This is a genomic window from Microbacterium sp. LB12 (assembly GCF_037150835.1).
GTDB lineage: Bacteria > Actinomycetota > Actinomycetes > Actinomycetales > Microbacteriaceae > Microbacterium.
Genome location: NZ_JBBCPF010000005.1, coordinates 1 through 56,356 on the forward strand (window position 1 = coordinate 1; position 56,356 = coordinate 56,356).

Consider the following 56,356-nt stretch of genomic DNA (forward strand, 5'->3'; position numbering starts at 1 on the left):
CTTTCACTTACGAGGTGTCCTTCCGGACTGGTAAACGTTGCTCTAGACAATCAACATTTTCCCAGACCAGAAGGACATTTCACTTCACGGCACGCCCACGAACCGCACCCGACATGGTGGATCGGGGCTCAGACCGGACTGGTCGAGATCGCCCGTAACACGTTCGGCGCGCGTTCGGGAAGCAAGGCCAATACCGTCCTCGAGGAATTCGCTGCCAACAACAACCTCCTGACGACGCTTGTGAGCAACGTGAACGCGTCTGCGAATGCGAAGTTGAACACGTGGTGGCCGACGGCGCGCAGCAGTGCGAACGTGCAGGATGCGCCGATCACCGTAGACGAGTGCACGGTGCCGCTTGAGGTGGCCCCGCCTGCCGATGCCGCGAACACGACCGAGTACACCGCAGGACGCTACCCTGCCGTACCTGTCGCGCTCGACGTCTACTGGACCCAGGCGGACGATGCGGAGGTCTACATCGGCCGTTACGACGTCGAAGCGAACGAGCGCCAGACGCTCCAGGTCACCCTGCCCATGCCGGGCGATGAGCGGCTCGCGACCAACAATGGGGTCGGCCCTGTCAACCCCAGCACGGGAATGGTGAGCGGAGCCCTGCGCGTGCAGACGATCGAACCCTCCGCAGGAACTGCATCGGCGTCGTCGCAATACTCGCGTGTCGCGCTCATCGACGGCAGTTGCCGTCCGGAGATCACGATCACTCAAGCAGACGCTCAGAACGAGGAGACATACGCTCGCGACCTGCACTTCACCCTCACGTCGTCGATGCAGCTCGATGTATCGACCGTGTCCGTGGAAGACTTCGTCGTCACGGCGACCGCCGCTACGTCTGAGGGACTCAACGGTGTCACCGCAGGCATCAGCACCATCAAGGCCGCGAAGCTCAACCCCCGTGTCGTCTCTGTCACGGAGATCGCCGGCAGCTCGGGCAAGCAGTTCGATGTGGTGGTGCGCGTCGATGACACCGCGAAGGTGACCGTGTCGATCGGTGCGAACACCGTCGCCATCCCCACCGGGCTGACGAATCTGAACGCAGCGACCACAGGCAACAAGCGCGACACCGACAACGTCGTGACGTTCGTGAACCCCATCACCGCTCAGCCGAACAAGTTCACGGTCGTGACGGGCGACGAGCGAGGAAAGACCTTCACCTACATGCTCGCGGCCGGTGCGCCCGCACCGACCGAGCAGCTGAAGTTCACGACGAGCATCAGCCAGCCCGATGGGACCCCCAAGGTTTCTCTGAGCACGTCGTCGCCGGTGATCAAGGGCGGTGCATCGCAGACGTCCGCGATCGTCGTGACGGCCGACGCCGGAGACGTGGCGGCCGGCACGAAGACGACGATCACGGCGACCGTCGCGACCGGTGACACCAACTACGATGGTCTGCTCGTGCCGGAGGTGACCCCGTACCTGTACGCCACCGACCCGGTCATCAACATCGCCAAGCGTGCGTATATCAACGTCGGCGATTCGTCCTCCGCGGACCGGATCGAGGCGACGGGTACGCCTGCCCCACGCGACAGCCGGCTCACTGACCGCCAGGCCGTGTGCTTCGTCTACACCGTCAGCAACACCTCGAAAGACGACTGGGCCACGGTTCTCCGCGATGTCCAGGTCAACGATTCGGACGAGCGTCTCGGCGACGGCGGCCTCATCGGCACCATCCCGACGCTGGCGAGCGGCGCTTCCGTGAAGCTGTTCTCCTGCGGCACCCTGGTGCCCCAGGACACCACGACGGACGGTCCTATCTCAGCGTCGGGTGAGGGCAAGTGACGACGCGTGAACGGCGCCGGCGCAGTCGTCGGCGACCGAGTCTCGCGGTCGCGGCCCCGCTGCTGGTCGGGCTTCTCATCGCGGGCGCATCAGCCGGGGGTACGTACGCCCTCTGGTCGGCCAGTACGTCGGCCAGCCTCGGTGACATCACCAGCGGCAACCTCAGGCTCGTCTCGAAGGATGCCACCTGGAGTCAGATCACGCCGGGAACCAGCAACGCGCAGGAACTACCGCTCGGGACGCCCGCGGACTTCCGCGTGATGCCCGGAGACGTCATCACGATCACCCAGAACGTGGAGTCGTACCTCCAGGGAGACAACCTTAACGCGGGGTTCGCGGTCGACTACGCAAGCGGGGGCGACGCCGCTCAGGCTGTCGCGGACGGACTTATTGCGCTGTCGTTCCACATCGAGGACGCAGACGGCGCTCAGGTCACGCCCGAAAGCGGAGACGCGCCGTTCGGTACGACTCTCGCGGTCGACGGCCTGACCGGCACCGATGAAGGGATCCTTGAAGACTGGAAGGTCGTCATCTCGGTCGAGGTCCTCGGTGACTACGACTGGCTCAACGGCGAATCCGCCGAGGACGCGCCTGCCCAGTGGGCGGCCGGGAACATCGTCGTCACTCTCGAGCAGCTCCGCGCAGGGGCCGGCTATGTCAAGGGAGGGACCCCATGAGCCGCAAGAGTGAACGCCTGGCGACAAGGTCGCGCACTCGCATCCGCACCTATGCGCGAGCCGCCGTCGGTGGACTGATCGCGGGAGCACTTGCGGCCGGCACGGTTCCCGCCGCCTACGCGCTGTGGGCGATGGACGATTCCGTCTCCATCGCCGCCTTCAACTACGGCCGTGTCGACTTCGCTGCTGCTCCGGCCGATGGTTCGACAGCTCCTGTCCACAGCACGGATGGCGCTGCGGTCGAGCTCGTCCTGCCGGGCTCGAAGCTGGCCGAGGTGCTCGGGCAGACCGGGCCGGATGCGGCACCGATCATCTGGAGGTTCGACGCCAGCGGTTGGGCTGACGGCATCGCAGGCGTCGTGTATGACGTGGCCGTCGCGACGCAGGTCGCGCGGGACGGGTCGGTTTACGACCTGAGTGCCGGTGTCGGTGAGGAAGGGACGCTTCTTCGCTACTCGACTTTCAAGGTGTATCCCGCTGATGCCGGAGGCGGTTGTACGGATGTGCCTGCGACTCCGGAGACGCCCGAAGGGGAGACGCCGAAGAACGTCATGGTGTTCGATGGCCAGGAGCACGAGCTTCAGGCGCCCGGTGCCAAGAGCGACGGCGGATCGAATCAGATCTGGTGTGTAGCGATGGACTTCATCAACGCGCCGGACGGCGACTACGTCAATGATGCCTTTGCGCAGGGCACCGCGGAGGACGGAGCGCGCTACGGAGCTCTGGACACGTGGAACTCGGCCGTGGGCTTCCCGCCCTCGTTGCCGCTGCTGGGCACCTACATCAACGAAGCGGAAGCCACCGGTGTCGCGGAGGACCAGACGCGTCCGCGTGACGTAGATGTCTGGAGCGCCGACATCTACCCGGACCCGAGCAACGAGCCGGACATCACGATCGTCCTGAACCCTGCAGTGACGAACCTCAACCCGGCAGTGAAGCAGCCCAGCGATCACTTCGCCATCACGACTTCGAACAAGTAACAGCGTTCGATACAAGACCCGACGGCCACCCGGCCTCGGTCTAACCAGTCCCGCATGGGGACTAGAACAGAAAGAGACACATGGACAACCACGCATCAACGATCGTTGTCACCGAGGAGCGCAAGCGTCGCCGCGGACTGATCTGGGTCGGCCTCGGAGCCGTCGCTCTTCTTTCGGGAGGGTCGACGTTCGCGCTCTGGAGCGCAAACGACGCATTCGCCGGTGGCGACATCACCGCGGGTGACCTCAACCTCGTGCAGACGGTCGACACCTCCTTCTATGACGTGTCGGCAGACCGTGTGGACGCGACCGAGACGATCGCCGGCACCGACGGCTCGCAGCTCGGACACCTGATCGACGACACCACCTGGCGTGCCGTCCCGGGCGACAAGGTCGCCGCCGCGTTCTCCGCCGATGTGACCCTCGAAGGCGACAACCTCGTCGGCAAGCTCTCGGTCGCCGGCCTGGACGACATGATCGACGGCAACAAGTCGATGACATGGTCGTACGAGGTGTACAACAAGGGTGAGCTGCTCGTCTCCGAGACCGCGGTCCCCGCGGACAGCAGCCTGTTCTACCTGTCTGCTCCGGCCACCGGTCAGGCAGACGGCGTCGACGACGGCGTCCCCATGGTCCCCACCGCGGGCGACATCGCGGGTTCGACCGTCTTCCAGATGACCGACTCGTCTGAAGACGTCACCGTGGTCCTCTACGGCACGTTCGACAGCACCGCCGGTGACGCCGGCAAGGCCACGGTCGCCGCAGACGGCACCTACGCCGATCAGACCGAAGCCGCCACGGGTACCCGCCAGGATGCCCTGACCGTCGACACCCTTGCCGGGCTGAAGCTGCAGCTCGACCAGGTTCGCGACACGGGTTCGCAGTTCAAGTAAGAACGCCCGAACAGTGGGGCACCCGCATCAGCGGGTGCCCCACGCCAAGGAGAAGAACGTGCCTCGCAACCGAATCAGATCCATCCAGACCCGGCTTGGTGGCGGAGTCCGTCTGGCGCGGGTGCCCGGCTCAATCTGGCAGTCACTCGGTGCCTTCCTCGGAGCGATCGCCGTCGGCATCATCATCGTCGTCGTCGCGGTCCTGTTCCTCATCCCGCGCATCCTCGGGGGAGACAGCCTCACCGTGCTCACCGGTTCGATGGAGCCGAACTTGAAGCCTGGCGACGTCGTCGCAGTGCGGGGGATCGCCGAGGAGGATGTCTGCGCGGACATCTCGATCGGCGACATCGTGACCTATTTCCCGACACCGAACGATCCGGCAGTCATCACGCACCGCGTCATCGCCAAGACTGTCGGCAACTATGACGACGGCACATCCTGTCGCCTCATCCTGCAGGGCGATGCGAACTCCGCACAAGACGACCCGGTCTCGCCCAAGCAGGTGCGCGGTGTGTTCATGTACGGTATCCCCTCTGTGGGATGGGCCCGCAGCTGGGTCGAGGACAACAAGATCCTCGTGTTCGTGATCTTCGGTCTCCTGGCCGTCGGGATCTACACGCTCGATCGGGCACGCCCGCGAACCCGTATTCGCACCATCGCAGGGGTACCGACCCCACCCGAAACCGTCTCGTCTCCCACAGGGGACAACGACGCGTCCAGCGGTGATGCGTCGCTCCGACTGCGAGAGCTGGATCTGCGGGAGCGAGAGCTTGCTCTTCGCGAACGTGAGGTCGCGCTTCTCGAACAACAATCTTTCGCCACCGCAACAATCACACCGTCTCCGTGAGAGGAACACCTATGAGCGCCTTTGTCGACGTCTCCGGCGACAGCTATTTTCTGAAGCAGCCATCGCGGTTGGCGCGCGGTGCACGAATCCTGGGTGCCATCGCACTCATGCTCGGCATCCTCATCTCTCTTGTGTTTTACATGGCACCGGCGAGCGCCACCGTCTTCGGCACGCGCGGTTCGGTGGAGGACGCTCGGAGCAAGGCCAACGGGGCCGACCTGTACGCCTCGGACAACGCGGGTGTCGCTTCGGTCACCGCCACCGACGCCGAGCTGATCTCCGGTCAGTGGGACGGCCGCACCGTGCATCTCGATTGGCGGGGCTCCGAGTACGCGACGGCCGAGGCGAGCTTCGTGGGCCAACGTCTGGTCTCTCCTGGCGATCACGTCTCCCGAACCCTCAGGGTCCGGAACGACGGCCCCTCTGACGGCGTCATGACTGTCGGGCTCGTGCTGGCGGAGACCGTGCCCATGCTGACCGCCAACCCGCAGCTCGGCGACCATGTCACGCTGTTCTGGGACATCGCCGGCGTGACCGGATCCGCGCCCTTCTCCGGTCTTCTCGCTCTCGACGACGGGCGTCCCGAACTCGTGGAGGTTCAGGTTCCGCGTGGCGGCGACGTGCCCGTCACCGTCGGATTCGACGTGCCGGCATCCCTGACCACGGAGATGCGAGCGAACACGGCATCGACCGACCTCCGGTTCGACATCCAGGTCCACCTCGAAGGCGACACGAGTGCGACACCTCCGAAACTCGCACAGACCGGCGCCGACGCGGCACGCACTCTGGCGCTCATCGCTGTCGCGCTCGGACTTGCTGCCGCAGGACTGCTCCTGTTCGCAGCCCGCCGGCGTCGTTGCGATCGGTGCGACGACGCGATCGGACGAGGCGCACCGTGGGTGGCTCGACGCCAGGCATCCGGCGAGCGGGAGACGCTCTGCGTCGCTTGTGCGCCGGAGCCGCTTGGCGCGGCCCTGATGCTCCCGGTCTAGGACGAGAAGGTCCCGGGGTTGAGGTTGGGGTGTATCTCGCCACGAGGTCGAAGGCGTCACACACTGCGTCGGGCGAGGTTTCGATTGCTTCGTAGTGGTGAGTGAATCCTCGAGCATCTCGGACGACGATCGAGGCAAGTACGCTTTCGTCGTCGCGTCCTGTCGTCGCGACAATCGTTGCTGCCACCTGGGGGAGTCCTTCGGTCGATGTGCTACCCCGGCCTGTGCGACCGCGATCGTGGTACATCGCAAACAGTGCCAGTACGGTGCTCGAGGGGGGCGCTATGCATCGTGCGTGCACGCGGGAAGCAAGGGCAACTTCTGCGTAGCGATCAAAGCCATTCGCCAGTCGATAGCGATCGAGTCCAACTGGTGGTCGGAGATTGCGGAGTGAACGCCGCCGGATCCCCGTTCCGGGGCAACGTAGCGGTCAAGAATCGCAACGGCGACACCCCCGTGAACGGGGAAGATCACGGGAGTGTCGATCCCGTCATGTAGGGATCAATGGGAGGTGTGGTAGCTGACTCCCCAGCCCGCTACCACGTGTGCGTTTTCGAGGAGGAAATCCGCACAGGTACAAGCCTCCCCCCCCTGTGCATTGACCCCAGCGGTAGCAGTCTAAAAAGCGGTGGCCCGGGACCGGTCTTGCGTGCAACCAGGGCAGGAGTAAGTGTCAAGCCTTATAGGGCCAACGCATCCGAGCGCGGGAGAGGATTATCTCGGCAGCCGCGGAGGATCGCCCTCCTGGCGGGTCCGTCTGGGGCTCTAAATTTCGGGGCAGAACGAGCTCCACGAACAACTCACCAAACCACTTCGTTCGTTTCCGCCGATCGAGCGATCGCCGAGTACTCAGGCGGCGGGCGGCCCGACGACGAGATCGGTGTCGGCCTTGGTGAAGGCCATGATGATCGCGTCGCCCGTGAACAGGTAGGTCTGGCTGTAGCCGCCGGCGTCGGTGTATCCGGACGAGTTCAGGAATGTCAGGTAGGTGCCGCGCGGGCCATCCTCGGTGAACCAGGCGCCGCCGGGGCCGGCGTACTCGGCGACCAGGGCATCCCACTGCGCTCGTGTGGTGGGTGCCCAGGCGAACGCGCGTCGGTAGCTCGGCTGATCCCAGCAGGTGACGCCGCCGTCGAACAGCGAGTTGGCGGTCGCATCCCCGCCCGGCGGGATCTCTCGCACGGCGATGGCATCCGCGAACGTGTCGACCATGATGTTGTCGCACGTCGCCGGGACGCGGTCACCGGCAGGGACTATGGGTGCCGGGGCAACCGGTGGCGTCGCTGACTCGGTCGGGGAGGGCGAGGGGGCGGCGAGCTGAACGGCGTCGGGAGGGGTCTGCCCCGCGGTGCACCCGGACAGAGCGACCGTGACGGCGCCGATGATGATGGTGCGCATCAGGTGTCCGGTCTTCACATGTCCCCCTCGGCATGGTGTCGGCTCCGCCCGCACGCGCCCAGTCTAGGGTGGGAGCCATGTCCCACACGCACCGTGCCCCCATCGACCTCGACGGACCGCGATGAGCGCGCCGGCGGGCTGGTACGACGACGGCGCGGGTGTTCCCCGCTGGTGGGACGGATACCGCTGGGTCGAGGCGAGCGCGGCGTACGCCGCCCCGGGTCAGCCGGCTCCTGTGCCGCCGGGCACGAGCGCGAACACGGTCTGGGTGTGGCTCATGGTGCTCCTCCCGCTGGTCACCCTGGTCCCCGTTTTCGGATACCTGGCGCAGCTGCGGCACGATCTGCTGGCGCTGATCGCCCTGGTGCCGTTCGACGGTTCATCGCCCGACATGGGGCGCTTCGTCGCTGCGGAGATGTCCCTGATCTTCTCGCCTTGGTACCTCGTGCTGATGCTGGTCGGATGGGGCGCGTACGCGGCGTGGGTGTGGTTCGCGGCGCTCGATGCCCGGGAACTGGCTGCACGGGGCTTCGTGAAACCGTTCCCGTGGGCGTGGGCGTTCCTCTCCTCGCTCGTCTATGTGATCGGACGCCACGTCGTGGTGCGCCAACGGGGCGGGCGCGGGGCAGGACCGCTCATCACGATGGTCGCGATCCAGGTCGGGGCCTTCATCCTGACGATGATCTGGTGCTTCGTCCTCATCGGCGATCTCTCGACCGCGTTGGTCTCGGCGATCCCGTACCGCTGAATCTGCGTCAGTCGGACGCGGCGATCGGCCCGCTGCCGGTGAGTGCGTATTCCGTGCCGTCGGCGCGACGCTCGACGAGCTGATAGTCCACGAGGTAGCGGCGCAGCACGGCGACGTCTTCGGAATAGGGGAGGAGCCGCGCGTTCACCTCGCGTTCCGCGAGCACCTCATCCGCTTCGAAGACGTTGCGTGCCACCCAGGCGAGGAGCTCACCGCGCTCTTCGAGGTTCGCCGGATACTGGCGGATCCGCTGACCGTCCACGAACCGCTCGACCCCTTCGCGCTTCGGAGCCGCCGCGGATTCGAGGATCGCGCGGAACACGTCGGGTGCGAGCAGTTGTGTGCTCTCGTCGACGAGACCGCTGCGCACGAGGGCATCGGTCACGCGGCGACGCCTCGACGGGGACAGGTTCGCGGTGGCGGCGTCGAGCGTGCTGCCGAGCATCACCTCGGCGGCGACGCGCCTCGTCTCGGGGTTCGCGAGGATGGCGATCAACGGCCGCCAACGATCAGACGATGCCATGTCAGCTCACTCCTGCTCTCGGTTCCGGGTCGACGGGCCTGCGTGCGCGTCGACATCCCCTGAGCCCTCGACGATACCCTGCAAGGAGCGGACCCCTCCCGGCAGCCGTGACACCGAGGCCCTTCATCCGGCACACTGAGTGTCATGGGATCAGCGTTGACCACCATCGGACTGCCCGTCGCACTGGGCATCATCATGCTGGGCCTCGGGCTCAGCCTCACACTCGGCGACTTCGCGAGAGTGCTGAAGCAGCCCAAGGCGGTGATCATCGCCCTGCTGTGCCAGCTCATCGTGCTGCCGGCGATCTGCTTCGGCCTGGTGCTCGCCTTCCAACTCCCGCCGATCCTCGCGGTCGGCATGATGATGCTCGCGGCGTCTCCCGGCGGCACCACCGCCAACCTCTACAGCCACCTGTTCCGCGGTGACATCGCTCTCAACATCTCCCTCACCGCGGTCAACTCGGTGATCGCCGTGATCACTCTTCCCGTGATCACCAACCTGGCGATCGCGTACTTCGAACCGTTCGACGACCGCCTGGGGCTGCAGTGGTCGAAGGCACTCGAGGTGTTCGCGATCGTGCTGCTGCCGGTCGCCCTCGGAATGATCGTGCGTCGATACTGGCCGACGTTCGCCGCAGGCATGGACAAGCCCGTGCGGATCGCGTCCGTGGTGATCCTCATCGTCGTGATCGCCGGAGCCGTCGCCGCGAACTGGACGCTCCTCGTCGAGAACTTCACGCAGCTCGCACTGATCACCGTGCTGTTCTGCCTGATCAGCCTCGCTATCGGCTTCGTCGTGCCGCGGCTGCTGCGTGTGGGCAGGAGGCAGGCGATCGCCACCTCGTTCGAGATCGGCATCCACAACGCCACGCTCGCGATCGTGATCGCCCAGTCCGTCCTCGGGTCGATCGAGCTGAGCCTCCCCGCGGCCGTCTACGGCGTGCTGATGTTCTTCATCGCGTTCGGCTTCGGCTTCCTGATCCGCGACCGGGCGGTCGTCGGAACGACGGTTCCTGCGTCCGCTACGTCTTACGGTTCCTAGACTGGAACGATGCGACCGCTCACCGAAGCCGACGTCCGCGCATCGTTCGTCAACGCCGACGCTGAAGAGCTGCGGATCATGGAGATGCCGCACGACTTCCTGCTCGTGGACTGGGATTACCTCGACTTCTTCGCGTGGCGGGACCCGAACATGAGCCGCCGCGGGTACGTCTTGATCCCGCACGAGGACCGGGTGGTCGGAATCGTGCTGCGCGCCACGGAGCCGGGCCGCGGACGCTCCGGCATGTGCAACATCTGCCACACCATGCAGCCCGGCAACCAGATCGCCCTGCTCTCGGCACGTCGCGCCGGCGAGGCCGGGCGACGGGGCGACTCGTTCGGCACGTACCTGTGTGCCGACCTCTCCTGCCACGAGAACGTGCGCCTGGCGCACCCGCTCGCGCCGAACGAGGTGAGAGCGCCGGGGCAGGTCGACCTCCGCCTCGACGGCACCCGCCGCCGGATGGAGAGCTTCGTCTCGCAGGTCTGGGAGCAGCCCTGATCGCGGATACCCTGGGTCCACACGTCCTGTGCTCGAAGGAGAAGCCATGAGTGATGCCATCCTGTTCGCCGTCGAAGAAGGGATGGCGCGGCTGACGCTGAACCGTCCTGCTCGCCTGAACGCGTTCAACGCCGACCTGGCTCACGCCTGGAAGGACGCGACGGCCGAGGCGACGTCGAGGCCCGACGTCAAGGCGATCCTCCTCGATGCGGCGGGACCGGCCTTCTGCGCGGGCGGCGACGTGATCGACATGGCGACGACGATGGGGGCATCCGGATCGGAGATCACCGCGCTCGCCGAGGTCATCAACGCCGGTATCCGCTCGCTCACCGAGTCGACGGTTCCCGTGGTCGCCGCCGCTCACGGCACGACGGCAGGCGGTGGCCTCGGCATCCTGCTCTCGAGCGACTATGCCGTCGTCGGGTCCCGTTCGAAGCTCGGCAGCCTTTACGCGAACATCGGCCTCACCCCCGATCTATCCGTGTCGGCGCAGCTCGCGCACGCGGTCGGCCAGCGTCGAGCGCTGCAGCTCGTGTTGCAGGACCGGCTGCTGTCGGCATCCGAGGCGCAGGAGTGGGGCCTCGTCGCGGAGGTCGTCGAGGGGGAGGACGCTGCGACAGAGGCCGCGCTGGTGCGGGCGCGCGGCGAGGAGATCGCTCGGTTCTGGCTCGCCGGCGCCGCAGACGCCTACGGGCAGGCGAAGCGGCTGGTGCGCTCGCAGCCCGAGCGCACGTTCGTCGAGCAGCTGAGCGAGGAGGCGCGCTCGATCGGTGCGGCGCTGGAGACTCCGGATGCCCAGGCCAGGGTCGCCGCCTTCGCCGCCGCTTCTGCGAAGAAGGCGGGCTGACTCCTCCTCCACATCAATGGGGCGGAGAATGGGTTTCGCTCAGGTCCGGGCGGGGACCGAGAAGAGCCCGGACGTCGGCATGCCCGCATGGCAGGATGAAGGCATCGCGCTCGACGAGAGGATCGCCATGTCCCAGCCCGACATCACCACGCATCAGACGCAGGGTGAGAAGAAGAACATGTCGCTGCTCATCAGGGGATCCCTCTGGATCGCCATCGGTGCGCTGATCGCCGCGGCGCTCGTGTGCGTCGTCTGGGTGCTGATCGGGGATCAGGACGGTCTGATCGGTCGGGCCTTCCTCACGATCCTGCTGCTGGCGGGGTTCGCCGGCATCGCGATCCTCGAGGCCGGACTCGCGCCGAATCGCCCGGACTGGCTCCAACTCGCCAGCATGGTGAGCTGGATCATCGCGCTCCTCGTCGGTGCGGTGAAGATCTGGCTCCCGGAAGACGGCTACTACTTCGGTGCCGAGCGCTTCTTCCAGCTCCTCCTCGTCGTCGGCATCCTGCAGCTCGCCCTGGTCCATGTGCGGCTGTTCACGCGTGCCGCGCGGCGCCACGTGACGACGTTCACGAGGGTGATCTACATCGTGACCGTCGTGTTCCTCGGAGCGCTCGTCGGCCTGCTCGTCTTCTTCCTCGCCTTCCCGAACTCGTTCGACTATGGGGAGCTGTACTGGAGGATCGTCGTCGCACTCACGATTCTCCTCGCGGTCGGCACCACCCTGATCCCGTTGCTGAACGCGCTCTTCGCGCCCAAGAAGCCGGCCGCACCGCGGGTGTCGGGTGCACCGTCCTGGCCGACGTACGCGGACGGCATCACCCCGCTGCCGGTTCTCCCGGACGGCTCGCCGGACTGGAATGCCTACTACACCGGATACCCGACGGTGGGTGCGCCGCAGCAGGCGCTCCCTCAGGTTCCCGCTTCCTCCTTCCCGGTCCCGCCGCGACCCGACGCCCCGCAGTTTCCGCAGCCGATGACGCCGCCTGCAGTGGCGGGCACCTACGTGGTTCCGCCGGCGCCCGCCGCACCATCGGCGGCCGGGCCGGAGCAGGACCCCTCCGCGTTCCCGCCGCCCCCGCCGGCGCCGCCCTACCCGGGCCAGGGCCAGTGACGCTCGAGCTCGAACTGTGCGACCTCGCCACGGAGATCGCGCGTGAGGCGGGAGAGCTGGCGCGCAGGCGTCGTCAGGAGGGAGTGCACCTCGCAGCGACGAAGTCGACGCTCGCCGACATCGTGACGGACGCCGACCGCGAGGTCGAGGCGCTCATCCGCGACCGACTGCGCAGTGCACGCAGCGACGACGGTTTCCTCGGTGAGGAGAGTGGAGCCGAAGTCGGCAGCAGTGGCATCACCTGGGTCGTCGATCCGATCGACGGCACCGTCAACTATGCGTATGGCATCCCGTCCTACAACGTGAGCATCGCCGCCGTGCGCGGTGAACCCGACCCCCAGTCGTGGGAGATCCTCGCCGCAGCCGTCGACGCGCCGGCGTTCGGAGAGACCTTCACCGCGGCTCGCGGACATGGTGCGTGGAGTGGAGAGGTGCGTCTCGCCGTCACGTCGGAGACTCCGGCGGGAGCGCTCCTCGCCACCGGGTTCGGATACGACCCCGCGACGCACGACGGAGACCTCGCGGTCGTCGGCCGGGTCATGCCGATGGCGCGTGACCTGCGGCGTATGGGGGCTGCGGCCCTCGACCTCGCCTATGTCGCGGCCGGGCGACTCGACGGGTATTTCGAGCGCGGGCTGCGCCCCTGGGACTTCGCCGCCGGCATGCTCCTCGTCGCTGAAGCCGGTGGCATCGTCTCCCGGATCGACGTGGAATCGTCGCGGCCCATGCTGGTCGCGGGCGGGCCCGAGGTGCACGCGCGACTGCTCGGGATCCTCGACCAGAAACCCTGAACGATTCATGGCATTCCCAGGGGGATCAGGGTACGGTTTATCTCATCGTTACTTCTGCCACCCGAAGGCGGATGAAGAGTTTGCGCCCCCCGAGCTTGACGCACGACCGAGAGAATAGTTTCTTGCCCTTCGAGAATCCCCAGGCTGCCTCTGCGCCCACGCGCCGGTCCAGCCGACACCGCAACGCGGCCTCCGAGGCCCCCGCGGCAGGGGCGACGGCACCTCTCACCCAGGGCGAGACTGCTCTCGTGATCGCCGCGGCAGCGCCGCTCTCCCGCCGGGCTGCTCGCGAACGACGCGCCGCCGAAGTGATCATCGAGTCGCCGGACGAGCCGTTCATCGCGGCGACGCCCGAGCCGATCATCGCCGACGTTCCGGCCGTCCCGGATTCCGCGGCGTCAGACGCGACAGCCGCCACGGGAGCCGAAGACCTCGTCGAGGTCGACGCGCCGTTCGTCGACGCGGCAGACGCGGCGACCACAGCGCCCGTCGCCTCGGCGCAGACCTCTCCTCGGGGAATCCGGGTGGAAGACGAGGCCGACGCCTTCGAGCGCGCCTCCCGCGCGTTCCGCACCACCGGAATCGTTCCGACAGTCTCGGCGGACCAGCACGCGCCTGAGGCTGAGCCGCAGGACGAGACCGTCGCGCCGGCACACGTCGCCCCGCGCCGCCCGCGCAGTCTCCGCAAGGCCGTGACCCTCGGGGCGACGGTGGGCGTGATGGGACTCGCCGGGCTGCTCGCCGTGGGGATGACGCTTCCTGCTGAGGCCGTCGCCGCGGTGCAGGGCACCAGAGCAGCAGCCACCTCCCTCGTCTCGGCTACTGCCGCCGAGAAGAACGGGACGGCAGCGGACGAGATCCAGGCCTTCGTCGCTCCCTCCGATGTCGAGAACGAATCGCTCGACCGGGCTGACAGCTTCAGCACCATCTCGTTGGTCCAGGTCGCCGAAGAGCAGGGCATCAACTACTCCGGCGAGGTCTTCACCAACGACCCCGACGCTGCGATCCAGTGGCCGTTCCAGGTCGGCGTCGGCATGAGCTACGGCTACGGCATGCGCAGCGGACGCCTGCACGAGGGCATCGACTTCGTCCCCGGCGACGGCGCTCCGGTCCAGGCCATCGCCGACGGCACCGTGCGCACCGCGACCGAACAGGGCGGCGCCTACGGTGTGACCGTCTACATCGAGCACGTGATCGACGGTCAGCTCATCACCAGCCACTACGCGCACATGCAGTATGGGTCGCTGCGGGTCAAGACCGGCGACAAGGTCACGGTCGGCACCGTCATCGGCAAGACCGGCAACACCGGCCGTTCTTACGGCGCGCACATGCACTTCGAGATCATCATCAACGGTGCGACGATCGACCCGCTTCCCTGGCTCCGCGAGAATGCCGGTCGCATGTCGTATTGATGGCGCGGATTTCATGAGGACGCCACAGTGATGGTATTCTCGTACGGTTGCCCCGCGAGGGGCAGCACGCCCCGATAGCTCAGTGGCAGAGCACTTCCATGGTAAGGAAGGGGTCGTCAGTTCAATCCTGACTCGGGGCTCGCAGCATTCTTCTCACGCGGACGGATGCCTCGCGGCAGGGTAGCTCAGCTGGTTAGAGCGCACGACTCATAATCGTGAGGTCGCGGGTTCAAGCCCCGCTCCTGCTACAGATCTAAACCCCCGGTTCACCGGGGGTTTTGTCGTATCCGGGTCCGGAAGTCCGCGCCGCCACGTACGACGACCTCCCGCATACGTCATTTCGAAGCCCTGGAGTACGTCAGCAACTGTCCCGGCCGCTGCACCGGCAGCCCGACCACCAAGATCGAAGTGTTCGGCGGTCCACCCCGCGACTGACGTGACGCCGATCCGAGCGGGCTCGAAACCACTATCGGGCCCGCTTCGGCGAGGCATCCCACCCCTCGCGTGCTCGACCTCGTACCTCGGACGAGACCCCATGCCCCTCACGCCGCCCGAACGGCGTGAGGGGCATTCCCCTGCCCACACACCCGTGGGAGTGGCAGGTGTTCGACGAAGAGGAGGAACGATGAGTCAGGTCGGACATCCGTCGCGCGGACGCAAGCCTCTATCCGGGATGCGCCCGGAGGTCTATCCTCGGGTCGTGATGAGCGGGCGAGAGCATCGCGGGGGCCGACGTGACGCGTACGGGCGCGTTTCGAACTGGACCGTGCGGTCGGCGCTCGCTGCGACACTCGGACTGATCCTCGCGCTCTCCGGCACCGCGGCCCAGGCATTCACGGTCACCCCGGAGCAGGGTCCGACCGCCGGCGGCACCAGCACCACCCTCGACGCGGGCGGACTCCTGTTCCCGGCCATCTCCGCCGGAAGTCAGCACAATCTCTACCTGGACGGCTCAGGTCACGTCTGGGCCGCGGGGCGCAACCTCTCCGGCGAACTGGGGAACGGCAGCACGACGACGTCGCGCACGCTGGTCCCGGCGACGATCCCATCGGACGTCAGGATCACCGCCGTCGCCGCGATGCGTTCATCGCCGGGGTCGTCGTTCGCGCTGGATGCGGACGGGCGTGTGTGGGCGTGGGGGAGCAACAACGCCGGTCAGCTCGGAGTGGCCGCGGGTGCCGATCGCCTCGCCCCGGCCATGGTCGCGGGCATTCCGGCGCTCACGAGCATCAGCGCCGGTGCCGGGTCCGTCCTCGGCCTCGCCGCCGACGGCACGGTCTGGAGCTGGGGCAGCAACGCCACGGGGCAGAACGGGCATGCCGGGACGACACCTGCCGCTGTGGTCGGTCTGCCTGCCGGCATCACGGCGATCTCATCCGGCGGTGGATTCTCCCTCGCGCTCGCGGCTGACGGAATCGTGTGGGCCTGGGGCAACAACACGAGCGCCGAACTCGGCCGCGGGAATTCGGGCGGCTTCTCCCAGACACCCCAGGCGGTGACGGGACTGCCGACGATCGCGTCCATCTCCGCCGGTGGATCGTTCTCGCTCGTGCAGGCGACGGACGGCAGGATCTTCGGCTGGGGCGGCAACACACTCGGGCAGCTGGCGAACGGCACGACCGCCAGCCCGGTCACGACGGCGCAGCAGCTCGCGAATGTCCCCACCGGTTCCGCCGTGGTCGCGGGCGGGATCTCCGGATACGCGATCCTCCCCGACGGCACGACCCGAGCGTGGGGCGGCGACCTCAGCGGGCAGCTCGGCAACAACTCCACGACCACGGCGACCACGCCGATCACACCCCAGCTCCCCGCGGGCGTGACCGTGCGAGCCGTCTACGGGGGAGCGAACTCGACGCTCTGGGTGCTGAGCGACGGGCGCTACGCCTATGCGGGTGACAACAACCTCGGCCAATTCGGCATCGGGGCCAGCGCCAGCTACATCTTCGTGCCGGTCCTCGCGGCCACCGCCGTCACGGGCGTCACCTTCGGCGGCACCCCGGCAACGGCGATCGCCCGGTCGGGCATCGACATCACCGCGACGACGCCGGCGCATCCCTCCGGCCTCGTCGACGTCGCCGTCACCTGGGCCTACGCCGGAACCGCGATCCCGGTCGTTCAGCCCACAGCATTCACGTTCGGTGCACCGCCGACGATCTCCGGGACGGCGGGGAACCACGACGCAGGAGAGAACGTCGCCTATACGTATGCAGTCACCGGTGACGAGCTCCCGTCGGTCACGGTGACCGCAGGATCCCTCCCGCCCGGGCTGACGCTGTCGGCAGGCGGCATGCTCACGGGCGAGCCGACTGCGGCCGGAACCTACGCCTTCACCCTCAACGCCACCAATGGGCTGGGCTCGGTCACCCTCGATGACATCATCACGGTCACGGCGCTGACGATCGTGACCGATCCCGCCGACCAGGTCGTGTTCGAGGGGCAGACGGCATCCTTCAGCGCCGCGGCGGAGTCACTGCTCGAGACGGACGTCCGATGGCAGCGCCTCGGCGACGACGGCGTGACCTGGAACGACATCCCCGGAGCCGATGAGCCGACCTACACGATGCCCGTGACGACGCTCGATGACGACGGTGCGCAGTTCCGAGCCGTGTTCACCAATACGGCAGGTTCGGCGGCGACGGCTGCGGCGGCGCTCACGGTCGTCCCCGCGCTCACGGTGCTCACGAACCCGGTCGATCAGACCGTGAATGCCGGGGATCCGGCGACGTTCACGGTAGCGGCGGAGTCTCCGCTCACCCCGCTCACGGTCCAGTGGCAGTCCAGCAGGGACGGCGGCGCGACCTGGACCGATATCCCCTTTGCGACGTCCCCCACGTATGTCGTCACCGCAGCGCGGACCGTGGACGACGGCACCCGGTTCCGTGCGGTGTTCACGGTGCCGGGGGCGACCCGCGCCACCGAGGCCGCACTCCTCACCGTCATCACCGTCGTGCCACCGACTCCGCCGCCGGCACCGGACGGCGCGGGAGGGCTCGCACAGACCGGGGGCGGGTCGGGGGCGCTGGCGCTCGCCGGGCTGGGGCTCCTGATCGCCGGCGCACTGGTCGTCGTTCGACGCCACCGTCGCTCCACGGGACGCCCCTGATCACGATCAGTGCGCAGCGCCGGGCTTCCGGTGCTGCCGTGGATTCTCCGGCCCCGGTCAGCGCCGCGAGCGCCGGCGGGCGATGAGAAGCGCGACGCCGGCGAGCAGCAGCACCACCCCGCCGGCGACGACGAACGGGACGGCGCTGGCGCCGCCGCCCGTCTGCGGGAGCACGGCGGCACCCGTGGCGGCGGGCCTCGGCGTGACCTGGATGACGATGCTCGTCGTCGCTGCGCCCAATGTGGCGGTGATCGTGTGAGGGCTGGCAGTCGGGAAGGTCACCGAGTGGCCGTCGACGACGTCGGTGCGGACGTCGGAGGTCAAGACCGCCGCACTCGTGTCGACCGTGTTCCCCGCCGCATCGGTCCCGGTGAGTGTGAAGCGCAGCGTGCCGCCCTGGTCGACCGTCGTCGACGGCGGTGTCAGCGTGAGAGCGGCCGGTGCTCCCGCCTGCACGGTGACCACGAGACTCGTCGAGAGGGTGACGCCTTCGACGACGGCCGTGGCGGTGATCGTGCACGCCCCGGCCATGACGAAGACCCGGTCGCTCGGAACCGTGCAGTCTGTCGAGCTGAAGTTCACCGCGGGCTGCGGATCGAGCGCGATGCCGTCCACGCCCGAGACGAGCACGGGGTAGGTATACGGGACGCCCGAGGTCGCGGTCAGGTCTGCGGGCGATGTAGACGCGGTGATCGTCGCCGGCGCCACCGCGTAGAGCGCGGTGGTGCCGGATCCCGATGTCGACGATGTCCCCGTGAACCAGGTTCCCGACCCATCCGCGGCCGTGTTCCAACGAGTGCCCGCGGGTGCGCCCGGGAGCGTCCGGGAGCCGGCATCGAGTGTGGGGGCGAACACGCGCACGGCGGGCGCGCCGGAGTCGAAGGTGAGGAGACGGTTGTTGCCCCGGACGAAAGCGGCTGGGGGAGCGAGCGCGATCACGCCCTGATTGTCGATCTGTCCGGTGCCGGTGATCGACGCGCCGGTCGCCGGGGCCGCGGCACTGCCGAGGAGGGCGCCGCCCGCGGCGATCGAGACCTCGCTCACGGAGACGGGATCGTCCCCCACCACCAGTGCTCCCGAGGGCAGTCGCAGAGTGCCCTGGACCTGGAGTGCTCCGAAGTCGCCGTAGTGGGTGTCGCCGAAGTGCGACCATCCGCCGCCGAACGCCGAACGAGGCGATTCGAGCACGGCCTCTCCACCGGGGCCGATCACGAGCGATCCGCCCGCACCTCCGCGATCGGAGGCATTCAGGCCGGAGACCCCGCCCCCGACGGCCGTGGAGTTGCTCCCCGATGCGACCGCGGTGAGTGTGCCGCCGGTGACGGTGACGGCCGCTCCCGCGCCGCCGTTCCCCGACGCGCCCGCACCGCCGCCGCCGATCGCGACTCCGTAGATGGATGCGTTCTCGGCATAGAGGGAGCCGCTGGAGACGGAGACGATGCCACCGCTTCCTTCCAGATACCCGCCGCCGATCGCGGTGCCGTAGGCGTTCGGGAAGGCGATCGCCCGGACGCTGCCGCCTGCGACATTGAGCGTGCCGCCAGAATCGCCGGTGTCGCCGCCGATCGCGGACGCGTTGACCCCGCCGTAGGCCACGACCGATGCTCCGGTGACGGTGAGGGTGCTGCCGGTGGTGCGGATCCCGGCCTCGAAGTTGGTGCCCGAGGAGTCGGCGGTGAGCGTGCCGCCGCTGCCGTCGGTCGGCCCGGCGACGGTGAACGTCACCCCGGATGCGAGGTCGACCCGGCGCGAGGTCAGGTCGAAGGTCGAGAGGACCAGAGTCGTGTCGCACCCCACCTGCAGCGAGGCGGTGCCATCGACGATGTCGGCCCCGAGGGTGATCGTGTTCGGGGCGGTGCTGCAGTCGAGCAGCGCTGCCTGCAGCCCGGACATCGAGGTGACCGTGTTGGTCGCGGCGACGGCTGGAGCCACAGGGGCGATCGCGATCGCTCCTGCCACGAGTGCCGATGCGGCGATACGGAGGGACATGTCTGCGCGATTCGCCACGGGATCAAACTAGGGCACGCGGGCGCCGCGCCGCCAGCTTCGATGTCAGTGGATGGCAGGCAGCAGCCGGTCGCGGGAGTGCTCGATGTGCGTGCGCATGGCCGCGGCGGCCGCATCGGGGTCGCCCGCGGAGATCGCCTCCGCGATCGCGGCGTGCTCGTCGACGGTGTCGGTAACGTACGCCCCGGTGTAGGCCAGGCGGAAGGTGTGCAGATGGCAGTGGGTGCGCGCGTACGCCTGCCGCACGGTCTCGTTCCGGGCCGCGCGGAACACCAGGTCGTGCAGTCGCACATCGTGTTGGGAGAGCAGCCGGTAGGCGTCCGCCTCGCCGATGGCCGAACGTCCGGAATCGATCTCCTTCGCGAGATCCTTCGCGTCGGTCGCCGTGCGGCGTTCGGCGGCGCTGGCCGCGGTGCCGGGTTCGAGCAGGAGGCGCAGTTCGAAGAGCTCGGCGAGGCGGGCGTGATCGAGCAGCTCGGTCGTGCGGTAGCCGCGCAGCGGGTGCTTCTCGACGAGGCCGTCGGACTCAAGTCGGGCGAGTGCCTCGCGCACCGGCGTGGGGGAGACGTCGAACTGGCGGGCGAGCTCTCCCGTGTTGATGCGGGCGTCGGGCGGGAAGGTGCCGTCGAGGATGGCCTGCTGCAGCGCGCCGTACACCTCGTCGGCAAGCATCAGGCGTGCGCCGGCGGAGAAGGAGGGCAATTGACCGAGAGTAGACATCCGACCTTTCCCTTGACATTGCGATGGAGTGCAGCAATCATATCCAGGGAAAGATCAAATACGATATTTCAAAATCAGAAACTTCCTGGAGGCTCAAAGATGCGCATCACACAGCACGTGCGGCTCGGCGCCGTCATCGCGGCAGCGGCCGCCCTCACCCTCGCGCTCGGCGCATGCACCCCGCAGAACAGCGGCTCCACCGCGGGCGGCAACGGCGGCAGCGGCAACCTGTCCGACGTCCGCGTCGCCCTCGTCCCCGGTGGTGCGCACCCGTACTTCCAGCCGTGGATCGCGGCGGGCGAGAAGGCGGCGAAGGACTTCGGCCTCGGCGAGGTCACCTTCAACGAGACCTCCGAGTGGGACCAGACCAAGCAGAACGACGTCATCAACTCGCTCGTCGCGAACGGCTACAACGCCTTCGGCATCTTCGGCGTCTCCCCGACCGACATCAACGCCACCTTCAAGAAGCTCGCCGATGCGGGCATCGCGGTGGGCTCGATCGCCTCGTGCCCCGCGGGCGACGAGAACCTCGCCGCGTTCTGCCTCTCGACCGACACGGAGGAAGCCGCCTACCAGGCCGCGGCCGCCGCGATCGATGCCATCGGCGGCACGGGCACCCTCGTGCACATGACCGGCAACAACGTCGACTCCAACACCCAGCGCCGCATCGAGGGCGTGCAACGGGCCATCGACGAGACCAAGGGCGCCGTCACGCTGCTGCAGACGATCACCGACGTCGACACCGACCTCGCGACCGCTCAGAAGGCGGCTTCCGACCTCCTCGCCGCGAGCGGATCGGAGATCAGCGCCATCGTCACCACCGCCTACAACCCCGCGGTCGCCAGCGCCGAAGCCATCGCCGAGTCGGGTCTCGACATCCAGCTCATCGCCATCGACGACGACCCCACGATCCTCGACGGCATCCGCGACGGCTCGATCTACGGCACCGTCGCCCAGAATCCCACCGGACAGGCCTACGTCGGCAGCTGGGTGCTCGGACAACTCGCCAGCGGCGCCTGCACGATGGCCGACCCCGGCGTGATCGTCGACTCCGGATCCTTCGTCGTCACCAAGGACAACGTCGACACCTACGGCGACGAGCAGAGCGCATTCGCCGACACGGTGAAGAAGAAGTTCGAAGACGACCTGCTCACCTGCAAGTGATCTGACACACCCTGGAGAGGCACCCGATGGCCAGTACGATCACCGATGCTCGCGCGTTCCTCGTGGACGTCGCCGTGGAGACCGAACGCACGGACGCCGTGCAGAGCTTCGTCTCCCAGGAGACGATCTTCGTCGAGCTCACCACGAGCGATGGCCTGCACGGCCTCGGGTACTCCTACACGATCGGGACAGGAGGTCGCGCCGTGCTGTCGATGCTGCGCGACCACCTGCTCCCGATCCTGGTCGGCCAGGACGCCGACCGCATCGAGGCGGTCTGGTACCGCCTGTTCGCCTCGACCAGGGCGACGACCACCGGGGCGATCACCTCGCTCGCGCTCGCCGCCGTCGACACCGCGCTCTGGGACATCGCCTCGCGCCGGTCCGGCCTGCCGCTCTGGCGTCTCGCCGGAGGCTTCCGCCGCGACATCCCGCTGTACGACACCGAGGGCGGCTGGCTGCACCTCGGCGTCGATGATCTGGTGGACGGGGCTCTCGCCTCGAAGGCCGCGGGCCTCAACGGCGTGAAGGTGAAGATCGGCAAGCCGAACGGGCAGGAGGATCGCGAACGCCTGCTGGCCGTGCGGGACGCCGTCGGTCCGCACTTCGACATCATGGTCGACGCGAACCAGTCGATGACGAGCGCCGAGGCCATCCGGCGGGCGCGCCTGTTCGACGGACTCGACCTCGGGTGGATCGAGGAGCCGCTTCCCGCCGACGACATCGAGGGACACGCCCGCCTCGCGGCATCGACCTCCACTCCCATCGCGGTGGGCGAATCGATGTACTCGATCGCGCAGTTCCGGGAGTACCTCGACCGCGGCGCCGCCGGAATCGTCCAGGTGGATGTGGCCCGCGTCGGCGGAATCACGCCCTGGCTGAAGGTGGCCCACCTCGCGGAGTCGTTCAACGTGCACGTCTGCCCGCACTTCCTGATGGAGCTGCACGTGAGCCTGGTCGCCGCCGTCCCCAACGGACGCTACGTCGAGCACATCCCCCAACTGCGCGCCATCACCCGCACCGGGATGACGATCGAGGACGGCCGTGCCCTCGCCCCGGAGACCCTCGGCCTCGGCATCGACTGGGACCGGGACGCGATGGACGACAGGATCGTGCGCTGATGTCCCGGTTGCGCAGCGTCGCGCGCGCCGAGGTCCGCTCTCCGCGCGCACTCCTGGTCGTGCTGATCGTCCTGCTCGTGGTGGCTCTCGCGATCCTCAAGCCCGCATTCCTCAACGGTCCGTTCGTCATCGCCCCGCTGCTGACCACGATCGCGATCTTCACCGTGGTCGGGCTCGCGCAGATGGTGGTGCTGTCCGTCGGGCACATGAACCTCGCCGTCGGGCAGCTGGCGGGTGTCGGCGCCCTCGTGATGGGGGCCTCGTTCGAGAACCTGGGGATGCCGCTCATCGTCGGGCTCTTGCTCGGGGTGCTCGCCAGTACGGCTCTGGGCGCCCTCGCCGGCTGGATCATCGCGAAGACCGGGGTGAACTCGTTCATCGTCACCCTGGCGATGAGCTTCACGCTCCTCGGTCTGATCCCCACTCTGTACAAGTCGTGGAGCACGGGTCAGGCGTTCACGGTCTCGCCCGCGGGATTCCAGACGATCGGACGCGGCACCTTCGCCGACGTCTGCCTGTTCGGCTACTGCGGTTCGAACGCGGTGCCGCTCATGGTCCTCCCCGCTCTCGGCTGCATGGCCGTCATCTGGTACTTCTACACCTGCACCCGCAGCGGTCGAGAGGTGCTGATGACCGGGAGCAGCGTGCGCGCGGCGGAGCTCTCCGGCGTGCCGACCGCCCGCCGGACGATCCTCGCGCACGCCCTGTCCGGGCTGCTCGCGGCGATCGCCGGGTTCATGCTCGCAGCGAGCACGGGATCCTTCACGCCCGCGATCGGGAGCGAGTTCATGCTGTCGTCCTTCCTCGGACCGATCCTCGGCGGCACGCTGCTCGCCGGCGGCCTGGTGTCGATCGTGGGCACCGCGCTCGGCATCACCCTCACGTCCGTGATCCGCAAGGGGCTGGAGCTGTTCGGCGTCGGACTCGAGACGCTCAACGTGCTGCTCGGCTGCATCCTGCTGGCAGCACTCGCCACCGATCGTCTGCGGCCGATCTTCGCGCGGCGCCGACCCGCAGCGGCCCCGGAATCCGCCGCGACACTCGCCGTCGAAATGGAAGAGGCGGAGGCCCACCGATGAAACGCATCATCAGCGCGAACAACCTCCTGCTGATCGGGATCGTCGTCGTCGGCGCGCTCGTGCTGGGCATGGCTACCTCGGGGCAGTTCTTCGGCCCCGTGTCGATGACGAGCTTCTTCCGCTTCGTCAGCGTGCCCATCCTGATCGGCCTGGCGCAGATGATCACTCTCTGCGTCGGCCAGCTCAACCTCGCCGTCGGTGCCATCGGCGGTGTCGCCGCCTGCTTCACCGGCGTGATCGTCACCTCGTGGGGTGTCCCGCCGTGGATCGGCGCCCTGGTGGCCGTGCTCGCCGGAGCCCTGCTCGGACTCGCGAACGGGTTGCTGGTGGTCGGCACGCGGATCAACGGCTTCATCGTGACGCTCGCGATGTCGCAGATCCTGATCGGGGTGCAGTATGCCCTCGTCGGCACCCGCACGATCGAACGCAAGGCGTGGCCGGAGCTCGCCGCGTTCGGACGCTCCGAGATCCTCGGCATCCCGACGATCTTCCTGATGACACTCGTGGTCGCCGCGATCGTCGCGCTCTACTTCGCGCAGACGGTGTCGGGGCGCACGCTCCTGGCGAGCGGCGGCAACGCCTCCGCCGCGCAGCTCGCGGGGATCTCGACCGATCGCGCGCTCATCGTCGCGCACACCCTCTCGGGGCTCCTGTGCGGTGTCGCGGCGATGGTGAGCATCTCCTTCCTCCCCGGCGTCAACACGACCGTCGGCGGAGACTGGCTGCTGCCGAGCTTCGCGGCGCCGATCATCGGCGGGGTCGCCCTCGCCGGGGGAACCGTGGCGGTGCTCGGCACGGTGCTCGCGGCGATGGTGGTGCGGCTCGTCGACGCGGCCAGCCCGATCTTCCGTTTCGACGCGGAGGTCGTCAACTTCGTCGTGGGTGCGGTCGTGCTCGGTACGGTGGCGCTCGGCAAGCTCCGGGAGGTGCAGGCCACCCGGCACGCCAGCAGGATCAGATCGATGCGCGCGGAAGCCGCGCTCGCGGAGGTGAAGCGATGACCGTCGCACTGGAGATCCGGAATCTGCGCAAGACGTTCCCCGGCGTGACGGCGCTCGCGGACGCGAATCTCACGCTCGAGGCGGGGTCCGTGCATGCGCTCATGGGCGAGAACGGGGCCGGCAAGTCGACGCTCATCAAGATCGTCACGGGAGTGCAGGGCGCCGACTCCGGCAGCCTGATCCTCGGTGGCGAGGAGGTCGCGTTCGCGAACCCGCTGGAGGCGATGGCCGCAGGCATCGGGGTGGTGCACCAGGAGCGCAACGTCGTGCGCGAGTTCACGGTGGGGGAGAACATCGCCCTCTCCGCGATGCCGCGTCGTGCAGGGACGGTCGACTGGCGTCAGGTGTGGCGCGAGTCGAAGCGCTGCCTCGACATGCTCGACCTCGATATCGATCCACGCACCCCGATGCGCGAGCTGTCCGCTGCGCAGATCCAGCTCGTCGAGATCGCCCGCGGCCTCTACCGGAGCGCGAAGGTGCTGCTCCTCGACGAGCCGACCGCGTCACTCAGCAACGACGAGGCGGACCGGCTCTACACGGTGGTCCGGCAGCTCAGCGCCGAGGGCACGGCGATCGTGCTCGTCAGCCACAAGCTCGACGAGGTGTTCGCGCACTGCGACGCCATCACGGTGCTCCGCGACGGCAGCACCGTCATGCCCTCGCAGCCCATCGCGGAGACGAGTCACGACGAGGTCGTGGCGCGGATGGTCGGCCGCACGCTCGCCGACCTCGAGGTGGAGGAGCGCGTCGTCGACCGCACCGTCACCCCGGCGCTCGAACTGGTCGATGTCAGCACCGCCGCGGGGCACCGCAGCATCTCGCTCGCCGTGCACCCCGGTGAGGTGCTCGGCATGTACGGCCTCGTCGGCGCCGGCCGCACCGAGCTGGCCCGCGCCGTGCTGGGGCTGGACCGCGTGACGGGGGGAGAAGTGCGCATCGACGGTGCGGCCGTCCGTATCCGCTCCGTGCGCGACGCGCTCCGACGGTTCCGCATCGGCTACGTGACCGAGAACCGCAAGGAGGAGGGCGTCTTCCTTCTGCAGTCGATCACACGCAATGTCGCGGTCACGGTCTGGTCGGAGCTCGCGAAGGTGCTGGGCTTCGTGCCAGGACGCAGGGAACGCGAGGTCGTGCAGGCCGAGGTCGATGCACTCGACATCAAGATCTCCTCGCAGGAGCAGCTCGCCGGGCAGCTGTCCGGCGGCAACCAGCAGAAGGTCTCACTGGCGAAGTGGCTCGCGGCCCGCACGCGCGTGCTCATCATCGACGAGCCGACTGTCGGCATCGACGTGCGCACCAAACGCGCGTTCTACGAGCTCATCTGGCGTCTCGCCGACGACGGCATGGCGATCCTGCTGATCTCGAGCGACCTCGCCGAGATGGTGACCCTCGCCGATCGGATCGTCGTGATGGATCAGTACATCGTGCGGGGAGTGGTCGAGAACACGCACGACTACCAGCCCATGAGCGCCGAGGTGATGGGTCACATCCACGGATCGGCGGAGGCTCTGCGGTGATCCCGACGCGGCTGCACCGCGGGATCGATGTCGGCGTCCTCGGCATGGGCTGCGCCCAGCTCGGCAACCTCGGCAGTGCGATGACCGACGAGGAGGCCGAGGCGACGGTGCACGCCGCCTGGGACGTCGGCATCCGCCACTTCGACACCGCGCCCCACTACGGACTCGGCTTGTCGGAGCGCAGACTCGGCCGCGCGCTCGCCGCCTATCCGCGCGACGAGTACATCGTCTCCACGAAGGTCGGACGACTGCTCGTGCCGAGTCCGGAGACCGCGCATGAACGGGACCTCGCGAACCTGTTCGACGTGCCGTCCGATCACCGCCGCGTGTACGACCTGAGCCGCGACGGCGTGCGGCGCTCGATCGATGCGAGCCTGCAGCGGCTCGGGCTCGACCGGGTGGACATCGTCTACATGCACGACCCGGACGACCATGCCGAGGCGGCCCGCACGACGGGAGCCCAGGCGCTGGCCGAACTGCGGGACGCGGGTGTCATCCGCGGATTCGGGGCGGGTATGAATCAGGCGGGCATGCTGGCCGACCTCATCGAGCAGACCGATGTCGACATCGTGATGTGCGCGGGACGACTGACGCTGCTGGAACAGGCGAGCAGTCGGCGCATGCTCGAAGCGGCACGAGAACGGGGCGTCGCCGTGGTCGCCGCCGCCGTCTACAACTCGGGACTGCTGGCGCGGGACACCGTGCCCGACCGGGTGACCTACGACTATGTCCACGCGCCGACCGACATCGTGGAACGCGCGCGCGACATCGAGCGCATCTGCCGCGCGCACGGCGTCTCCCTCCCGGCGGCGGCCCTGCAGTTCCCGCTGCGGCTGCCCCAGGTGGTCTCCTCGGTCGTGGGTCTTCGTGGTCCGCGACAGGTCGAGGAGGCGGCCGCGCGGATCGCTGTCGAGATCCCCGAGGCGCTGTGGACGGCGCTGGCCGACGCGGGGCATATCGTTGCTATGGCATCGATTCAGGACTGACCAAGGAGCGGCATGCGCATCGCACTGCACTCGGTGATCGCCGAAGGCGCGATCGACGACTACCGGACCCACCACGCACGGATCCCCGACGGGCTGCGCGAGCTGTTCGGGGAGGCGGGCATCCACGACTGGACGATCTGGCGCTCGGGTCGCAACCTGTTCCACCTCGTCGAGTGCGACGACTTCGACGCCGCGATGCGCGCGGTCAACGCCTCACCGGCGAACGACGCCTGGCAGGCGGACATCGGCCGTTTCGTCGCCGGGTTCCACGGCCCCGACGGCGAAGACGGCTTCCTCCCCATCGAGCAGGTGTGGGCGCTCTCGGCGCAGCGGGCTGCCGAGAGCTGAGCCTCAGGCAGCGAGCCGCGGCGTCGAGGTGATGCGCTCGTCGGCTCCGCGGATCACGAACGCCACGACGGCCAGGCCGACGATCCCGGTGAGCAGGTAGAACACGTTGGCGATGTAGACGACGTCGCTGGGCGTGCCGACACCGGTCGCGAACACCGAGAAGTCCCACACGCCGTGGAGCACCATCGCCCAGACGAGTGAGCCGGTCACGCGCCGCAGGATGTAGAACGCCGTCCCCGCGAGGAACGCCGCACCGACCTGGCTGACGGTGCCGGCGAGCGGTGCGCCGAGGAGTACGTTCACGAAGTGCATCACCGCGAAGAGTGCTGAGGAGAGGAGCCACACCCACACCTCGGAGAGACGCGAGCGCAGAGCTGTGAGCAGTAGTCCACGGTGGACGAGCTCCTCGGTGAAGCCGACGAGCAGCAGCACCAGGGATGCGCCGAGGAACGCGCTGCTATAGGCGCTCCAGTCGGTCCCCGCAAGATTCACGACGGCGGAGATCGCGACCAGCACCGGTACGAAGATCGGCCAGGCGTGCCGACTCCGCTGTCGCTCGCGCAGCGCCGGACGCCACCAGCCCAGCAGGCTCGTCGTGATCGCCAGCAGCACGGTCGCCACGATCAGTGAGAGGCCGGCGCCGAGGAAGAGGTTCCCGGCGCTGTCCCCCCAGGTGTCGTAGGGAATGCCGGTCGACTTCTGGATCGCGAAGACGAGCACGGCGTAGCCGAGCCAGATCGCGAGCCCGATCCAGACGCGCGGCGCGACGCGGAGGGTGCCGTCGGTCATGCGGAGGCACGCTCCGTGCGGAACTCCGGCTGCGCATCCACGACGCGACCGCGGATGAAGAAGAGGAGCACGAATCCGACCGCGATCACGGCGATGTTGCCGAGACCGGCGATGGCCGTGAGCGGGCCTTCCGCGGGGTAGGCGGTCTGCAGGAAGATGCTCGGGTCGGTGCTCGCGTGCAGCAGGATCGGTGCGATGATCGTGCCGGTCACACGCATCGCGAGGTACATGCAGATGCCGAACGCGAACGTGTAGACGATCTGGAATGCGGTCGCGAACAGGTTCTGTCCGGTGAGCAGGTTGCCGGAGTGCAGGCCCGCGAACACGGCGGCGGAGATCACCGCGACCGCGATCTCGCGGTATCCGGCCTTGCGGAGCAGGTTGACCACCAGACCTCGGGTCAGCACCTCCTCGGCGAAGCCGATCAGGAGCCCCGCGAGCAGCCAGGTCGCCACGACATCGAAGCCGACCGTGCCGTAGTCGATCGTGGCGAAACGGAGGATGTTGAACAGCAGCACGGCGATGATGGCGATCCACATCCACCCGCGGCCGCGGATGGGCTGCGGCCCGAACACCTCGCGCCACCAGCCGACGGATGCCATGAACCCGACGAGCAGCAGTCCGCCGACGATCAGCGGCAGCACGTAGTAGACGACGATCGCCGCGGCGCTCTGCTTGTCGTCGATCTGCAGTGCCAGCGGGGTGAACGCGAGCGAGAGCCCCTGGTACAGCGCGAAGTACACGGCCGCGAGGACGACCGCGCGCCACCATCCGCCCTTCTCCCAGAAGGACTTCCAAGGATTGCGGGCGGTGGGTGCGTTCACGGGAGCTCCAAGGCGGGGGTCTGGCTCGAATGTGGGGTTGACTCGTCGTCAGTCTGGCGCACCCGGTGGGATCGCGTCCATCCTTGTTCCCACGGGTGTCGAGGTCAGTGTCTGCGCCCGCGCCCACCGTCGGGCGGAGGAAGCCGCGGGATCGGGATGGGGCGGGTGGCGCGGGACGTCTCCTGGAATCGCGCCACCGCGTCCCGGACCTCCTGCACCGAGGAGTAGCGCAGAGCGAGCGGGAGGTCGCGCATCCAGCGCACCTCGACATCGGTCGGGGCATCCTCGAAGATCGTGCAGACCAGTCGACGGTGGTCGAACTCGGGGTAGTGCAGGTCGTGGATCGCCCAGTCGGACGCGCTGACCTGCACCAGGACGAATCTGTCGTCCGGATCCTGCTCCATCATGCTCCTGCCTGTCCCCGCTTCGAAGCATGCGCGATTCGCGCGCCCCGCGCGAGCCCCTTGACACAGCGCAGCCCCCGTCCCAGAGGAGCGGGGGCCGCGGAGCGATCAGCGGGCGACCGGAGTGGAGCCGGTGTCCACGGGGCCGCTGTCCCCGGCTCCGATGGCGTCCTTCGACCGTCCGCCTCCGCGCAGCTCCGCTTCCAGGCGTTCCGCTTCTTCGCCACTGATCGCTTCTCCGCGAGCCACGAGGCCGGCCTGATCGGACAGCGGGATCTGCTTGAGGAACAGCGAGAGCACGAGCGCCAGCAGCACGAACGGGACCAGGTACCAGAACACGGGTGCCAGCGCGTCGGCATAGGCCGTGACGATCCCCTCGCGCACCTCGTCTGGCAGCGTGCTCAGCGTGGCGGGATCGATCCGAGAGGCGGCATCGGATGCGGCGTCCGGTGACGCGCCGGCGTCGGCGAAGACGCCGAGGAGGTTCTCGGTGAGGCGCGTGGTGAAGATCGTCCCGAACACCGCGGTGCCCAGTGACGCGCCCACCTCGCGGAAGTAGTTGTTGGTGCTGGTGGCGGTGCCCAGCTCGCCTGCCGGCACCGCGTTCTGCACCACCAGGACGACGACCTGCATGATGAGGCCCAGCCCCGCGCCGAACACGAACAGGAAGACGCAGATCAGCCAGATCGGGGTGGCCGCCGACAGGGTGGTCATCGAGACCATCGCGATACCGGTGATGATCGTGCCGAGGATCGGGTAGATCTTGTACTTGCCCGTCTTCGAGATCGCGATTCCCGAGAAGATCGACGTGCCCATGAGGCCCACCATCATCGGGATCATCAGCAGGCCGGACTCCGCGGCCGAGGTGCCCGAGGACATCTGCAGGAACGTGGGGACGAAGCCGATCGCCGCGAACATGCCGATCCCGAGCACCAGCCCGATCGCGGTGGCGTTCACGAAGATCGGGTTCCGGAAGAGGCTCAGCGGGATGATCGGATCCTGCACGCGCGCTTCCGTGATCACGAACGCGGTCGCGGCCACGACGAGACCGGCACCCCAGGCCCAGGTCGCCAGCGAGTCCCAGCCGAACTCCTTGTCGCCGCCGAAGTCGGTGAAGAAGATCAGGCAAGTGGTGGCGATGGAGAGGAAGAGCACGCCGAAGATGTCGGTCGGCTTCTCGGCCTTCTTGCTGGGCAGCTTGAGCGCCACGAGCGCGATGATGAACGCGGCGATCCCGACGGGGATGTTGATGTAGAACGCCCACTGCCAGGTCAGGTGGTCGACGAAGTAGCCGCCGAGCAGCGGGCCGGCGACGGCGGACAGGCCGAACACGGCCCCGAGCGGACCCATGTACTTGCCGCGCTCGTTGGCGGGCACGATATCGGCGATGATCGCCTGGGACAGGATCATCAGACCGCCGCCGCCGAGACCCTGTAGGGCGCGGAACACGACGAACATCCAGAAGTCGGTCGCGAACGCGCAGCCGACCGATGCCAGGGTGAACAGTGCGATCGCGACGAGGAACAGGTTGCGTCGCCCGAGCACGTCACCGAACTTGCCGTAGATCGGCATCACGATCGTGGTGGCGAGCAGGTAGGCCGTGGTGATCCACACCTGGTGGTCGACGCCGCCGAGCTGGCCGACGATCGTGGGCATCGCGGTCGACACGATGGTCTGGTCGAGGCTGGAGAGCAGCATGCCGGCGATGAGGGCGCTGAAGATGATCCAGATACGGCGCTTCGTGAGCAGGAAGGGCGCATCCTTCGTGGCGGTGGCGGACATTCAACGGTCTTTCTGTGTCGGTGCGTAGAGGGAGCGGGCGATGTCGAGGCGTCGCCGGATGAGGTCGTTGAACGACGCGGTCGACTGCTGGTGCAGGAGCTGGTCCATGCACATCCGCACGAGCGCGCCGACCGTGTGCACGATGACCTCGGCGCGGAGCTCGGCGTCGGCCTCGTCGCCGATGCGGGCGGAGATCAGTCCCCTGTCGCGCCGCTCGTTCTTCGCGAGCTGCTCGAAGGCGGCTTTGAGCAACCGGGGCTCCTGCTCGATGACCGCGAACAGGGCAGGGGCGTCATCGACCGGGTTGAACAGGTCGAAGCGGTGGATCGTCAGCTGGATGAAGTCGTCGAGGAGATCGCCGTCCTGCGCGGCGAAGTCCGCCTCGAGGGCTTCCTGGCGCGAGTCGATCGTCGCGAAACCGAAGACCGCGTTCTCCTTGCTCTCGAAGTAGTTGAAGAACGTCCGGCGGGAGACGCCCACCTCGGCGCACAGCTCCTCGATCGTGAAGCCGGCGAAACCGTGTTCGGTGGTGAGGCGGCGAGCAGCGTCGGTGAGGGAACGGGACGTCTCTCGCTTGCGCTGCTCCCGCAAGGAATCTGCACTGTCGCTCATGGAGTGCAATATTGCACTCTCTACCTTGGAGTGCACTGTGAGACGAGTTGCAGATTCTCTCGACAGATCTGTGACGTTCTCCCCTCGGCATCCGTCTTAGTGGTGTCGCTGAACGGCGACCCGCATCCGGTTCGATGCGGAGACACGGATGAAGGAGCTCGCAATGGCGAACGTGACGGGTGGCACTCAGTCCAAGGCTCAGCTCGGCGCACCGCTGCAGGCGGCGTCGGGGAAGACCACGATCGAGGATGCGGTGGTGGCGAAGATCGCCGGGATCGCCGCACGCGAGGTCAGTGGCGTCTACGCGCTCGGTGGGGGAGCGGCGCGCATGGTCGGGGCCATCCGCGACGCGCTCAACACCACCGACCTGTCGCAGGGGATCACCGTCGAGGTCGGCGAGACCCAGGTGGCCGTCGACGTCACGATCGTCGCGGAGTATCCGGTGTCGCTGCAGAAGGTCGCGGACGAGGTCCGTGCGGCGATCCACCGCGCCATGGTGGAACTGGTCGGCATGGAGGTCGCCGAGGTCAACGTCACCGTCAACGACGTGCACATCCCCTCCGATGACGAGGGCGACGGCACGCAGGAGGCGCGAGTCCAGTGAGCGCGTCGGTGATCGGCGCGGCGGCCGCCGCAGCCCTGGCGCTGACCTGGGTGGTCCTGGGGTTCTGGGCCTTCCTGCTCGTGGCGCTGGCGATGCTGCTCGGCGCGTTCGTCGGCCGCATCATCGACGGCCAGCTCGACATCCGGGCGCTCGCCGAGGTGTTCCGGGGCCGGCGCTCCTCGTCATGACGAGCGCTGGCACCGCCGAGGCGTTGGCGGGCACCGTCGCGGGGACGACGATCCTCACCGCGCGCGCCCTGCAGCGACTCGCGGTCGGCATCGCGCATGATGCCGCCCGGGTCGCGGCCCGCGACGTCGCCGTGAAGCTGTCCGATCACCGGGGCGCGCTGCGGATCTCGGTCACCGTGCCGGTGGCCGAGGCCGCGGAACCCGACGCGAACCTCGTCGACCGGAGTGAAGACCTGCGTCGCCGCCTGATCGAGGGAATGCGGGACCTGGCCGGCCGTGAGGTCGGGGCGGTGGACATCCGGTACTCGGGGGTCCGCCGGAACATCGAGAAGAGGGTGAGATGACGACTGAGCAGGCGACCTATCGGCGCGTTCTCCGTCGCGAGACCCACGCGCCGCGCACGACTCCGGCGACGGTGGTCGCAGCGGTCGGCGTGCTCCTGTTCGTCGCCGCGATCGTCGGCGGCGTCTGGTGGCTCATCGATGCTGCCTTCCGCGAGGAGGTCGGGCGCCTGGTCGACGACCTCGGCGCAGCCATGCTGCCGGCGACGATGCTCGGTGTCGGGGGCGTGCTGGTGGTCCTGGCCGTCGTGCTCCTCGCACTCTCGGTGCTCCCGGGCCGTCGGGCGCGCAGAGCACGCACCACCGAGCGGACCGCCCTGCTCGTGGACGACGGAGTGATCGCCGACTCCATCGCCGAGGCCGTGGCACGTCGCACGGGCGTCGTCCGCGCTCGGGTGGCCGTGACCGCCGCGCGGCGCAGCATCGTGGTGCGGATCACGCCGACCAGCGGCATCCCCGTCGATCGGTTCGCGGCGGAGTCCGCGGTGAACGACATTCTCTCGGGGATCGGGTTCACCGCGACGCCGCGCGTCGTGATCGAGACCAACGGGGTGATCGCATGAACGCCACGAACAGAGTCATGAATCGGGTGCTGCTCTTCGTCGCCGGCGCGGTCGTGCTGGGCGGGGGAGTCGTCGCTCTCGCCGCGGGAGTCCTCGGGCTCGGGGATTCGCCGGCCTGGCTGCGGCGCCCGCTGGGGGCGGTGGCGGATGCCGCGGCGACGGTGTCCGCCTCGACCTGGCAGATCGCAGGTCTCGGCACGGTGCCCGTGCTGTTGGTCGTCGCGACGGCAGCGGCAGTGCTGCTCGCGGTGGTCCTGCTCGTCTTCCTCGCCACGCGGGGGCGGGGTGGCACGAAGACCGTGATCGAGCTCGATGCCCCCGATGGACGCACCGCGGTCGATCGGACCGTGCTCGATGCACTGCTCACGGATCCGCTGATCCGGCGACCCGATGTGCTCTCGGCCCGCACCAGCGCCTACCGCATCGGCAGGACCCGCGCGGTCGAGCTTGCCGTCACCGTGCGGCCCGGTGCCCCGCTGGGAGCGGTCCTGGCCGCGGCTGAGGCGGCCGTCCGTGCCGGGGATGCCCTGCTGGGGGCACGTATCCCGATCATGCTGCACCTGTCGGATCGGCGCTGGCGCGACGCGTTCCGCGCGCCGACGCGGGTGCGATAGCCCAAAGACGTGCACACGCAGCGTCCGCGTGAGGATTCGGCCCCGAGAGACGGGGCCGGTGAAGGAAAGGAAGACGCCATGGGCGCAGAAGACAAGATCAAGGCCGCCGCGGAGAAGGTCGCCGGAAAGGCGAAGGAGACCGTGGGCAAGATCACCGACGACGACAAGCTCGTCGCCGAGGGCAAGGCCGAGCAGGCCAAGGGAGACGTCCGTGACGCGGCCGAGAACGTCAAGGACGCCTTCAAGAAGTGACGGATGCGGGGAGGACTCGTCAGAGTTCCTCCCCGACCCTTCCCAGGTCGGTGGGAAATCATCCGATCCGGTGGGGCATCCGTTCCGAATCCTTCACGGGATCGGGTCGAGGGGTGGAGTGGGATGGAAGACGAACGCTTTCGCAGAGCGCTCGAACACGCCGACGACGGCATCGTCGCCGGACGCGCGATGGACGGCGACGTCGAGGCGTTCGCGGTCCTCGTTCGCAGGTATACGCCGATGATGCGCGCGTACACGCAGCGCGTGCTGAACGCGTCCGCCGACGTCGACGACATCGTGCAGGAGTCGTTCGTCGTCGCGTGGCAGCGTTTCGGTGAACTCGACGACCCGGCGAAGGTCAAGAGCTGGCTGATGCGGATCGTGAGTCGCAAGGCGGTCGATCGCATCCGTGCCATCCGTCCGGCGGTCGACATCGATTCGATCGACCGGCCCGCGCCGCTGCACGCCTCGCCTTCCGCTGTCGTCGAGGTGCGGGCGGGCGTCGCGGCTCTCGGGGCCGCGCTTCGGGAACTGCCCGACGCGCAGCGCGAGTGCTGGGTGCTGCGGGAGATCGGCGGCTACTCGTACGAGGAGATGTCTGAGGAGCTCGGCATCCCCGTCTCGACGGCCCGAGGGCTGCTCGCCCGGGCCAGGAAATACATGATCGTGCGGATGGAGGAGTGGCGATGACCGACGACAGAGAGACTCCCGACGTCCGCAGGCTGGGACTGGAGCCGACAGATCTCGACGGGCACACGCTCGACGAGCTCACCGACTATCTCGAGGCCGGACGGCGGCCCGCGGATCGCTCGATCGACGAGTCCCCCGGGTGCCAGCTGGCGCTGGACGCGCTCGAGCGGTTGCATGGACTCGGCGCGGAACTGCTTGCGGCGGAGGCGGCGGCGGAACCCGCGGTCGACGAGACCTGGGTCGATCGCATCCTCAGCGGCATCGCGATGGACGCGCGCGCCGGTCGGCGCATCCCGTTCGCCTCCGCGGATCCGCACGTGGAGCTCGGGATCACTGAGGGGGCCGTGCGCGGGCTCATCCGAGCCGCGGAGAACGCCGTGCCCGGTCTGCTGATCGGCCGCTGCCGGCTCGACGGGGACGTGACGATCGCGGATGCGCCGATCCGTGTGGAGATCGACGCGAGCGCGCTGCACGGGCAGCCGATCCCGGTGGTCGCCGAGCAGTTGCGGACCGAGGTCGACCGCGGTCTGCGCGCGCACACGGAACTGAACATCGTCGCGATCGACATCGCGATCCGTGACGTCCGGGAGGCGTCGTCGTGGACGGAGGAGCGCTGATGGGTGTCGAGGAGCGCGGCGAACTCGCGGCAGATATCGAAGCGGCGATCCGGTCGACGCCCGGTGTGCGCGGCATCTATCGGTCGGGCTCGCTGATCTCGAACCTGCTGCGTGTCGGAGCCGAGGCGCTGGGAGCGCGCACGGGCGACGAACCGATCGTCTCCGTGGTGTCCGCCGGCGAGGGCGTCGCGGTGGAAGCGACCATCGCCGTCGACGCGGATGCGCGATCCGCGGATGTCCTCCGTGTCGTGGGTGCGGCGGTCGACGCGCTGCTCGGCGAACGGGGCGTGCCGCGGGACAGCCTCACGCTCACGGTCGCGCGCGTGCAGACGCGCGCGACCGTCTGAGGCCCGAGAGCCGCCGTGTGCCGTCGTCCTGGGGCGGCGGCACACGGCCTCGGATCAGGCGATCGCGCGGAGTCCCTCGACCAGCGGCGTGGTCGGGCGGCCGATCAGCCGGGCCAGGGTGCCGTCGGTGTCGGCAAGAGCACCGTTCTTGATCCCGGCGTCCAGCGCGGCGACGAAACCTGCCGTGCCCTCGTCGAGGCCGGCGGCGCGCAGAGCGGTGACCTGGTCGTCGAACGAGACCGGCACGTACGAGACCTCGCGGCCGGTCACCTCCGAGAACGCGGCGGCGAGCTCGCGGTAGTCCCAGGCGACGTCGCCGCCCAGCTCGTACACCTCGCCGATGTGGCCGTCCCCGAGTGCCACGACCGCAGCGGCGTCCGCGAAATCCTTGCGGCTGGCCGAGGCGACGTGGCCTTCGCCGGTGCCGGAGGCGAGCACGCCCGTCTCGGCGGCGCGCGCGAGGTCTGCGGCGTAGTTCTCGGTGTACCAGTTGTTGCGGAGGATCACGGCGGGCAGTGCGGCTGCGGTGATCAGCTCCTCCGTCGCCTTGTGCTCCGGGGCCAGCACCAGGTCGCTCGTCGTGGCCTTGGGGGCGCTGGTGTACACGAGCTTCGTCACACCGGCGGCCTTCGCGGCGTCGATGACGGCCCGATGCTGCGCCACGCGCTGTCCGACCTCGGAGCCGGAGATGAGCACGACGGTGTCGATGCCCTCGACGGCCGCGGCCACCGATTCGGGGTCGGTGTAGTCGAGGCGGACCACCCGCACGCCCAGGTCGGCGCCTTTGGCGGTGTCGCGAGCACCCGCGACGATCGACTCGGGGTCGGCTCCGCGCTCGATGAGGCTGGCGATGACGAGACGGCCGAGGTTGCCGGTCGCACCGGTGACGAGGATGGTCATGAGGGGTCCTTTCGTAGGTGACATCCTCGACAACCCGCGCGCACGTACTGGGCATTCCGATCTATGGGTACCCACTTTGAAGTAAGGTACCCACATGACGGTTAGTTTCGCGCAGATCAAGGAGTCCGTACCGTTCGCCTTCGACCAGAACTGCGGCACGCGCGTCGTCCTCGACCACATCATGAGCAAGTGGGGAGTGCTCGTGCTCTCCTGTCTGTCGGACGGCACGCGGCGCTGGGGAGTGCTGCGTCGCGAGGTCGACGGCATCAGCGAGAAGATGCTCGCATCCACGCTGCGCACGCTCGCCGACGACGGCCTGGTGCATCGGGAGTCGCTGCCCACGGTGCCGCCGCACGTCGAGTACAGCCTGACGCCGCTGGGGCGCGATCTGATGGAGCGGATGCTGCCGCTGATGGAGTGGGTCGCCGATCATGCCGACGGGATGCTCAAACGGGGCTGATTCCACGGATTCCATCGCCGATGACCGATTTGACCCACGGATTCGGTCGGTGGACGAAAGCCGTTGACGCGATAACCGCGGTGGCCCTACTGTTCTGAACATGGCTACCACCCCCATTCACCTGGAACGCCCCGACGGCAAGGGGCTGGCCGCAGGCACGCTCGGCCTGTGGGGATCGACCGTGATCGGATTGGCCTCCACGGCCCCGGTCTACTCGCTGGTCGCGACGCTCGGCTTCGTGGTGCTCGCCGTCGGCGCGCAGGCGCCGATCGCGTTCATCATCGCCTTCGTGCCGATGCTGCTGATCGCCTTCGCCTACCGGGAGCTCAACAACGCCGTACCCGACTGCGGCACCACGTTCACGTGGGGGACGAAGGCGTTCGGGCCGTGGGTCGGCTGGATGGGCGGCTGGGGCGTCGCGGTCGCCGGCATGGTCGTGCTCGCCAACCTCGCCCAGATCGCGTCCGTCTACTTCTGGTCACTGATCGGACAGGACCTCGAGAACAACGACTGGCGGGTCGTGCTCGTCGCGGTCGGCTTCATCGCCGCGATGACCTGGGTCAGCTGGCGCGGTGTCGAGATCGGCGAGCGCATCCAGAACATCCTGCTCGGCATCCAGTACCTGGCGCTCGCGATCTTCGTGGTCACCGCGCTGTGGCAGTTCTTCGCCGGCTCCGCTCCGAACCCCACGCCCTTCGACTGGGAGTGGATGAACCCGTTCGCCTTCACCGACTGGTCGGGATTCACCGAGGCGATCCTGCTCGCGCTGTTCATCTACTGGGGCTGGGACACCTGCCTCGCCCTCAACGAGGAGACCAAGGATCCGAAGCGCATCCCGGGTCGTGCGGCACTGCTGACGACCGTCATCCTGCTGTTCACCTACGTCTCGGTGACGATCGCCGCGATGATGTACGCGGGTCTCGGAGAGAGCGGTACGGGGCTGGGTAACGAGGCCAACGCCGACGACTTCTTCCTCGCCATCAAGGACGGACTGCTCGGCCCGTTCGGCTGGGTGCTGGTGGTCTCGGTCATCATCTCGGCGGTCTCGTCGACGCAGACCACGATCCTTCCCACTGCCCGCGGCACGCTCGCGATGGGCGTCTATCGGGCACTGCCGGCCAAGTTCAAGGACGTGCACCCGACGTACAAGACGCCGTCGTTCTCGACGATCGTCATGGGCGTGGTCGCCTCGGCCTACTACGTGGGCATGACGCTGATCAGCGACAACATCCTGCAGGACTCGATCCTGTCGCTGGGGCTCGCGATCGCGTTCTACTACGCCATCACCGGCTTCGCGTGCGTCTGGTACTTCCGCAAGGATCTGACGAACTCGGCTCGCGAGTTCTTCTTCAAGGGACTGTTCCCGCTGCTGGGCGGGATCATGCTGGCCTGGGCGTTCATCCAGTCCGCGATCGACATGTGGGACGTGAACTACGGCTACACGGTGCTGTTCGGCATCGGCGGCACGTTCGTGATCGGCATCGGCTCGCTGGCCATCGGTCTGGTGCTGATGTTCCTCTGGTACCTGTTCCCGCGGTCGAAGCGCTTCTTCCGCGGCGAGAGCCTGAACCGCGACACCGAGGTGATGGTGCCGGATGAGCCGGCGGTGACGATCCGCTCGATCGACGGCGGCATCTGAGGATGACGGTCGCCACCGCCGACCTTTACGACGAGCGCGAGGACGACATCCAATCGCTGTCCCTGCAGTTGCTGTCGTTCGGGCAGAGGACGGCGTTCGACGGCGCGATCCGCACAGTGCGCTGCTTCGAGGACAACGCGCTGGTGAAGTCTGTGCTCGCGGTCCCGGGGGAGGGCGCGGTGCTCGTCGTGGACGGCGGTGGATCGGTGCAGACCGCGCTGATGGGCGACCTGATCGCGGCGTCCGCGGTGGCCAACGGCTGGGCCGGTGTCGTCATCAACGGCGCGATCCGGGATCGAGTCGCGATCGATGCGCTCGAGCTGGGCGTCAAGGCGCTGGGCACGAACCCGCGCAAGAGCGCGAAGCACGGCATTGGCGAGGTCGACGTGCCCCTCGAGTTCGGGGGTGTGGTGTTCCGGCCCGGCGCGCACCTCTACAGCGACGAGGACGGCATCCTCGTCGAGTTCTGAGGCGCCGAGCGCGAAGGCGGGTTGTCCTAGGCTTGCTCCGTGCGCATCCGGCTCGACATCGCCTACGACGGCACCCACTTCCGCGGGTGGGCGAAGCAGCCGACGCTGCGCACCGTGCAGGGCACCCTCGAGGCTGCGCTCGCGAGGATCGCGGGTTCGGACGTGCAGTTCGTGGTGGCCGGTCGCACCGACGCCGGCGTGCATGCGAGCGGCCAGGTGGCGCACGTCGATCTCGACGAGAAGCAGTGGTCGCGCATCCAGGCGCGGCAGGGGAGGGCGCCGCAGGACCCGGCTCAGAGCATCGCCGGGCGCATGCGCGGTGTGCTCGGCGCATACTCCGATGTCACGGTCACCCGGTCCTCGATCGCGCCCGAGGGGTTCGACGCCCGGTTCTCGGCCGTGTGGCGGCGCTACCGGTATCGTCTCGCCGATGCGGAGACCGGATTCGACCCGCTGCGCCGCCACGACACGACGACTGTGCGGGGCCGGCTCGACGAGCAGGCGATGGATGCCGCGGCCCGCACGCTGATCGGACTGCACGACTTCGCGGCCTACTGCAAGCCGCGCGAAGAGGCGACGACGATCCGCACCCTTCTCGACTATCGGTGGGAGCGGGACGCGGAGGGGGTCCTCGTCGCCGAGGTCAAGGCCGACGCGTTCTGCCACAGCATGGTGCGTGCGCTCGTCGGCGCCTGCGTCGCGGTGGGCGAGGGGCGGCTGGACGTGGGCGACCTGGTCGTGCTGCGGGATGCGCTCACCCGGACCAGCGAGTTCAAGGTGCTGGCGGCGCGCGGCCTGATCCTCACCGAGGTGGGCTACCCCGCCGACGAGCTGCTCTCGGCGCGCGCGACCCAGACCCGCGCTCGCCGCGACGCCACGAGCGACTGAGGCCATCACGTCCGCGGAGGCGGTGTGGATGCGGCGATCCGGAGCCGGGACACAGGCGCGACGAGTAGCGTGGGAATGATCATGAAGGTCATCTCCTACAACCTCCAGAAGCACCGGGCGGCCGGCGAGCTCGCGGGCATCGTCGGCGACCACGACCCCGACATCCTGTGCCTGCAGGAATGCGATGTGCCGGAGCTGCCCGCGGAGATCGGCGATCTCGTGCTGGCGGACGCCACCCAGGGCAACCGGCTGGGGCTCGCCCTCTTCTACCGGGCCAGCACCTACCGCCTGCAGGGGATCCGCACTCTCGGACTCAAGAAGTCGCTGCACGACCGCATCGCGAAGCCCGCGCACGAACGGGTGCTGGGTGCACGGCTGCGCGACATCGACGACCGACAGGACTTCATCGTCGCGTCGTTCCACGCGGCGCCGCTGACCGCCCTGAACTCGCTGCGACGACACCAGATCCGGGCGGCGCTCACCGAACTGGCGACCCTCGGCGAGGGGCTGCCGCAGCTGATGGTGGGGGACTACAACTACCCGGTGTTCAAGGAGAACCTCGGGCAGGCGGTGCGCGACCACGGATACGCGCTGTCGCTCAGCGACGACCACACCTACACCCGTTACCGCGTGTTCCGCGGGCACTACGACTTCGCGACCTCGTCGGGCTTCGAGATCGAACGCATCACGACGCTCCCACAGGGGGCGAGCGATCACCGCCCGATCCTCGTCACGGTCACGCCCGACTGAACCGGGTGTTTTGGGCATCGGCCGTCGGTGGCGTATGCTGTCTCTTTGGTGCCTTTCCCCGTCCGCGGGGAAGGTCGCCGTCCGAACGTGAGCCCTCCACTGGCGTGTTCGTCCCTGTCGGGAAGAACCACCCCGGAGTGGGATTCACGAACTTCTCCGTTCGACACAGAAAGCAGCACTATCGTGACGCGCACTTATACCCCCAAGGCTGGCGAAGTCCAGCGCGACTGGGTCGTCATCGACGCCACCGACGTCGTTCTCGGCCGCCTCGCCTCGCACGCCGCAACGCTCTTGCGTGGCAAGCACAAGCCGACCTTCGCCAACCACATCGACTCGGGTGACTTCGTCATCATCGTGAACGCCGACAAGGTCGCGCTCACCGGTCAGAAGCTCCAGAAGAAGCTGGCCTACCGCCACTCCGGCTACCCGGGCGGCCTGAAGTCGGTCACCTACGCCGAGCTCCTCGAGAAGAACCCGGTCCGCGCTGTGGAGAAGGCCATCCGTGGCATGCTCCCCAAGAACAGCCTCGGCCGCCAGCAGCTGTCCAAGCTCAAGGTGTACGTCGGTGCAGAGCACCCGCACGCCGCGCAGCAGCCCCAGCCGTACACCCTCGACCAGGTCGCCCAGTAAGCGCCGTAAAGACTTAAGGACATACTCGTGGCTGACATCCAGGACACCACCGAAAACCCCCAGAGCTTCTCGACCTCGACTCCCGAGACCGACGTGGTCGAGGCGGCTCCCCGCCCCATCCTCAGCGTCCCGGGCGCCGCTGTCGGTCGTCGCAAGCAGGCCATCGCCCGCGTGCGTCTCGTCCCCGGCTCCGGCACCATCACGGTCAACGGCCGTGCACTCGAGGACTACTTCCCGAACAAGCTGCACCAGCAGCTGATCAACGACCCGTTCACCGCGCTCAACCTCGTCGGTGCCTACGACGTCATCGCGCGCATCTCGGGTGGCGGCGACTCGGGCCAGGCCGGCGCGCTGCGCCTCGGCATCGCCCGTGCGCTGAACGAGATCGATGCAGAGAACAACCGTCCGACCCTGAAGAAGGCCGGCTTCCTCTCGCGCGACGCTCGCGTCAAGGAGCGCAAGAAGGCTGGACTCAAGAAGGCCCGTAAGGCGCCTCAGTACTCGAAGCGTTAAGGTCCACCGGTCCGATGCCGATCTTTGGCACGGACGGCGTGCGAGGGCTTGCCAATGGCATCCTCACCGCCGACCTGGCGCTCACCCTGGCCCAGGCGACTGCTGTCGTCCTGGGCCAGGGCCGTACTGCGGAGGCTCGCAAAGCCGAAGGCAAGCGACTCACCGCAGTGGTCGCCCGGGACCCTCGGGTCTCCGGACACTTCCTCACCGCCGCCGTCTCCGCGGGGCTGGCCTCCTCGGGGGTCGACGTGCTCGAAGCGGGCGTCATCCCGACGCCGGCGCTCGCGTTCCTCGTGGCTGATCGCGACGCCGACTTCGGCGTGATGATCTCCGCGTCGCACAACGCGGCCCCCGACAACGGGATCAAGATCTTCGCGCGCGGCGGTCGCAAGCTTCCCGACATCGTCGAGCAGCGCATCGAAGAGGCGATGAACGGCGAGATGCTGCGCCCCACCGGCGCGGGCGTCGGCCGCATCGATCGGTTCTCCGACGCGGAGGACCGCTACGTCATGCACCTTCTGGGATCGCTGCCCAATCGTCTCGACGGCATCCACGTGGTGCTCGACTGCGCACACGGCGCGGCATCCGGCGTCTCTCCCGAGACGTTCCGCGATGCGGGCGCCGAGGTGACCGTGATCGGCGCGGACCCCGACGGCTGGAACATCAACGACGGCGTCGGCTCGACGCACCTCGACAACCTCGCAGAAGCGGTCGTGCGTCTGGGTGCCGACATCGGTATCGCCCATGATGGCGACGCGGATCGCTGCCTGGCGGTCGACGCCGAGGGCAACCACATCGACGGCGACCAGATCATGGCCATCCTCGCGGTGTCGATGAAGGAGCGCGGTCATCTGACGGATGACACGCTCGTCGCGACCGTCATGAGCAACCTCGGGTTGCATGTGGCGATGCGCGAGCACGGCATCACGGTGCGTCAGACCGCGGTCGGTGACCGCTACGTGCTCGAGGATATGAACGAGGGCGGCTACGCGCTCGGCGGCGAGCAGTCCGGTCACGTCATCATGAGCGAGTACGCGACCACCGGCGACGGCATCCTCACGGGCCTCCACCTCGTGGCCGAGATGGCGCGTCAGAAGAAGTCCGTCGCCGAACTCGCGGCGGTCATGACGGTCTACCCGCAGGTGCTCATCAACGTGCGGGATGTCGACAAGGAGCGCGTCGGCGAGGACGAGATCGTGCAGCAGGCCGTCCGCGACATCGAGACCGAGCTGGGCGACACCGGGCGGGTGCTGCTGCGCAAGTCCGGCACCGAGCCGCTGGTGCGCGTCATGGTCGAGGCGGCGGACGCCGAGTCCGTGCACGCCTATGCGGGCCGTCTCGCCGAGGTGGTCCAGGAGCGCCTCGCGCTCTGACACCCGAGCTGTTCCGAACCGGCCCGGCGCCTCAGCGTCGGGCCGGTTCCGTCTCTCCGACGTGTGCACGCGCTCGGAGCGCGCGCGGCGTGGTGCCGTAACCCTCGTCGAGGGCGCGGCGCAGACTCATCGGCGAATGGAAGCCCGCCCGCTGTGCGACCTGCTCGATGCTGAGCGAGTCGAAGCGGCTGTCGCTGAGGTATGACTTGGCCAAGTGGGCGCGCTGGCGTCTGATCTCACCGGCCACGCTGTTGCCCGCCTCGGCGAACACCAGCTGCAGCTGCCGCAGAGAAGACTGCACCTCGCGCGCGACGAGGCCGGGAGTCAAGGCGGGATCACTGCACTCGCGGGCGATCACCGCCACCGCTCGCTCGCGCAGCAGCCGGTGCGGCGAGCGACGGGCCGCGTCGGTGCCGACCCGATCGAGCAGGATCGCGCCGCTCATCTCCAGGATCAGTTGCTCGATGGCGTAGCGCTCGACCGGTGTCGCCTGATCGTCGGCGGCGAGCACCTGCTCGATGAACGCCTGCATGGCGCGGTCCAGCGGACGCCGCTCCGCGAGGATGCGCGCCGTCGTCGGAAGCGCCGCGACGAACGACGCGAGCGCGGTGCGCGGCACGTAGGCGGCGGTGATGCGCCAGGCGCCCTCGCAGCGCAGCGTGCGCATGACGCCGGGGGGAGCGAGAACGACCCCGCTGTCGACCGGCATCCACCGACCGTCGTACCGCCTCGTCGAGGCGACAGGGGCGTCGAAGAAGGCGAACACGGCATGGTCGGGATGCGTGGACGCGGTGTCGAACGAGAACTCGGTCGAGCGGCCGCGCATCGAGAGCAGGACGACCGTGCCGGAGATGCGCCCTCTCGCCCGCACCGGCGTCGGCTCGTCGATCACCCGGATTCCGTGCGCGAGCAGACCGGCGGGATCGATCTCCCCGACGACACCGTGCTCCACTCCGCACCTCTTCTCCGCGCGTTTCGGGAGAGGATACCGGCGGGGCGACCGCATCGACAGTGCCCCTCACGCCGGCGAGGTGACGCGATGGATCGCCGTGCTCAGGGGCGGGAGCCGCTCCAGTTCAGCTGTTCGATGTAGCGCAGCAGCACGCCCTCGCGCAGGGCCCACGGCGACACCTCGAGCTCATCGACGTCGAGCGCGGTCATCGCGGAGTGCAGCGACACGGCGGCGGCCACGATCTGGAACGTGCGATCGGGGGTGATGCCGGGCAGCTCCTGCCGCGCCGAGGCGGGAAGTCGCGCGAGGCGCGGGATCCAGGAGCCGAGGGACGCGCGGGGCAGCAGCATCCGCTCGCTCCCCGACCACCCGGGAACCGGGTAGCCGACCAGCCGGGCGAGGGAGCGGATGGCCTTGGACGACCCGACGACATGATCGGGGCGGGGAAGCGCGGCGAACCGCGGCAGCACGTCGGCGAGCGTCGTCGCGGCATGCGCGCGCAGACGCTCCACGTCGGCCTCGCCCGGAGGGTCGTTCGGCAGGAACTGCACGGTCATGCGCCCGGCACCGAGGGGGACGGACGCCGCGGCATCGGGCATCTCCTCTGCGCCGGCGGCGATCTCGAGCGAGCCGCCGCCGATGTCGAGGAGCAGCAGCTGACCGGCCGACCAGCCGAACCATCTCCGCACCGCGAGGAACGTCAGCTCCGCCTCGGTCTCCCCGTCGAGCACCTGCAGCGGCTGCCCGAGCGCGGCCTCGATGCGTGCGATGACCTCTGCGCCGTTGCGCGCGTCGCGGACCGCACTCGTGGCTGTCGCCAGCAGTTCGTCGACCCGTTCGGCCTCCGCGACGCGGCGAGCCTGCGAGACGGCGGCTTCGAGGGCGACCACCCCTTCCTCCGAGATCGCCCCGTCGGGTGTGAGGTAGCGCATCAGGCGCAGCACCGTCCGGTCGCTCGTCGTGGCGAGCGGGCGTCCACCGGGGCGGACGTCGGCGGCCAGCATGTGGACGGTGTTGGATCCGATGTCGAGGACTCCGAGGCGCACGGGAAGAGAATAGTCGCTCGCGGAGGGGCCACGGCGACGGCGTCCTCGCATCGGGGATCCCGCGCGTCACGTGTGCGAGCACGCGGATACGATGTATTCCGTGACCACCGCCGACCCCTCGCTGCCGCTGTCGCCGTATCGGGAGATCGGACGCGCGGAGTGGGCGCGCCTCGCGGCCGGGCTCGACCAGCCGCTCACCGAGACCGAGGTCGTCGAGCTGCGCGGCATCGGCGATCGCCTCTCCCTGACCGAGGTGCGCGAGGTGTATCTGCCGTTGAGCCGCCTGCTCAGCCTGTACGCGACCTCGACGAAGCGCCTCGGGGCGGCCACCTCCTCGTTCCTGCAGGAAGATGACACGACCACCCCGTTCGTCGTGGGCGTCGCCGGATCGGTGGCCGTGGGCAAGTCGACCATCGCCCGTCTGCTGCGCGAGCTCATGAGTCGATGGCCCGGCACGCCGCGCGTCGAGCTGGTCACCACGGACGGCTTCCTCTATCCGAACGCCGAGCTCGAGCGTCGCGGGATCATGGACCGCAAGGGCTTCCCCGAGTCGTACGACCGTCGCGCGCTGCTGGAGTTCCTCACCGAGGTCAAGAGCGGCGCCTCCGAGGTGCGCGCGCCCTTCTACTCGCACATGCGCTACGACATCGTGCCGGACGCCAACGTCGTGGTCCGCCGCCCCGACGTCGTCATCGTCGAGGGGTTGAACGTGCTGCAGCCGCCGCCCGCCCCGAACGACGTGGCCGTGAGCGATCTGTTCGACTTCTCGATCTTCGTCGACGCCGAGACCTCGCACATCGAGAAGTGGTACGTCGACCGTTTCCTCGCGCTGCGCCAGGCGGCGTTCAGCAACCCCTCGTCGTACTTCAACGTGTTCGCGCACCTCACCGATGAGGAGGCGATCACGACGGCGCTCGGGTACTGGAACGAGATCAACATGCCGAACCTCATCGAGAACGTGATGCCGACCAGGCACCGAGCCCGACTGGTGCTGCGCAAGGGTGCCGATCACGACGTCGAGAGCGTGCTGCTGCGCAAGCTCTGACGCGACACGGGTCGCGACCGGACGGGGGCGGAATATTGTACGGACGACTCGCAAAAATCCCGCCTTACTCTTGATCGCATGTGTGGAATCGTCGGATACGTGGGCCCGCGCCCCAGCCAGGACATCCTTCTCGCCGGCCTCGCCCGCCTGGAGTACCGCGGGTACGACTCCGCCGGCGTCGCCGTGATCGACGGCGACGGCGCGCTGGGCATGCGCAAGAAGGCAGGCAAGCTCGCCGTGCTGCGCGATTCCCTCGCGGACGCGCCGCTCCCCGACGGCTCCACCGGCATCGGCCACACCCGCTGGGCGACGCACGGCGGACCGACCGACGGCAACGCGCACCCGCACCTCGCCGACGACGACAAGCTCGCCGTGATCCACAACGGCATCATCGAGAACTTCTCCGCGCTGCGCGACGAACTCCTCGCCGACGGCGTCGTGTTCCGCAGCGAGACCGACACCGAGGTCGCCGCCGCCCTGCTCGGTCGTGAGTACGCCGGCAACGGGGGAGACCTGCAGCTCGCGTTCCGCAGCATCGTCAACCGTCTCGAAGGCGCGTTCACCCTGCTCGCCATGCACCAGGACCACCCGGGCCTCGTGGTCGGCGCCCGCCGCAACTCGCCCCTCGTGATCGGCCTCGGCGAGGGCGAGAACTTCCTCGGCTCCGACGTCGCGGCGTTCATCGAGCACACGCGCAAGGCTCTGGCCATCGGCCAGGACCAGATCGTCTCGATCACCCCGGACTCCGTCAGCGTCACCGACTTCGCCGGCACGCCCGTGCAGCCGGAGCCGTTCGACGTCTCATGGGATGCCGCCGCCGCCGAGAAGGGCGGATGGTCGAGCTTCATGGCGAAGGAGGTCGCCGAGCAGCCCGAGGCCGTCGCCAACACGATCCGCGGACGCATCCAGGACGGTCAGGTCGTGATCCCCGAGCTCGACGGACTCGACGAGCTGTTCCTGGGCATCAACCGCGTCATCATCACCGCGTGCGGCACCGCATCGTATGCCGCGCTCGTCGGCAAGTACGCGATCGAGCAGTGGGCGCGCGTCGCGGTCGACGTCGAGCTGGCGCACGAGTTCCGCTACCGCGACCCGGTGATCGGCGCCGACACCCTCGTCGTGTCGATCAGCCAGTCCGGCGAGACCATGGACACGCTCATGGCGGTCAAGTACGCGCGCGAGCGGGGTGCCCGCACGCTGTCGGTCTGCAACACCCAGGGAGCGACGATCCCGCGCGAATCGGACGCGGTCGTGTACACGCACGCCGGACCCGAGGTCGCGGTCGCATCGACCAAGGCGTTCTCGGCGCAGATCACGGCGCTCCTGCTGCTGGGGCTGCACATGGGCCGTGTGCGCGGTGCGGTCGCGGACGCCTCGGTCGACGTGGCCGAGCTCGCGGCGCTTCCGGAGAAGATCGCGAAGGTGCTCGAGAGCGAGCAGGAGCATGTGACCCAGCTCGCCGGCTGGATGGCCGACACCCGCTCGGTGCTGTTCCTCGGTCGTCACGTGGGCTACCCGATCGCGCTCGAGGGCGCGCTCAAGCTCAAGGAGATCTCCTACATCCATGCCGAGGGCTTCGCCGCGGGCGAGCTCAAGCACGGTCCGATCGCACTCATCGAGCCGGGGCAGCCGGTGTTCGTGCTGGTGCCGTCCCCGCGTCACTCCGCGCTCGTGCACTCCAAGGTCGTCTCGAACATCCAGGAGATCCGCGCCCGCGGTGCCCGGGTGATCGTGATCGCGGAAGAGGGCGACGCCGCGGTGCTGCCGTTCGCCGACGAGGTCGTGCGCATCCCGCTCGCCGGCGCGATGTTCGAGCCGCTGCTCGCCGTGGTGCCGCTGCAGATCTTCGCGATGGCGCTCGCCACCGCGAAGGGCCTCGACGTCGACCAGCCGCGCAACCTCGCGAAGTCCGTCACGGTCGAATAGACCTGCCGAACGGCCCCCTTGCCTGCGAACCACCCCTTTCGGGACGCACGCAAGGGGGTCGTTCGCATTCAAGAGGGTGGCTCGGCGGGGCCAGTAGGCTGAACGGGTGATCATCGGCACCGGCATCGACCTCGTGGACATCCCACGGTTCGAACGGACGATGACCCGGACGCCCCGTCTGCGGGAACGACTCTTCGCCCCCTCCGAGCGTGAGCTGCGCCTTCCCTCGCTCGCCGCGCGCTATGCGGCCAAGGAAGCGCTCATCAAAGCGCTCGGCGGCTCGGACGGCGTGCACTGGATCGAGATCGAGATCGCCTCCGAGGCATCGGGCCGCCCGCACTTCGTGCTGTCCGGATCGACCGCGGCCGTCGTCGAGGAACGCGGCATCCGCACTCTGCATCTGACCCTCACCCACGACGCGGGCCTTGCTGCCGCGTTCGTCGTCGCCGAAGGAGCACCGCTGTGACCGTCCCGTTCCGCGAAGCGACCATCGACCTCGACGCCGTCGCCGACAACGTGCGCCACTTCCGCCGCCTCACCGGCGTCGAGGTGATCGCTGTCGTCAAGGCCAACGCCTACGGGCATGGTGCTGCGACTGCCGCCGTCGCGGCCCTCTCCGCCGGGGCGACGCGCCTCGGGGTCGCCGAGATCGCCGAAGCGCTCGAGCTGCGCCGACAGGGCGTGCACGCGCCGATCGTGGCGTGGCTGCACGCGCCGGGCGAGCGCTTCGAGCAGGCGGCCGCGCAGAACATCGAGGTCGGCATCTCGACGTTCGACCAGCTCGAGGCCGCAGCGGCCGCGGCCGCCGTCGACCGTCCCGTCGGGGTGCACCTGAAGTTCGAGACGGGGCTGTCGCGCAACGGCATCGCTCCGGCGGACTGGGGTCGCGTGCTCGCCGAGGCCGCGCGCCTGGAGCGCATCGGGCGGCTGCGGATCATCGGACTCTTCAGCCACCTGTCCAACACATCCGCGGAGGACGATCGGGCCGCGCTCGAGAAGTTCCACGAGGGCGTCGCCGCGGCCGCCACGTTCGGCATCCACCCCGAGATCCGACACATCGCCGCGACCGCCGCCGCCATCGACCTCCCCGAGATGCGGCTCGACGCCGTGCGGATCGGTGTCGGACTCTACGGCCTCTCGCCGTTCGACGACCGCAGCTCCGCCCAGCTCGGGCTTCGTCCCGCGATGACCCTGCGCGGTGCGGTCGCCGCCGTGCGGCGTGTGCCGGCGGGAACCGGAGTCTCCTACGGCTACGACCACCGCACGGACCGGGACACGACGCTGGTGCTGGTGCCGCTCGGATATGCGGACGGCGTACCGAGGAACGCCTCGGGGAAGCTCCCCGTCTCGATCGGCGGGAGGCGGTTCGTGAACGTCGGGCGGATCGCGATGGACCAGTTCATCGTCGACGTCGGCGACACCCCGGTGTCGATCGGCGACGAGGTGGTGCTGTTCGGCGATCCCACGCTGGGCGTGCCGTCGGCGGGGGAATGGGCCGAGGCCGCCGACACCATCAACTACGAGATCGTCACGCGCATCGGATCGCGCGTGCCGCGGCGGACCGTATGAGCGTCGACCCGTCGTTCCTCGGACGACGCGAGATCCCGACCTCGGAGGACATGGAGCAGCTCGGCCTGCGTATCGGCGAGCAGTTGGAGCCCGGCGACCTCCTCATCCTCACCGGCCCCCTCGGCGCCGGCAAGACGACCTTCACCCGCGGCCTGGCCGAAGGTCTCGGTGTGCGCGGACCCGTGCAGAGCCCGACCTTCGTGATCGCCCGTACGCACCCCTCCCTGGTGGAGCGGGCGCCGCTCGTGCACGTCGACGCCTACCGGCTCGGATCCGCGGCGGAGCTCGACGACCTCGACCTCGACCTCGCGCACTCGGTGGTCGTGATCGAGTGGGGGCGCGGCATGGCGGAGGAGCTGGCCGACTCCTGGTGGGATATCGAGTTCGAACGTCCCGTCGGTGCCGCCGACCTCGAACCCGCGGAGCTCGACCCGGCGGAGCTCGACGCCGACGCGCCGCGCATCGTCACGATCGCTCGCGAGGGGGTCGCATGACCGCGGCATCCGCCCCGGCGCTCGTCGCCGTGATCATCGAAGACGACCCCGGGGTGCGGTCGCTGCTGGACGAGGTGTTCCTCGCCGCCGGCTTCGAGACCATCCTCGCCGAATCCGGGCTGGAGGGTCTCGCGGCCATCGAGCAGCACCGGCCCGTCATCACGACCCTCGACATCAACCTGCCGGGCATCGACGGCTTCGAGGTCGCCCGCCGCATCCGACGGATCAGCGACACGTTCATCATCATGCTGTCCGCGCTCGCCGATGAGTCGGACGTGGTGCTGGGTCTCACCTCCGGCGCCGACGAGTATCTGATCAAGCCGTTCCGGCCACGCGAGCTCCGCGCGCGCATCGAAGCGCTCCTGCGGCGACCGCGGGTGGCGGATCCCCGCGCTATCGAGGTCACGCGCCCGGCGCTGGAACCCGAGCCCGCCACCGAGGGCGCGACCGTGCTCACCTGGCGGGGCAGGGTGCATCGCGATCTGAGCCTCGATCTCGACACCCGGCTGGTCCTGATCGCGCAGAAGCGGATCGACCTCACCCCGACCGAGTTCGAGCTGCTCGCGGCCCTGCTGGAGGCGAAGGCCCGGGTCTGCAGCAAGGCGGAGCTCGCCAGGGGGCTGCGCGGCTCTCCGCCGGGCTCGAACGACTTCGTCAGCGAACCCGACAAACGGGCGATCGAGACGCACATCGCGAATCTGCGGCGCAAGCTCGGCGACAGCACCACGAAACCGCGCTACATCGAGACGGTGCGTGGCGTCGGCTATCGTCTCACGCCCGCTGACGCTCCGTGAGACCGAGGGGCGGAGCCGTGACTCCCCAGTCACGGCCCCGGATGCCTGCGAATCCCCACTCGCGTGGCCCCAGCGTCTGCGTTGTTCCCCAGCCGCAGTGTCGGCCCCCACACAGAATGCTAGGGGCGCGAGGCCGCCTGAAGAGCGGGCTCGACCGATCTTTGAGTAATCTTGCGGCAAAGCTGAGGTTCGAGGGGGAAGGTGAGCGCTGATGGTCCGCACTGTGTCTATCTGGCGCTGGCAGTTCGTGTTCACCGGCAGCATCGTGGCGATCGTCGTCATGATCACGGCGTTCAAACCCCAGACCTTCGCCAACCCCCTCGTGGTCGCCGGCGTCGCTCTCGTCGTCCTCACCACCTTGGTGACGTTGGTGGTCCCCTGGCATCGGCTGCCGCGCACGGTCGCGACCGTCGTGCCACTCCTGGACGCGCTCGCGGTCGGCTTCACCACCAGTGCTCCGGACATCCGGCTCGGCTTCCTGTGGGTGTTCCCCGTGGTGTGGCTGGCCACCTACTTCACGATGCCGTGGGTGCTGGGTGGCGTCGCGTTCATCAGCGTCACGCTGGTGGTGTTCGCGGATCGGAGCGGCGCCCCCGCTGACATCCTCCTGCGCGTGCTCACCCTGGTGATCACGTTGGGCTTCCTCGGCGTGACGGTGCGCATCGGCGCGCAGCGATCCCGTGCCGCCCGCCGCCTGCTGCAGCGGCGCTCGGAACAGGTCAACCGTGCGGCGGAGCGCGCGGAGGCCAACCAGCGCCGGGTGATCCAGATCGTGGACGCGCTGCGTGTCGCCCTCGTCGTCGTGACGACCGAGGGACGAGTGCTGCAGATGAACGACGCATACCGTGCTCTCTACGGCCGAGATCGCTTCGGCGCGGCACTGCCCTCCGCCGGGGTCGAGTACGACGCCAGGCGCGGCACCGCCGTGCCCCCGGAGCGCACCTCGCTCGCCCGTGCCGCGGCGGGGGAGACGCTGCGGGCCGAACGCGTGTGGCTGTTCGACGGCGCCGGCCAATGGCGAGCACTCGAGGTGAGCACGCAGCCCATGGCCAGTGCGGGGGAAGGCGTCGACATCACGCTCGTCGTGATCGACGACGTGACGGCCCTGCTCGAAGCCGACGAGGAGCGACGGGCCTTCGCCGCCGTCGTCTCGCACGAACTGCGCAACCCCCTCACCGCGATCCTCGGGCACGTCGATCTGCTGCGGGAACGCGACGATCTGCCCGAGCGGGTTCCCGCCCAGCTCGAGATCATCGCGAACGCCGGTGAGCGCATGCAGGATCTCGTGTCGAGCATCCTCCGCCAGACCGCACGCACCACGCAGGAGCCGCTGGGTCCGGTGGATCTGCGCGGCGTCGTCGAGGCCTCGGCCGCCTCCTACGGGCCGATCATCTCCGGAAACCGACAGGCGATCACGATCGACGGCGAGGACAGCCTCGTCATCTACGGCGATGCGTTCCGGCTGCGCCAGGTGCTCGACAACCTGCTCAGCAACGCGGTCAAGTACACGGCAGCGGGCGGTCGCATCGACGTCGGGCTCCGCACCGCCACGACCGGGCACGCGGAGCTGACGATCGCCGACGACGGGACCGGGATGACGCCCGAGGATCTGCCGCGCGTCTTCGAGCCCTACTTCCGGACCGAGAGCGCGGTGCGCGCCGGCATCAGCGGCACAGGGCTCGGCATGGGCATCGTGCGTGAGATCGTGACGGCGCACGAAGGCAGCATCGATATCGCCAGTGAGGTCGGGGTCGGCACCCGCGTCACGCTGCGCTTTCCGCAGCGCCCAGTGAAGGAGATGCAGGCATGACCCCGCTCGTTCCCGTCAACGTCGATGTCACCACCAGCATGGTCGCCGTCGTGACCCTGCTCGCGGTCCTGGTCGTCGGCCTGGGCACGCTCGCGCGTCCGAGCAGGGCGACGGTGACCTGGGGCGCCGCATTCGGTCTGGGGATGTTGGGGGCGTACCTGTGGCTCGCCGGGCAGCAGACCGACGTGCAGATGCTGCGAGCCGCGGCGTCCGCCCTCCTGCTGTGCTTCGAGCCGTTGATCTGGATCGGGCTGCGGATGCACTTCGGGCGTCGGGCGCGCTGGGCGCTCGTGATCCCGTTCCTGGTGGTCGCGCCGCTGCTGCTGATGTCGACCGCGGGCACGGCCTGGTACCTGCCGTCGTTCCACCTGATCTTCCTCGGCAGTGCGGTCTACGGCGGCCTCGTGGCCTACGAGCTGCTGCGCGACCGACCGGCCGCCAGAGACATCGTGCTGCCGCTGGCGCTCGCCTCCTGCGGACTCGTGGTCGTGGCGATCCTGAGCGCGGTCTCGGCCGCCGTCGCCGGCGGTGCGGGAACCGACGAACAGCTCAGCGCGCTGCGCGGCATGAACGCGGTGGGCACCCTCGTGGTGAGCACCTGCGCCGCGTTCACCCTCGTGCTGCTGGTGCGCGCCGAGCAGAAGGCGATCGACGACAGCGGCGCCGCCGCCGAACGTGCGCGCCGGCGACTGCGGAAAGCAGAGGCGCAGAACGACCAGCCGTGGTCGATCCTCGACATCCGACTCGACGACCCCGCCGATCTCCGCGAGGCCTCGACCGGATCGGCGTTCGCCCAGATCGTCGACCGCTTCCACGAGGACATCCTGGAGGCGCTGCCCGCATCCGCCGACGCCGACAGGGTGCAGGACGGACGGGCGATCGTGGTGATCCGCGGCAGTGACGATTCGGTGCGTCACCACCTGCGCGACATGCTGAACCGCATCTCGGTCATCGAACGGGAGGCGGCGTCCACGGGCATCCGCTCATCCGCGAGCATCGGCTGGGCGACCGCATCGGTCGTCGGCTACGACTACGACGCCCTGGTCGCGGCGGCGGGCAGTGCCGCGGAGCGGGCGCGGGCAGCCGGCGGCGATCAGTGGAAGCGGGCCACCGAGCGCGACCTCTCGCGGGTCTGAGCCGCGCGGCCGGATCAGGACGGGCGGGATTCGCGTCCGCGTGCGAGCGCGGCGGCGATGGTGTCTTCGGCGTCCGCATCGGTCTCGGCCACGGCCGACACGTTCTCGGCGACGACCGCCTCGATGATCTCGGTGCGCTGGATGCGCGTCTCGCGGGGCGCCTTCACGCCGATCCGCACACTGTCGCCCTTGATCTCGAGCAGCGTGATCTCGATGTCGCCGTCGATGCGCACGCTCTCACCGATCCGCCTCGTCAACACCAGCATTCGTTCAGCCTAGTGCTGCCGGGACGACGCCGACCGACGGCGTGGGGATGTCCCGCACGACGCCGACCGTCTCGATCGTGAGCGAGGCGGCCGTCGCCTCCGTGTAGGAGAGCACCGGAAGCCCGTCGGTCTGCGCCGAGACGAGTCGCCGCACCGCCGGACGCAACGTCGGCGCGCACACCAGCACGGGCTCGCCGCCCTCCCGCACCGAGGAGACGGCCTGCTTCACGGACTCGATGACCGACTCCATGCGCTGCGGGTCGAACACGATCTGCGTGCCCTCGTCGCCAGGGCGCAGGCTCTCCAGCATCGCCTGTTCGAGGAGCGGAGTGATCATGACCACGCGCAGGGTGCCGCCGTCGGCGAACCGGGCGGCGATGGCAGGCCCCAGAGAGGCCCGTGCAGCCTCGATCAGGCCCTCCGGGTCGGTCGAGGTCCTGGCCCGCAGTGCGAGGGCCTCATAGATGCGGCTGAGGTCGTTGATCGGGACGCGTTCGGCGAGGAGACCCTGCAGCACGCGCTGCACCTCGGCCAGTGACAGCAGCGCAGGTGTGAGCTCCTCGACCGCGGCGGGAGAGGCCTGCTTGAGCGCGTCGGTGAGCTGGCGCACGTCCTCCCGGCTCAACAGGCGGGCTGCGTGGGCGTGGATGACGCTGGACAGGTGCGTGATGATCACGCTGGCGCGATCGATCACGGTGGCACCCGCGAACTCGGCGCTGTGGCGCATCTCCATCGGGATCCACTTGCCCTCCAGGCCGAAGACCGGGTCGAGCGTCGCGGTGCCGGGGAGCGAGTCGAGCCCCTGGCCGAGCGCGAGCACCGATCCGACCGGGGCCGTGCCCCGGCCGGTCTCCACGCCCGCGATCCGGATCACGTACGTGGCCTGCGGCAGCTCGATGCTGTCGCGCGTGCGCACGGGCGGCGTGATCAGGCCGAGGTCGAGCGCGATGCGGCGGCGGAGGGCCTTCACCCGCGCGAGCAGGTCATCGGGCCCTCCCGTGACGAGGTCGACGATGTCGGGCGCGAGCAGGATCTCCAGCGGATGCACGCGCATCTTCTCGATCAGCTCCTCGGGCTGGTCGGTGGGAGCGAGCGTCGGGCTCTGCGCCGCGGCGGCTTCCTCGCGCTTCTGCGTCGCCTTGATGCGCTGCGCGATGAGCAGCAGCAGCGCGCCGATCGCGACGAACGGCAGCATCGGCATGTGCGGGATGAGCGACATGATGATCGCGGCGCATCCGGCGATGATCAGCGCGTTGCGGGACTGCCCGAGCTGCGCGGACGCCGCGGTGCCCATCTCCGCCTCCGCCGTGGAGCGGGTCACGATCATGCCCGTGGAGACCGCCATCAGCAGCGCCGGGATCTGCGTGACGAGTCCGTCGCCGATCGTCAGCAGGCTGTAGGTGCTCACGGCCTCGTCGATGTTCATGCCGTGCTGCACGATGCCGATCGCGATGCCGCCGACGATGTTGA

The 56,356-nt window shown here is 68.7% G+C and carries 60 protein-coding genes and 2 tRNA genes (1 of these 62 cut by a window edge); 48 read left to right on the forward strand and 14 right to left on the reverse strand.

What is annotated here, in order from left to right; translation table 11 throughout:
* The 6 genes from WFM69_RS10160 to WFM69_RS10185 form a co-directional block, all read left to right on the forward strand.
* On the forward strand, positions 1–1,791 hold a 1,791-nt coding region (locus tag WFM69_RS10160; protein WP_337004241.1), incomplete at its 5' end, for a hypothetical protein.
* A complete protein-coding gene (locus tag WFM69_RS10165) occupies positions 1,788–2,468 on the forward strand; it encodes an alternate-type signal peptide domain-containing protein (protein ID WP_337004243.1) in 681 nt (226 codons plus the stop codon). The genes WFM69_RS10160 and WFM69_RS10165, both read left to right, overlap by 4 nt.
* Positions 2,465–3,448 (forward strand): hypothetical protein, encoded by a 984-nt coding sequence (locus WFM69_RS10170; protein ID WP_337004245.1) that lies wholly within the window; start codon positions 2,465–2,467, stop codon positions 3,446–3,448. The genes WFM69_RS10165 and WFM69_RS10170 overlap by 4 nt, the downstream gene beginning before the upstream one ends.
* Positions 3,449–3,528: 80 nt before the next feature.
* Entirely contained in the window at positions 3,529–4,341 is an 813-nt protein-coding gene (locus WFM69_RS10175) for a hypothetical protein (protein WP_337004247.1), read from the forward strand.
* Positions 4,342–4,399: 58 nt separating this feature from the next.
* A complete protein-coding gene (locus tag WFM69_RS10180) occupies positions 4,400–5,188 on the forward strand; it encodes a signal peptidase I (protein ID WP_337004249.1) in 789 nt (262 codons plus the stop codon).
* Between the two features lie 11 nt (positions 5,189–5,199).
* The gene (locus WFM69_RS10185) at positions 5,200–6,180 is read left to right on the forward strand and encodes an LPXTG cell wall anchor domain-containing protein (protein WP_337004251.1); all 981 of its coding nucleotides are present in this window, start codon (positions 5,200–5,202) and stop codon (positions 6,178–6,180) included.
* Between the two features lie 849 nt (positions 6,181–7,029).
* Here WFM69_RS10185 and WFM69_RS10190 read toward each other — a convergent pair.
* Positions 7,030–7,596 (reverse strand): hypothetical protein, encoded by a 567-nt coding sequence (locus WFM69_RS10190; RefSeq protein WP_337004254.1) that lies wholly within the window; start codon positions 7,594–7,596, stop codon positions 7,030–7,032.
* 103 nt (positions 7,597–7,699) lie between these two features.
* Between WFM69_RS10190 and WFM69_RS10195 the strand changes: the two genes are divergently transcribed.
* Positions 7,700–8,326: a DUF2510 domain-containing protein gene (locus WFM69_RS10195; protein ID WP_337004255.1), complete on the forward strand. Its 627-nt coding sequence runs from the start codon at positions 7,700–7,702 to the stop codon at positions 8,324–8,326.
* Between the two features lie 7 nt (positions 8,327–8,333).
* Here the strand turns inward: WFM69_RS10195 and WFM69_RS10200 are convergent, their stop codons facing one another.
* Complete coding sequence (locus WFM69_RS10200; RefSeq protein ID WP_337004257.1) at positions 8,334–8,849, reverse strand: DUF2087 domain-containing protein; 516 nt, start codon at positions 8,847–8,849, stop codon at positions 8,334–8,336.
* A gap of 156 nt (positions 8,850–9,005) precedes the next feature.
* On the opposite strand from WFM69_RS10200, the gene WFM69_RS10205 reads away from it, so the two are divergent.
* From WFM69_RS10205 to WFM69_RS10245, 9 genes are all read left to right on the forward strand, one after another.
* Positions 9,006–9,890 carry a bile acid:sodium symporter family protein gene (locus WFM69_RS10205; protein WP_337004259.1) on the forward strand — a complete coding sequence of 295 codons (885 nt, stop codon included), beginning with the start codon at positions 9,006–9,008 and terminating at the stop codon, positions 9,888–9,890.
* Between the two features lie 9 nt (positions 9,891–9,899).
* Positions 9,900–10,391, forward strand: a complete 492-nt coding sequence (locus WFM69_RS10210) for an FBP domain-containing protein (protein WP_337004261.1) — start codon at positions 9,900–9,902, stop codon at positions 10,389–10,391.
* A gap of 46 nt (positions 10,392–10,437) precedes the next feature.
* A complete protein-coding gene (locus WFM69_RS10215; RefSeq protein ID WP_337004263.1) occupies positions 10,438–11,238 on the forward strand; it encodes an enoyl-CoA hydratase/isomerase family protein in 801 nt (266 codons plus the stop codon).
* A 28-nt stretch (positions 11,239–11,266) separates the two neighbouring features.
* Positions 11,267–12,352: a hypothetical protein gene (locus WFM69_RS10220; protein WP_337004265.1), complete on the forward strand. Its 1,086-nt coding sequence runs from the start codon at positions 11,267–11,269 to the stop codon at positions 12,350–12,352.
* Entirely contained in the window at positions 12,349–13,143 is a 795-nt protein-coding gene (locus tag WFM69_RS10225) for an inositol monophosphatase family protein (protein ID WP_337004267.1), read from the forward strand. The genes WFM69_RS10220 and WFM69_RS10225 overlap by 4 nt, the downstream gene beginning before the upstream one ends.
* A 122-nt stretch (positions 13,144–13,265) precedes the next feature.
* A complete protein-coding gene (locus WFM69_RS10230) occupies positions 13,266–14,555 on the forward strand; it encodes a M23 family metallopeptidase (protein ID WP_337004269.1) in 1,290 nt (429 codons plus the stop codon).
* 68 nt (positions 14,556–14,623) lie between these two features.
* Positions 14,624–14,695, forward strand: a tRNA-Thr gene (locus WFM69_RS10235).
* A gap of 34 nt (positions 14,696–14,729) precedes the next feature.
* Positions 14,730–14,803, forward strand: a tRNA-Met gene (locus WFM69_RS10240).
* Positions 14,804–15,258: 455 nt separating this feature from the next.
* Positions 15,259–17,658, forward strand: coding sequence for an LPXTG cell wall anchor domain-containing protein (locus tag WFM69_RS10245; protein WP_337004271.1), 2,400 nt, complete (start codon positions 15,259–15,261; stop codon positions 17,656–17,658).
* A 57-nt stretch (positions 17,659–17,715) separates the two neighbouring features.
* Here the strand turns inward: WFM69_RS10245 and WFM69_RS10250 are convergent, their stop codons facing one another.
* Positions 17,716–19,665 (reverse strand): LPXTG cell wall anchor domain-containing protein, encoded by a 1,950-nt coding sequence (locus WFM69_RS10250; protein ID WP_337004273.1) that lies wholly within the window; start codon positions 19,663–19,665, stop codon positions 17,716–17,718.
* Positions 19,666–19,710: 45 nt separating this feature from the next.
* On the reverse strand, positions 19,711–20,367 hold the full coding sequence (locus tag WFM69_RS10255) for a GntR family transcriptional regulator (RefSeq protein WP_337004275.1): 657 nt from the start codon (positions 20,365–20,367) through the stop codon (positions 19,711–19,713).
* 117 nt (positions 20,368–20,484) lie between these two features.
* On the opposite strand from WFM69_RS10255, the gene WFM69_RS10260 reads away from it, so the two are divergent.
* From WFM69_RS10260 to WFM69_RS10290, 7 genes are read left to right on the forward strand one after another with little or no spacing between them, the layout of a single operon-like run.
* Positions 20,485–21,549, forward strand: coding sequence for a sugar ABC transporter substrate-binding protein (locus WFM69_RS10260; RefSeq protein ID WP_337004278.1), 1,065 nt, complete (start codon positions 20,485–20,487; stop codon positions 21,547–21,549).
* 26 nt (positions 21,550–21,575) lie between these two features.
* Entirely contained in the window at positions 21,576–22,667 is a 1,092-nt protein-coding gene (locus WFM69_RS10265) for a mandelate racemase/muconate lactonizing enzyme family protein (protein ID WP_337004280.1), read from the forward strand.
* On the forward strand, positions 22,667–23,746 hold the full coding sequence (locus tag WFM69_RS10270) for an ABC transporter permease (RefSeq protein ID WP_337004282.1): 1,080 nt from the start codon (positions 22,667–22,669) through the stop codon (positions 23,744–23,746). Before WFM69_RS10265 ends, WFM69_RS10270 begins: the two co-directional genes overlap by 1 nt.
* A complete protein-coding gene (locus WFM69_RS10275; RefSeq protein WP_337004284.1) occupies positions 23,743–24,747 on the forward strand; it encodes an ABC transporter permease in 1,005 nt (334 codons plus the stop codon). The genes WFM69_RS10270 and WFM69_RS10275 overlap by 4 nt, the downstream gene beginning before the upstream one ends.
* Positions 24,744–26,264: a sugar ABC transporter ATP-binding protein gene (locus WFM69_RS10280; protein ID WP_337004286.1), complete on the forward strand. Its 1,521-nt coding sequence runs from the start codon at positions 24,744–24,746 to the stop codon at positions 26,262–26,264. Before WFM69_RS10275 ends, WFM69_RS10280 begins: the two co-directional genes overlap by 4 nt.
* On the forward strand, positions 26,261–27,250 hold the full coding sequence (locus WFM69_RS10285) for an aldo/keto reductase (protein WP_337004288.1): 990 nt from the start codon (positions 26,261–26,263) through the stop codon (positions 27,248–27,250). The genes WFM69_RS10280 and WFM69_RS10285 overlap by 4 nt, the downstream gene beginning before the upstream one ends.
* Before the next feature lie 12 nt (positions 27,251–27,262).
* A complete protein-coding gene (locus WFM69_RS10290) occupies positions 27,263–27,598 on the forward strand; it encodes an L-rhamnose mutarotase (RefSeq protein ID WP_337004290.1) in 336 nt (111 codons plus the stop codon).
* 3 nt (positions 27,599–27,601) lie between these two features.
* On the opposite strand, the gene WFM69_RS10295 is transcribed toward WFM69_RS10290, so the two are convergent.
* From WFM69_RS10295 to WFM69_RS10315, 5 genes are all read right to left on the reverse strand, one after another.
* A complete protein-coding gene (locus WFM69_RS10295; RefSeq protein WP_337004292.1) occupies positions 27,602–28,387 on the reverse strand; it encodes a CPBP family intramembrane glutamic endopeptidase in 786 nt (261 codons plus the stop codon).
* A complete protein-coding gene (locus tag WFM69_RS10300; protein ID WP_337004294.1) occupies positions 28,384–29,211 on the reverse strand; it encodes a CPBP family intramembrane glutamic endopeptidase in 828 nt (275 codons plus the stop codon). The genes WFM69_RS10295 and WFM69_RS10300 overlap by 4 nt, the downstream gene beginning before the upstream one ends.
* Before the next feature lie 104 nt (positions 29,212–29,315).
* On the reverse strand, positions 29,316–29,618 hold the full coding sequence (locus tag WFM69_RS10305; RefSeq protein WP_337004296.1) for a hypothetical protein: 303 nt from the start codon (positions 29,616–29,618) through the stop codon (positions 29,316–29,318).
* 105 nt (positions 29,619–29,723) lie between these two features.
* Positions 29,724–31,397, reverse strand: coding sequence for an MDR family MFS transporter (locus WFM69_RS10310; RefSeq protein ID WP_337004298.1), 1,674 nt, complete (start codon positions 31,395–31,397; stop codon positions 29,724–29,726).
* Positions 31,398–32,009, reverse strand: a complete 612-nt coding sequence (locus WFM69_RS10315) for a TetR/AcrR family transcriptional regulator (RefSeq protein ID WP_337004300.1) — start codon at positions 32,007–32,009, stop codon at positions 31,398–31,400.
* Positions 32,010–32,172: 163 nt separating this feature from the next.
* Between WFM69_RS10315 and WFM69_RS10320 the strand changes: the two genes are divergently transcribed.
* From WFM69_RS10320 to WFM69_RS10360, 9 genes are all read left to right on the forward strand, one after another.
* Entirely contained in the window at positions 32,173–32,613 is a 441-nt protein-coding gene (locus tag WFM69_RS10320; RefSeq protein ID WP_337004302.1) for an Asp23/Gls24 family envelope stress response protein, read from the forward strand.
* Positions 32,610–32,801: a DUF2273 domain-containing protein gene (locus WFM69_RS10325; RefSeq protein WP_337004304.1), complete on the forward strand. Its 192-nt coding sequence runs from the start codon at positions 32,610–32,612 to the stop codon at positions 32,799–32,801. Before WFM69_RS10320 ends, WFM69_RS10325 begins: the two co-directional genes overlap by 4 nt.
* Positions 32,798–33,145: a hypothetical protein gene (locus tag WFM69_RS10330; RefSeq protein WP_337004306.1), complete on the forward strand. Its 348-nt coding sequence runs from the start codon at positions 32,798–32,800 to the stop codon at positions 33,143–33,145. The genes WFM69_RS10325 and WFM69_RS10330 overlap by 4 nt, the downstream gene beginning before the upstream one ends.
* The gene (locus WFM69_RS10335) at positions 33,142–33,705 is read left to right on the forward strand and encodes a hypothetical protein (protein ID WP_337004308.1); all 564 of its coding nucleotides are present in this window, start codon (positions 33,142–33,144) and stop codon (positions 33,703–33,705) included. The genes WFM69_RS10330 and WFM69_RS10335 overlap by 4 nt, the downstream gene beginning before the upstream one ends.
* Positions 33,702–34,319: a hypothetical protein gene (locus WFM69_RS10340; RefSeq protein WP_337004310.1), complete on the forward strand. Its 618-nt coding sequence runs from the start codon at positions 33,702–33,704 to the stop codon at positions 34,317–34,319. The genes WFM69_RS10335 and WFM69_RS10340 overlap by 4 nt, the downstream gene beginning before the upstream one ends.
* 78 nt (positions 34,320–34,397) lie before the next feature.
* A complete protein-coding gene (locus tag WFM69_RS10345) occupies positions 34,398–34,571 on the forward strand; it encodes a CsbD family protein (protein ID WP_337004312.1) in 174 nt (57 codons plus the stop codon).
* 123 nt (positions 34,572–34,694) lie between these two features.
* The gene (locus WFM69_RS10350; RefSeq protein ID WP_337004314.1) at positions 34,695–35,261 is read left to right on the forward strand and encodes an RNA polymerase sigma factor; all 567 of its coding nucleotides are present in this window, start codon (positions 34,695–34,697) and stop codon (positions 35,259–35,261) included.
* Positions 35,258–35,878, forward strand: a complete 621-nt coding sequence (locus tag WFM69_RS10355; RefSeq protein ID WP_337004316.1) for a hypothetical protein — start codon at positions 35,258–35,260, stop codon at positions 35,876–35,878. The genes WFM69_RS10350 and WFM69_RS10355 overlap by 4 nt, the downstream gene beginning before the upstream one ends.
* Positions 35,878–36,225, forward strand: coding sequence for a hypothetical protein (locus WFM69_RS10360; protein WP_337004318.1), 348 nt, complete (start codon positions 35,878–35,880; stop codon positions 36,223–36,225). Before WFM69_RS10355 ends, WFM69_RS10360 begins: the two co-directional genes overlap by 1 nt.
* A 54-nt stretch (positions 36,226–36,279) precedes the next feature.
* On the opposite strand, the gene WFM69_RS10365 is transcribed toward WFM69_RS10360, so the two are convergent.
* A complete protein-coding gene (locus WFM69_RS10365; protein ID WP_337004320.1) occupies positions 36,280–37,125 on the reverse strand; it encodes an SDR family oxidoreductase in 846 nt (281 codons plus the stop codon).
* A 94-nt stretch (positions 37,126–37,219) separates the two neighbouring features.
* Between WFM69_RS10365 and WFM69_RS10370 the strand changes: the two genes are divergently transcribed.
* The 8 genes from WFM69_RS10370 (at position 37,220) to glmM (ending at position 43,848) form a co-directional block, all read left to right on the forward strand.
* Complete coding sequence (locus WFM69_RS10370) at positions 37,220–37,585, forward strand: winged helix-turn-helix transcriptional regulator (RefSeq protein ID WP_337004322.1); 366 nt, start codon at positions 37,220–37,222, stop codon at positions 37,583–37,585.
* A gap of 100 nt (positions 37,586–37,685) precedes the next feature.
* Positions 37,686–39,224: an APC family permease gene (locus WFM69_RS10375; RefSeq protein ID WP_337004325.1), complete on the forward strand. Its 1,539-nt coding sequence runs from the start codon at positions 37,686–37,688 to the stop codon at positions 39,222–39,224.
* Positions 39,225–39,226: 2 nt separating this feature from the next.
* On the forward strand, positions 39,227–39,694 hold the full coding sequence (rraA, locus tag WFM69_RS10380; RefSeq protein ID WP_337004327.1) for a ribonuclease E activity regulator RraA: 468 nt from the start codon (positions 39,227–39,229) through the stop codon (positions 39,692–39,694).
* Between the two features lie 39 nt (positions 39,695–39,733).
* Positions 39,734–40,582, forward strand: coding sequence for a tRNA pseudouridine(38-40) synthase TruA (gene truA / locus WFM69_RS10385; RefSeq protein ID WP_337004329.1), 849 nt, complete (start codon positions 39,734–39,736; stop codon positions 40,580–40,582).
* A gap of 81 nt (positions 40,583–40,663) precedes the next feature.
* Positions 40,664–41,332, forward strand: coding sequence for an endonuclease/exonuclease/phosphatase family protein (locus tag WFM69_RS10390; protein ID WP_337004331.1), 669 nt, complete (start codon positions 40,664–40,666; stop codon positions 41,330–41,332).
* Between the two features lie 183 nt (positions 41,333–41,515).
* The gene (rplM, locus tag WFM69_RS10395; protein WP_067121576.1) at positions 41,516–41,962 is read left to right on the forward strand and encodes a 50S ribosomal protein L13; all 447 of its coding nucleotides are present in this window, start codon (positions 41,516–41,518) and stop codon (positions 41,960–41,962) included.
* 27 nt (positions 41,963–41,989) lie between these two features.
* Positions 41,990–42,475, forward strand: coding sequence for a 30S ribosomal protein S9 (gene rpsI, locus WFM69_RS10400; protein ID WP_337004336.1), 486 nt, complete (start codon positions 41,990–41,992; stop codon positions 42,473–42,475).
* A gap of 14 nt (positions 42,476–42,489) precedes the next feature.
* Positions 42,490–43,848, forward strand: coding sequence for a phosphoglucosamine mutase (gene glmM, locus WFM69_RS10405; protein WP_337004338.1), 1,359 nt, complete (start codon positions 42,490–42,492; stop codon positions 43,846–43,848).
* Positions 43,849–43,879: 31 nt separating this feature from the next.
* Here glmM and WFM69_RS10410 read toward each other — a convergent pair whose 3' ends face one another.
* Together WFM69_RS10410 and WFM69_RS10415 are read right to left on the reverse strand one after the other, a co-directional pair.
* Positions 43,880–44,800, reverse strand: a complete 921-nt coding sequence (locus WFM69_RS10410) for a helix-turn-helix domain-containing protein (protein ID WP_337004340.1) — start codon at positions 44,798–44,800, stop codon at positions 43,880–43,882.
* Positions 44,801–44,901: 101 nt separating this feature from the next.
* Complete coding sequence (locus tag WFM69_RS10415; RefSeq protein WP_337004342.1) at positions 44,902–45,846, reverse strand: Ppx/GppA phosphatase family protein; 945 nt, start codon at positions 45,844–45,846, stop codon at positions 44,902–44,904.
* Between the two features lie 91 nt (positions 45,847–45,937).
* On the opposite strand from WFM69_RS10415, the gene coaA reads away from it, so the two are divergent.
* The 8 genes from coaA to WFM69_RS10455 all read left to right on the forward strand — a co-directional run bounded on the left by coaA (position 45,938) and on the right by WFM69_RS10455 (position 54,620).
* Entirely contained in the window at positions 45,938–46,891 is a 954-nt protein-coding gene (coaA, locus tag WFM69_RS10420) for a type I pantothenate kinase (protein WP_337004344.1), read from the forward strand.
* Positions 46,892–46,969: 78 nt separating this feature from the next.
* Positions 46,970–48,817 (forward strand): glutamine--fructose-6-phosphate transaminase (isomerizing), encoded by a 1,848-nt coding sequence (gene glmS / locus WFM69_RS10425; RefSeq protein ID WP_337004346.1) that lies wholly within the window; start codon positions 46,970–46,972, stop codon positions 48,815–48,817.
* 106 nt (positions 48,818–48,923) lie between these two features.
* Positions 48,924–49,283, forward strand: a complete 360-nt coding sequence (locus tag WFM69_RS10430) for a holo-ACP synthase (RefSeq protein WP_337004348.1) — start codon at positions 48,924–48,926, stop codon at positions 49,281–49,283.
* Entirely contained in the window at positions 49,280–50,386 is a 1,107-nt protein-coding gene (gene alr / locus WFM69_RS10435) for an alanine racemase (protein WP_337004350.1), read from the forward strand. Before WFM69_RS10430 ends, alr begins: the two co-directional genes overlap by 4 nt.
* The gene (gene tsaE, locus WFM69_RS10440; protein WP_337004352.1) at positions 50,383–50,880 is read left to right on the forward strand and encodes a tRNA (adenosine(37)-N6)-threonylcarbamoyltransferase complex ATPase subunit type 1 TsaE; all 498 of its coding nucleotides are present in this window, start codon (positions 50,383–50,385) and stop codon (positions 50,878–50,880) included. The genes alr and tsaE overlap by 4 nt, the downstream gene beginning before the upstream one ends.
* Positions 50,877–51,674, forward strand: a complete 798-nt coding sequence (locus tag WFM69_RS10445) for a response regulator transcription factor (protein WP_337004354.1) — start codon at positions 50,877–50,879, stop codon at positions 51,672–51,674. Before tsaE ends, WFM69_RS10445 begins: the two co-directional genes overlap by 4 nt.
* Positions 51,675–51,885: 211 nt before the next feature.
* Positions 51,886–53,484, forward strand: a complete 1,599-nt coding sequence (locus WFM69_RS10450) for a sensor histidine kinase (RefSeq protein ID WP_337004355.1) — start codon at positions 51,886–51,888, stop codon at positions 53,482–53,484.
* Positions 53,481–54,620 (forward strand): hypothetical protein, encoded by a 1,140-nt coding sequence (locus WFM69_RS10455; RefSeq protein ID WP_337004357.1) that lies wholly within the window; start codon positions 53,481–53,483, stop codon positions 54,618–54,620. The genes WFM69_RS10450 and WFM69_RS10455 overlap by 4 nt, the downstream gene beginning before the upstream one ends.
* A 14-nt stretch (positions 54,621–54,634) precedes the next feature.
* On the opposite strand, the gene csrA is transcribed toward WFM69_RS10455, so the two are convergent.
* Positions 54,635–54,886: a carbon storage regulator CsrA gene (gene csrA, locus WFM69_RS10460; protein ID WP_337004359.1), complete on the reverse strand. Its 252-nt coding sequence runs from the start codon at positions 54,884–54,886 to the stop codon at positions 54,635–54,637.
* Positions 54,887–54,890: 4 nt separating this feature from the next.
* Positions 54,891–56,356, reverse strand: partial view of a flagellar biosynthesis protein FlhA gene (locus WFM69_RS10465; protein WP_337004361.1) — the 3' portion only. It continues 595 nt past the right edge of the window; the window shows 1,466 of its 2,061 coding nt (coding positions 596–2,061); the start codon falls outside the window, past its right edge; it ends in the stop codon at positions 54,891–54,893.

Coding starts and splice junctions, on each gene's coding strand:
- WFM69_RS10170 (WP_337004245.1), top strand. CDS start 2,465: ATGAGCCGCAAGAGTGAACGCCTGGCGACAAGGTCGCGCACTCGCATC.
- WFM69_RS10175 (WP_337004247.1), top strand. CDS start 3,529: ATGGACAACCACGCATCAACGATCGTTGTCACCGAGGAGCGCAAGCGT.
- WFM69_RS10185 (WP_337004251.1), top strand. CDS start 5,200: ATGAGCGCCTTTGTCGACGTCTCCGGCGACAGCTATTTTCTGAAGCAG.
- WFM69_RS10195 (WP_337004255.1), top strand. CDS start 7,700: ATGAGCGCGCCGGCGGGCTGGTACGACGACGGCGCGGGTGTTCCCCGC.
- WFM69_RS10200 (WP_337004257.1), bottom strand. CDS start 8,849: ATGGCATCGTCTGATCGTTGGCGGCCGTTGATCGCCATCCTCGCGAAC.
- WFM69_RS10210 (WP_337004261.1), top strand. CDS start 9,900: ATGCGACCGCTCACCGAAGCCGACGTCCGCGCATCGTTCGTCAACGCC.
- WFM69_RS10215 (WP_337004263.1), top strand. CDS start 10,438: ATGAGTGATGCCATCCTGTTCGCCGTCGAAGAAGGGATGGCGCGGCTG.
- WFM69_RS10220 (WP_337004265.1), top strand. CDS start 11,267: ATGGGTTTCGCTCAGGTCCGGGCGGGGACCGAGAAGAGCCCGGACGTC.
- WFM69_RS10245 (WP_337004271.1), top strand. CDS start 15,259: ATGAGCGGGCGAGAGCATCGCGGGGGCCGACGTGACGCGTACGGGCGC.
- WFM69_RS10260 (WP_337004278.1), top strand. CDS start 20,485: ATGCGCATCACACAGCACGTGCGGCTCGGCGCCGTCATCGCGGCAGCG.
- WFM69_RS10265 (WP_337004280.1), top strand. CDS start 21,576: ATGGCCAGTACGATCACCGATGCTCGCGCGTTCCTCGTGGACGTCGCC.
- WFM69_RS10270 (WP_337004282.1), top strand. CDS start 22,667: ATGTCCCGGTTGCGCAGCGTCGCGCGCGCCGAGGTCCGCTCTCCGCGC.
- WFM69_RS10275 (WP_337004284.1), top strand. CDS start 23,743: ATGAAACGCATCATCAGCGCGAACAACCTCCTGCTGATCGGGATCGTC.
- WFM69_RS10280 (WP_337004286.1), top strand. CDS start 24,744: ATGACCGTCGCACTGGAGATCCGGAATCTGCGCAAGACGTTCCCCGGC.
- WFM69_RS10290 (WP_337004290.1), top strand. CDS start 27,263: ATGCGCATCGCACTGCACTCGGTGATCGCCGAAGGCGCGATCGACGAC.
- WFM69_RS10295 (WP_337004292.1), bottom strand. CDS start 28,387: ATGACCGACGGCACCCTCCGCGTCGCGCCGCGCGTCTGGATCGGGCTC.
- WFM69_RS10305 (WP_337004296.1), bottom strand. CDS start 29,618: ATGATGGAGCAGGATCCGGACGACAGATTCGTCCTGGTGCAGGTCAGC.
- WFM69_RS10310 (WP_337004298.1), bottom strand. CDS start 31,397: ATGTCCGCCACCGCCACGAAGGATGCGCCCTTCCTGCTCACGAAGCGC.
- WFM69_RS10315 (WP_337004300.1), bottom strand. CDS start 32,009: ATGAGCGACAGTGCAGATTCCTTGCGGGAGCAGCGCAAGCGAGAGACG.
- WFM69_RS10320 (WP_337004302.1), top strand. CDS start 32,173: ATGGCGAACGTGACGGGTGGCACTCAGTCCAAGGCTCAGCTCGGCGCA.
- WFM69_RS10330 (WP_337004306.1), top strand. CDS start 32,798: ATGACGAGCGCTGGCACCGCCGAGGCGTTGGCGGGCACCGTCGCGGGG.
- WFM69_RS10335 (WP_337004308.1), top strand. CDS start 33,142: ATGACGACTGAGCAGGCGACCTATCGGCGCGTTCTCCGTCGCGAGACC.
- WFM69_RS10340 (WP_337004310.1), top strand. CDS start 33,702: ATGAACGCCACGAACAGAGTCATGAATCGGGTGCTGCTCTTCGTCGCC.
- WFM69_RS10345 (WP_337004312.1), top strand. CDS start 34,398: ATGGGCGCAGAAGACAAGATCAAGGCCGCCGCGGAGAAGGTCGCCGGA.
- WFM69_RS10350 (WP_337004314.1), top strand. CDS start 34,695: ATGGAAGACGAACGCTTTCGCAGAGCGCTCGAACACGCCGACGACGGC.
- WFM69_RS10355 (WP_337004316.1), top strand. CDS start 35,258: ATGACCGACGACAGAGAGACTCCCGACGTCCGCAGGCTGGGACTGGAG.
- WFM69_RS10360 (WP_337004318.1), top strand. CDS start 35,878: ATGGGTGTCGAGGAGCGCGGCGAACTCGCGGCAGATATCGAAGCGGCG.
- WFM69_RS10365 (WP_337004320.1), bottom strand. CDS start 37,125: ATGACCATCCTCGTCACCGGTGCGACCGGCAACCTCGGCCGTCTCGTC.
- WFM69_RS10370 (WP_337004322.1), top strand. CDS start 37,220: ATGACGGTTAGTTTCGCGCAGATCAAGGAGTCCGTACCGTTCGCCTTC.
- WFM69_RS10375 (WP_337004325.1), top strand. CDS start 37,686: ATGGCTACCACCCCCATTCACCTGGAACGCCCCGACGGCAAGGGGCTG.
- rraA (WP_337004327.1), top strand. CDS start 39,227: ATGACGGTCGCCACCGCCGACCTTTACGACGAGCGCGAGGACGACATC.
- WFM69_RS10390 (WP_337004331.1), top strand. CDS start 40,664: ATGAAGGTCATCTCCTACAACCTCCAGAAGCACCGGGCGGCCGGCGAG.
- glmM (WP_337004338.1), top strand. CDS start 42,490: ATGCCGATCTTTGGCACGGACGGCGTGCGAGGGCTTGCCAATGGCATC.
- coaA (WP_337004344.1), top strand. CDS start 45,938: ATGTATTCCGTGACCACCGCCGACCCCTCGCTGCCGCTGTCGCCGTAT.
- glmS (WP_337004346.1), top strand. CDS start 46,970: ATGTGTGGAATCGTCGGATACGTGGGCCCGCGCCCCAGCCAGGACATC.
- tsaE (WP_337004352.1), top strand. CDS start 50,383: ATGAGCGTCGACCCGTCGTTCCTCGGACGACGCGAGATCCCGACCTCG.
- WFM69_RS10445 (WP_337004354.1), top strand. CDS start 50,877: ATGACCGCGGCATCCGCCCCGGCGCTCGTCGCCGTGATCATCGAAGAC.
- WFM69_RS10450 (WP_337004355.1), top strand. CDS start 51,886: ATGGTCCGCACTGTGTCTATCTGGCGCTGGCAGTTCGTGTTCACCGGC.
- WFM69_RS10455 (WP_337004357.1), top strand. CDS start 53,481: ATGACCCCGCTCGTTCCCGTCAACGTCGATGTCACCACCAGCATGGTC.
- csrA (WP_337004359.1), bottom strand. CDS start 54,886: ATGCTGGTGTTGACGAGGCGGATCGGTGAGAGCGTGCGCATCGACGGC.